Below are 50736 nucleotides of genomic sequence, written 5' to 3' on the forward strand. Positions count from 1 at the left end.
CACCCCTCACCACCCCGCCCCCAAAGAGGAGACAACCGCATGAAGCTCAACCGCCTGCTGGCCGCCATGGCCCTCACCACCTTCGCCGCGCTCGGCAGCACCGCCGCGCTGGCGCAGGACTTCAAGGCGCGCAACGCGCGCTTCGGCCACGGCATGGCCGACGCCCACCCGGCCGGCCAGGCCGCGAAGCAGTTCGCCACCGAGATGGAGAAGGCCAGCGGCGGCAAGATGAAGATCGCCGTGATCGCCAACCAGGCCCTGGGCCCGGACCCGCAGATGCTGGCCGCGCTGCAGGGCGGCGTGCAGGAGTTCTACACCGGCAGCGCGCTCGCCATGCTGGGCCAGGTCAAGGAGCTCGGCTTCCAGGACGTGCCCTTCCTCTTCAACACCGAGGCCGAGGCGCACGCCGTGTTCGACGGCCCGGTGGGCGCCCACCTCAACGCCAAGCTCGCCGCGGTCGGCATCCACGTGCTGGGCTGGTGGGAGAACGGCTTTCGCCACATCACCAACTCCAAACGCCCGGTCAACACGCTGGACGACCTCAAGGGCCTGAAGCTGCGCACCCAGCCCAACCCGCTCACGCTCGACGCCTTCAAGGCCATCGGCGCCAACGCCTCGCCGCTGCCCTGGTCCGAGCTGTTCGTGGCGCTGGAGACCAAGGCCTTCGACGGCCAGGAGAACCCGGTGGTGCTGATGTACACCCAGCGCTTCTACGAAGTGCAGAAGTACATGACGCTCTCGGGCCACGTCTACTCGCCGCTGATCTTCGCGGTGTCGAAGAAATACTGGGACAGCCTCTCGCCCGATGAGCAGAAGGCGATGAACACCGCCGCGAAGAACGCCACCGCGTTCCAGCGCAAGTCCACCGCCGCCGAGGCCGGCAGCGCGCTGCAGGGCATGAAGGACAAGGGCGTGCAGGTCACGCAGTTCTCGCCCGCCGACCTGCAGGCGATCCGCGACCGCGTGCCGCCGGCGATCGCGCCGCACCTGGAGAAGATCGGCCCCGAGTTCATGACCCTGGTGCGCAGCGAGATCGCCAAGGTGCGCACCGCGTCGAAGTAAGCCCGCCTTCCCAGGCGCTGTTCCTTCCCTCACACGACCGGGCCACGCGCCCGGTCGGCCTTGCCATGACCGCCTCGATTTCCTTGCCAGCCGCCGTGCTGGACGGCCTGCGCCAGCTGCTCGGCGAGCGCCTGTCCACCAGCCCCGCCGTGTGCGAGCACCACGGCCGCGACGAATCCATCTTCGCGCCCATGCTGCCGGCCGCCGTGGCCTTCGCGCGCCACACCGACGAGGTGCTCGCCATCGTTCGCCTGTGCCGCGAGCACCGGGTGCCGCTGGTGCCCTACGGCGCGGGCTCCTCGCTCGAAGGCCACACGCTGGCCGTGCGGGGCGGCGTCACGCTCAACCTGCAGCAGATGGACCAGCTCGTCGCGATCCACGACGAGGACCAGACCGCCACCGTGCAACCCGGCGTGACGCGCAAGGCGCTCAACGCCGCCTTGCGCGACAAGGGCCTGTTCTTCCCGATCGATCCCGGGGCCGATGCCACCATCGGCGGCATGTGCGCCACGCGCGCCAGCGGCACCAACGCCGTGCGCTACGGCACCATGCGCGAGAACGTGGTCAACCTCACCGTGGTCACGCCCGACGGCCAGCTGGTGAAGACGGCGCGGCGCGCGCGCAAGAGCGCCGCCGGCTACGACCTCACGCGCCTGTTCGTGGGCTCCGAAGGCACGCTGGGCGTGGTGGTGGAGGCCACGGTGAAGCTGCACCCGCTGCCCGAATCCATCCTGGCCGCGGTGTGCGCCTTTCCCAGCATCGACGCGGCGGTGCAGGCGGTGGTGCAGACCATCCAGGTGGGTGTGCCGATCGCGCGCTGCGAATTCGTCGACCGCGTGGCGATCCGCGCGCTCAATGGTTACAGCAAGACCGGCTTGCCCGAGCAGCCGCACCTGTTCTTCGAGTTCCACGGCAGCGAGGCCGGCGTGCGCGAGCAGGTCGAGCTGGTGCAGGCCATCGCGGGCGAACTCGGGGGCGAAAGCTTCCAGTGGTCTCACACACCCGAAGAGCGCACGCGCCTGTGGGAGGCGCGGCACAACGTCTACTTCGCCGCGCTGCAGCTGCGCCCGGGCAGCCGCAGCGTGGTGACCGATGTCTGCGTGCCGATCTCGCAGCTGGCCGACTGCGTGAACCAGACCGCGCAGGACCTCGCGCAGTCGGGCCTGATCGCGCCCATCGTCGGCCATGTGGGCGACGGCAACTTCCACGTGCAGATGCTGGTGGACGGCGACAGCGAACACGAGGTGGCGCAGGCCGAGGCGTTCAACGCGCGGCTGGTGGCGCGCGCGCTGGCGATGGACGGCACCTGCACCGGCGAGCACGGCATCGGCCTGCACAAGCAGGGCTTTCTGCTCGACGAGCTGGGCGAGGCGCCGGTGGCGCTGATGCGGCAGATCAAGCACGCGATGGACCCGCACAACCTGATGAACCCAGGCAAGATCTTTTCCTTCTGAAGCTCGGCAACGCACCCCATGAAAACCCTCATCCACTGGTACTTCAAGGCGCTCGAGGGGGTCATGGTGTTGTGCCTGGCCGCCATGTGCGTCATGGTGTTCGGCAACGTGGTGCTGCGCCACGTGTTCGACTCGGGCATCAACACCTCGGAAGAGCTCTCGCGCTTCATGTTCATCTGGCTCACCTTCCTGGGCGCCATCGTGGCGATGCGCGAAGGCGGCCACCTGGGCATGGACATGGTGGTGCGCCGCCTCACCGGGCGCACCCGCTGGGTGGCGCTGATGCTCTCCCAGCTGCTGGTGCTCGCCTGCTGCGCCGTGCTGCTCTGGGGGCTGATCCTGCAGCACGGCATCAACGTGGCCAACATCGGCCTGGTCACCGGCCTCTCGCTGGCCATCGTCTATTCGGTCGCCTACCTGTGCGCGGCCTCCATCGGTGTGATGGTCCTCGCCAACATCGTCACCCTGCTGCGCGGCAAGGACCTGCCCGACCCGCAACTCACCGACGCCGCCTGAGCGCCCCTCCCATGATCGTCCTCATCTTCGTTTTTGCGCTGCTCGCGGCGATGGCGCTGGGCATGCCCATCGCCTTCGCGCTCATGGTCTCCAGCCTGGCCATGATGGCCTGGATGGACATCTTCAACGCCCAGATCCTGGCGCAGAACATGCTGTCCGGCGCCGACAGCTTCCCGCTGATGGCGATTCCCTTCTTCGTGCTGGCCGGCGAGCTCATGAACGCCGGGGGCATTTCGCGGCGCATCGTCGCGGTGGCGGGCGCCTGGGTCGGGCACTTCAAGGGCGGCCTGGGCTACGTGGCCATCTTCGCCTGCGTCATCATGGCCTCGCTCTCGGGCTCGGCCATCGCCGACACCGCGGCCGTGGCGGCGCTGCTCATCCCGATGATGCGCAAGGCCGGCTACGACATGCCGCGCGCCTCGGGCCTGATCGCCTCGGGCGGCATCATCGCGCCCATCATTCCGCCCTCCATCGGTTTCGTGATGTTCGGCGTGGTCGGCAACGTGTCCATCACCAGCCTGTTTATCGCCGGCATCGTGCCCGGCCTGTTGATGGCGCTCGCGCTGGTGGGCACATGGATGTACCAGGCCAAACGCGACGATATGCCGCGCGAACCCAAAGTGTCGATGCGCGAGCGCTGGTCGGCCACCTTCGCGGGCGTGTGGGCGCTGCTGCTGCCGGTGCTCATCGTCGGCGGCCTCAAGGGCGGTTATTTCACGCCCACCGAGGCGGCCGTGGTCGCGGTGTTCTATGCGCTCTTCGTGGGCTTCGTGGTGTACCGCGAGCTCCAGGTCGCGCAGCTCTATGCGCTGCTGCTCGCGGCCGGCAAGACCTCGGCCGTGGTGATGTTCCTGGTGGCCGCGGCGCAGGTCACGGCCTGGCTGATCGCCGCCGCCAGCATCCCCATGGTGGTGGCGGACATGCTGCAGCCGCTGGCCGACTCGCCCACGCTGCTGCTGATCGTCATCATGCTGCTGGTGATCGTGGTGGGCACGGCGCTGGACTTCGCGCCCACGATCCTGATCCTGGTGCCGGTGCTCATGCCGGTGGTGCGCATGGCCGGCATCGACCCGGTGTATTTCGGCGTGCTCTTCATCATGAACAACGCCATCGGACTCATCACGCCGCCGGTGGGCACGGTGCTCAACGTGGTCTGCGGCGTCTCCCGCGTGCGGCTGGAGTCGGTGATCCGCGCCGTCTCACCCTACCTGCTCGCGCAGCTCGGGGTGCTGTTCCTGCTGGTGTTCTTCCCCCAGCTGGTGCTGGCGCCACTGCGCTTCCTCACGCGCTGAGCCAGCGGGGCGGGGCGCGGTCCGCGCGCCGGGTACAGTACGGCCCACGTTCAACACCCGGAAAGTGGACTCACGATGGCGACTCGGCGCAGCAACACGGCGGTGCGACAAGGGCGCAAGGTGCTCAACCTCGCGGGTTACGTCACCTCCCACCTCACGGTGCTGGCCAACCGGCTCTCCAGCGGCGCCTCGCGGCTGTACCTCCAGCGCTATGGCATCGGCATCATCGAGTGGCGCGTGCTGGCCATGCTGGCGGTCGAGCCCCGCATCTCGCCGGTGCGCGTCTGCCAGGTCATCGGGCTGGACAAGGGCGCCGTCAGCCGCGAGATGCGCAAGCTCGAAACCAAGGGCTATCTCACGGTGGAGGAAGACCCCGAGAGCCCGCGCCGGCACACGCTGGCGCTCACGCCCGAGGGGTATGCCGTCCACGACGAGGTCATCCGCGCCGCTCTGGAGCGCGAACGCCGCCTGCTCAAGGGCCTGTCGGCCAGCGAGGTGGAGACGCTGCTGGACCTGCTGGTGCGCACCACGGCCAACGTCCCGTTCGTGAACGAGTACGAGCCGCCCGAGGCCGCCCCCGCTCCACGCCCGCGCAAGAAGAAAGCCTGAGGCGGGCGCGCCCGCCGCGCTCAGTCCCTGGCGCGCGCTTCGTCGCCGTCGGTGGGCCGGGGCACCACGTGGCTGAGCGAGGGCGGGATCTCGCCCGTGCCCGGGTTGCCGATGCGGCGGCGGAACAGCTCGGTGCGCGCCAGCAGGATGGTGGTGACCGGCACCGTGAGCGAGAGGAAGATGATGATCAGCCAGGCGTGCAGCGAGAGCCGTTCGTCCTGCGCCGAGAAGTAAACGATGCTCGCCAGGGTGACGCACCAGGCCGAGAAGCTGAAGGCCAGCGCGGGCGGGTGCATGCGCTGGAAGAAGGTCTTGAAGCGCACCACGCCGATGGCGGCGGTGAGCGTGAAGATGCCGCTGAGGATCAGCAGCAGCGCCACCGGGATTTCGGCCCAGAGCGAGACACCGGCCGGCATCATCATTCGATCACCTCGCCGCGCAGCAAAAACTTGGCCATGGCGGCCGAACTCACGAAACCGAAGACGGCGATCAGCAGCGCCGCCTCGAAGTACATCGCGCTGCGGTAGCGGATCGCCAGCACCATGAGCACCAGCATGCCGATGGTGTAGATCAGGTCCATGGCGAGCACGCGGTCCTGCGCCGAGGGGCCGCGGTACAGGCGCAGCAGGCCCAGCGCCATGGCGAGCACGTAACAGGCCAGCGCGAAGACGATAGCGCCAAAGAGGAAGGGACTCATTCGAAGATCTCCATCAGGGGACGCTCGTAGCGCTGCTTGATCAGCGCGATTTCGTGCGGCGCGTCCTTGAGGTCGAAGATGTGCACCAGCAGCGCACTGCGGTCCAGCGCGATCTCGGACCAGATGGTGCCCGGGATCACGCACATGATGGCGGCCAGCACCGCCAGGCCGTTGGGGTCGCGCAGGTCCAGCGGCACGGTGATGAAGCCACCCTGAGGCATGTGCTCGCCGCGGCCCAGCGTGCCGCGCAGCACGCGCCAGTTCCATTCGATCACGTCGACGCCCACGCGCAGAAAGAGTTTGACGGCCACCCAGGGGTGGCTGAAGCGCACCGGCGTCGGGCGCAGCGACTGCGTGAGCAGCGGCACCGCGAAGCCCAGCACCAGGGCCATGAGCCATTGGCCCAGGCTGTAGGGGTTGTTGAGCACCAGCCACAGCGCGACCAGCGCGAGCGACAGCAGGGGGGCGGGGAACAGGCGCCGCATCATGGCTGCTTCTCCGGCACGGGCACGCCCAGGCGCTCGGCGTTGGTGGGGGTGGGCAACGGCTGGGCCGAGAACACGGCGTCGATGTAGCCGCGTGGGTGGTACAGCGAGCTCGCGGTGGCGGCGGTGTAGCGCATCACCGCCTCGCCGCGCACCGTGAACAGCACGCACAGGCCGATCAGCACCGCGATGGGCACGTACTCGGCCACGCGCAGCATGTGCCCGCCGCGCTCCATCGGCGCCCAGAAGAAGCGGATGCCGGTGCGCGAGAGCGCCACCAGCGCGAACAGGCCGGAGGTGATCACCAGCACCATCAGCGTCCAGCTCGCCGCGCTCACCGCCGGTGTGCCGCTCTGCAGCGGCAGCAGCGCCGAGAGCATGGCGAACTTGCCGATGAAGCCCGAGAGCGGCGGCAGCCCGGCCACCAGCACGGTGCAGCAGATGAAGGCCAGGCCCAGCAGCGCGGTGGTCGCGGGGATCGCGCGGCCGATCAGCACTTCCTCGTCCTCGTCGAGGTTGGCGGTCTTGGCGATTTCCAGGTCGGCCAGGGCGAACGGCAGGTGGTCCTCTTCGTCTTCCGGCGCGCGCTGGCTCGCCGGGTCGGTGCGCGAGCGGTCCATGAGCTCGGCCAGCAGGAAGAAGGCCGCTACCGCCAGGGTGGAACTCGGCAGGTAGTACAGCGCGCTGGCGGTGAGCTCGGGCCGCGCGAAGCCCAGCACCGCGAGCAGCGTGCCCGAGGACACGATGACCGAGAAGCCCGCCAGCCGTGCGGGCCGCTGCGAAGCCAGCATGCCGATGGCGCCGAAGGCCAGCGTGGCCATGCCGCCCCAGGCCAGCCACTCGCTGCCGAAGCCCGCCGAATGGCCGGCCTCGGGCGAGAAGAGCAGGGTGGACAGGCGCAGCAACACGTAGATGCCCACCTTGGTGAGCAGCGCGAACATCGCCGCCGAGGGCGCGCTGGCGCTGGAGTAGGCCGGCACCAGCCAGAAGTTGAGCGGCCACATGGCGGCCTTGGCGAGGAAGGCCACGGCCAGGATGGCGCAGGCGGTGTGCAGCAGCGCGCGGTCGGCCGAGGCCACGTCCGGAATGCGCGCGGCCAGGTCCGCCATGTTCAGCGTGCCGGTCACGCCGTAGATCATCGAGGCGCCCACCAGGAACAGCGAGGACGCGGCCAGGTTGATCGAGATGTACTGCAGGCCCGCCTTCACGCGCGAGGGCCCCGAGCCGTGCAGCAGCAGGCCGTAGGACGCGGCCAGCATGACTTCGAAAAACACGAACAGATTGAACAGGTCGCCGGTGAGGAAGGCCCCGTTCAGACCCATGATCTGGATCTGGAACAGCGGGTGGAAGTGCGCGCCGGCCTTGTGCCAGCGCGCCAGCGCGAACAGCAGCGCCATCAGCGCCACCATCGCGGCCAGCAGCAGCATCAGGCCCGAGAGGCGATCGAGCACCAGCACGATGCCGAAGGGCACGTCCCAGTTGCCGGGCAAATAGACGCCGAACGCGCTCGGCCCCTCGCCCTGCTTGCTCCAGAGCAGCAGCGCCACGGCCACCGCCAGGTTGATCACGGTGGCGCTCAGGCTGATGGTGGCCTTGGTGCGGTGCCGCCGGTCGCCCACGAACAGCAGCAGGCAGGCCGTGACCAGCGGCAGCAGGATGGGCGCGATCATCAGGTGCGGCATGAGCGCCGCGGTGATCGACTGGATCAATCCTCCCGTCACTCCGCGTCCCCCTGTCCGTCCACATGGTCATTGCCGAAGAAGCCGCGCTGCGCGAGCAGCACGACCAGGAACAGCGCGGTCATGGCGAAGCCGATCACGATGGCGGTGAGCACCAGGGCCTGCGGCATCGGGTCGTCGTACTGCAGCAGCGTGGCTTCCAGCCCGGGCGTGAGCACGGGTTCGCTGTCCACCGAGAGCCGGCCCATGGCGAAGATGAACAGGTTGACGCCGTAGCCCAGCAGGCACAGGCCCATGATGACCTGGTAGGTGCGCGGGCGCAGCATCAGCCACACGCCGCAGGTGGTGAGGGCGCCGATGGCGATGGCCATGACGAGTTCCATCAGTGAGCTCCTTCTTCTTTTTCCTGCTCGACCTTGGCCTGGCGGTGGCCGCGCACCGACTGGTGGCCCAGCGCGGTGAGGATGAGCAGGGTGGCGCCCACCACCAGGGTGAAGACGCCGATGTCGTAGAACAGCGCGCTGGCGACGTGGATGTCGCCCAGCAGCGGCAGGTGCAGGTGGGCCGTGTGCGTGGTCAGGAACGGGTAGCCGAACCAGAACGAGCCCAGGCCGGTGGCGGTGGCGGTGAGCAGGCCGGCGGCGATCCAGCGCTGCGGCATCAGCTGCATGTTGGCCTCCACCCACTGCGTGCCCGAGACGATGTACTGCAGGATGAAGGCGGTGGAGAGCACCAGCCCGGCCACGAAGCCGCCGCCGGGTTCGTTGTGGCCGCGCATGAAGAGGTAGACCGCGATCACCGCCGCGATCGGCAGCAGCAGGCGCACCAGCACCGCCGGCACCATGAGGTAACCCTGCGCGGTGTCTTCGGCCAGCTGCGGGTTCACCAGGTCGGTGTCCAGGTCGGCCGGCAGGGCCAGCTGCTGCGGCGGCAGTTCGGTGCTCTCGGGCGCGGGCCGGAAGCGGCGCAGCAGCGCGTACACCGTGAGCGCCACGATGCCCAGCACCGTGATCTCGCCCAGCGTGTCGAAGCCCCGGAAGTCCACCAGCATCACGTTGACCACATTGGTGCCGCCGCCTTCAGGCAGCGCGCGCTCCAGGAAGAAGGGCGAGATGCTCTGCGGGAAGTCGCGCGTCATCACCGCGTAGGACAGGCCGGTCATGCCAGCGCCCGCGGCCAGCGCCAGCAACAGGTCGCGCGAGCGCCGGGCCTTGGCTTTGGTGCGATCCCACAGCGGTTCGCGGTCGTCCTGCACCTCCAGCCGCTTGGGCAGCCAGCGCAGGCCGAGCAGGATCAGCACCGTGGTCACCGCCTCGACCGAAAGCTGCGTGAGCGCGAGGTCGGGCGCGGAGAACCAGGCGAACGTGATCACGGTGGTGAGGCCGGACACGCTCATGAGCGCCAGCGCGGTGAGCCGGTGGTACTTGGCCTGCCAGACCGCGCCGATGGCCGCGCCCACGCCCACCACCCAGAGCAGCGCGAACATGGGCGAGAACGGCAGCAGCGTGCGATCGCCGGGGGAGAGCACCGGGTTGGGCACGGCCAGGCGGAACGCGGCCACCGCGCCCACCACCGTCACCAGCACCAGCAGGAACAGCTGCGGCTGCAGGCGCCGCGTGCCCAGCAGGCGCAGGGCGCTGCGGGCGGCGGCGGTGAGCCGGGCCATGGTGTGGTGGAACAGGCGCTTGCCGTTGAACAGCCCCACCAGCGGTGCGCGCTGGATGCGCCCGCTCTGCAGGGGCTTGCGCAGCAGCAGGTACAGCACGATGCCACCGGCCAGCGCGAGGAAACTCATCCACAGCGGCAGGTTGAAGCCGTGCCAGACGGCGAGGTCGAACTCGGGCAGGGTGCCGCCCACGACCGGCGAGGCGGCCGTGCCCAGGATGTGCTGGATGGACCACTGCGGCACGATGCCCACCACCAGGCAGGCCAGCACCAGCACCTCGATCGGCACGCGCATCCAGTGCGGCGGCTCGTGCGGCACGCGCGGCAGGTTGGCGCAGGTGTCGGGGCCGAAGAATACGCGCGCCGTGAAGCGCAGCGAATAGGCCACGCTGAACATGCCGGCGATCACCGCCGCCGTGGGCAGCAGGCGCTGGAACCAGGGCGCCGCGCTCACGAACACGGCCTCGGTGAAGAACATCTCCTTGGAGATGAAGCCGTTGAGCAGCGGCACGCCGGCCATGGCCGCGCCGGCCACCACGGTGAGCGTGGCGGTCACCGGCATGTAGCGGGCCAGGCCCGAGAGGCGGCGCATGTCGCGCGTGCCGGCCTCGTGGTCGACGATGCCCACCGCCATGAACAGCGAGGCCTTGAAGGTGGCGTGGTTGATGATGTGGAACACGGCGGCCACCGCGGCCAGCGGGCTGTTCATGCCCAGCAGCGTGGTGATCAGGCCCAGGTGCGAGATCGTCGAGTAGGCGAGCAGGCCCTTGAGGTCGTTCTGGAAGATGGCCGCGAAGCCGCCGATCAGCAGCGTGATCAGGCCCGAGCAGGTGACGATCCAGAACCACTCGTCGGTGCCCGCGAGCACCGGCCACAGCCGCGCCAGCAGGAACACGCCGGCCTTGACCATGGTGGCCGAGTGCAGGTAGGCCGAGACCGGGGTGGGCGCGGCCATGGCGTGCGGCAGCCAGAACTGGAACGGGAACTGCGCGCTCTTGGTGAACGCGCCGAGCAGGATGAGGATGAGCGCGGTGGTGTAGAGCGGGTGGGCGCGGACCACGTCGCCGGCGCGCAGCACGACGTCGAGGTCGTAGCTGCCGACGATGTGGCCGAGCACGAGCACGCCGGCCAGCAGGCACAGGCCGCCCGCGCCGGTCACGGTGAGGGCCATGCGGGCGCCGCGCCGCGCGTCGCGGCGGTGGTGCCAGTAGCCGATGAGCAGGAAGGAGAAGAGGCTGGTGAGTTCCCAGAACAGCACCAGCTGGACCAGGTTGCCCGAGAGGACGACGCCGCTCATGGCGCCCATGAAGGCGAGCAGGAAGGAGAAGAAGCGCGGCACGGGGTCGTCGGGCGACATGTAGTAGCGCGCGTACAGGACCACGAGGGAGCCGATGCCGAGCACGAGCATGGAGAACATCCACGCGAAGCCGTCCATGCGCAGCACGAAGTTCAGGCCGAGGGAGGGCAGCCAGACGAATTCCTGCCGGATGACGCCGCCGGCGGCGACTTCAGGGAAGTACATCGCGGCCTGCACGGTGCAGAAGAGCGCGATGGCGCCGGCCAGTGTGGACTCGGTGTTGCGCGCGTTCGCGGGCAGCAGCGCAGCGATGAGGCTGCCCACGAAGGGGAGGGCGACGAGGAAGATCAGGGAGACGTGCATGTGGCTTCGAGTTTAGTGGCATGAGTTTGCAGGGCCTCGAGGGTTCCCCCGTGGGGGGTGTGTTGTGGGTTTTTTCTCTTTGCGCTCGGCTGCTTCGCGGTGGGCCGAGGGTGGGGACCGAAACACACCTGTGCACGCAAGCCTTGTGTGCCTGGACCACCCGACCTTGCCCACACAGAGGCGAGAAGCTTTATGGCACCATGCCCGGTTGCCCCGCCAAGACCCAGACGCATGACCGCCCCCCGCCACGGCCCCCTGATCACCAACCTCGTCGCCCAGCTCGCCTTCGGTCTGCTGGCCATGACCATCTGCATCCCCTCGATGCAGGAGTGGGGCGCGATCTTCGGCTCGAGCCAGGCCGCGGTGCAGCTCACCTTCAGCGGTTACGTGGTGGCCTATGGCGGCCTGCAACTGCTGTATGGCCCGCTGTCCGACCGCCTCGGGCGCAAGAAGATCCTGCTGCTCGGCATCGCGCTGGGCGGTCTCGGCTCGCTGCTGGCCGCGCTCGCGGGCGATCTGCTCATGCTCACCGCCGCGCGCGTGCTGCAGGGCGCGGGCTGTGCCGCCGGCATGGTGGTCGGCCGCGCCATGGTGCAGGACCTGTTCGACGGCCCCGCGCGCACCCGCGTCATGGCCTACATCGGCATGGCCATGGGCCTGGTCCCGCCGCTGGCCACCATCATCGGCGGGCAGCTGCATGTGCGCCTGGGCTGGCAGGCCAACTTCGTGCTGCTGACCGGGCTGTCCCTCGTGCTGTTCATCGCCGCCTGGCGCGGCCTGCCCGACCACACCGCCCCAGCCGAACCGCAGCAGACGCACTGGCTGCGCGACATGGCCTCGTCCTACGCGCAACTCGCGCGCGCCCCCGGCTTCCTGCTCTACGTGGCCCTGCTCTCCATGACCACCGCCACCTTCTACGCCTTCCTCGCGGGAGCGCCCATCGTGCTCGGCAGCTACGGCGTGGGCCCGGCGGGCATCGGGTACTACATCATGCTGGTCCCGCTGGCCTACATCGTCGGCAACTACCTCACCACGCATCTCGTGCACCGCATCGGCGAACGCACCGTGATGCGCATGGGGCAGGGCAGCTCGCTGCTGGGCATCGGCCTCATGCTCGCGCTCGCGCTGGCCGGGGTGGACACGCCGCTGGCCCTCTCGCTGCCCCTGCTGCTGCTGGGCATGGGGCACGGCCTGCTGGTGCCGCCCACCCTCATCGGCACCGTGGGCCTGCTGCCGGCGCTGGCGGGCGCGGCCGCCGCCGTGGCCGGCCTGATGCAGCAGCTCATGGGGGCGGTGGGCGGTTTCGTGGTGGGCCTGGTGCCGCACGACGGCGCGGTGAACCTGGGCTGGCTGATGCTCGCGCTCTCGGCTTGCGCCGCCGTGGCCATGGCGCTGCTGCAGCGCGGCCAGGCCACCCGCCCGGCGGCCGGCTGATCACACGCCCGAACAGGGGCGCCGGTATACTGGCCCGACCATGCGCCCTTGGCTTGCCGCCGTCTTCGCCCTGCACCTCTTCCTGAGTGTGGGTGCGTGGGCATTCGGGCCTTCCCATGGGGTGGAGGCCGTTCAGGCCAGCCACGCGCAGAGCCTGGTGATCGAGGCGGTCGCTGCCGTCCAGCCGACGCCCGACGACGGCCTGAGCGCCGACCCTTGGCCCGAGCACGGCCTGGCCGATGCCCAGGCCGACCTGCCCGAGTGCCTGGACGCGCCCATCGCCACGTCCGGCCCGGGCGAACACCTGCGCACACCGTCGCCGCCCCCGGCGCATGACCTCACGCCGCCCGTGCTCGACGGGCTCCAGCGACCGCCCCGCGGCCAGCTCGCCCTCGCCTGACCGTTTCCGCCGCGCGGCCCTGAGGCCGCTCCGGCGCCCAGGTGTCCCCTTTTTCGCCAGGCCGCTGGCGCCCCGTTCCATGGAACTGCTCACCGACCCCAATGTCTGGATCGCGTTCGCGATGCTCACCGCGCTCGAAATCGTGCTCGGCATCGACAACATCATCTTCATCTCGATCCTCGTGGGCCGGTTGCCGCCGCACCTGCGCGACAAGGCCCGCCGCCTCGGCCTGGGCTTTGCCATGCTCTCGCGGCTGGCGCTGCTGTTCACCCTGAGCTGGGTCATGGGCCTCACGGCCGACCTGTTCACCGTGGTCGGCCAGGGCATCAGCGGGCGCGACATCGTGCTGCTGCTGGGCGGCCTGTTCCTGCTCTACAAGGCCTCGCACGAAATCTTCGTCGAGGTCGAGGCGCGCGAGCAGCACGGCCCGGCCGCGACCGACAGCGCCGAGCTCAAGGCCGCCGGCAGCAAGCTGTTCTGGGGAATCATCGGCCAGATTGCCATCATCGACATCGTGTTCTCGCTCGACTCGGTCATCACCGCCGTGGGCATGGTCGACCAGATCAGCGTGATGGTGGCCGCCGTGGTCGTGTCGGTCGGCGTGATGCTGGTGGCGGCCCGGCCGATCGGCAATTTCGTGGACGCCCACCCCTCCGTCAAGGTGCTGGCCCTGGCTTTCCTGGTCATGGTTGGCATGGCGCTCACCGCCGAAGCCTTCGACCGCGAAGTGCCCAAGGGCTACATCTACGCCGCCATGGCCTTCTCGCTCGCGGTCGAGGCGCTCAACATCCGCGCCCGCGCCAAGCGGCAGGCCCTGGCCGCGCGCCAGGGCACCTGACCACCACTTCTTTTTCTCTCACTCACCCTTCCATTGCTTTTCTCAAGGACCCCCATGAACCCGCATCTCGACCTCTCTTCCCCCGCCGCCGCCGGCCAGGCCGTTGCCGTTGAACGCAACCGCGTGCTGCGCAACACCTACTGGCTGCTCGCGCTCTCCATGATCCCCACCGTGCTGGGCGCCTGGATCGGCGTGACCACCGGCATCACCGCGCCGCTCACCGGCTTCCTCGGCATCGCCGTCTTCCTGGGCGGCGCCTTCGCCTTCATGTACGCGATCGAGAAGACCAAGAACTCCGCCGCCGGCGTGCCCGTGCTGCTGGCCTTCACCTTCTTCATGGGCCTGATGCTCTCGCGCCTGATCGGCTCGGTGCTCGGCCTGGCCAACGGCGCGGGCCTGATCATGACCGCCTTCACCGGCACCGGCGTGATCTTCCTCGGCATGGCCACGCTGTCCACCGTCATCAAGCGCGACCTGGGCAACATGGGCAAGTTCCTGTTCATCGGCATGATCATGCTGCTCGTGGCCGGCATCGCCAACGTGTTCATCCAGTCCGGCGCGCTCATGATCACGCTCTCCGTGCTGGCCATCGGCATCTTCTCGGCCTTCATCCTGTACGACCTCAAGCGCGTGCGCGACGGCGAGGAGACCAACTACATCACCGCCACCCTGGGCGTGTACCTGAGCCTGTTCAACATCTTCCAGAGCCTGCTGGCCCTGCTGGGCATCGCCGGCGGCCGCGAGGAGTGAGGCGGGCGCTGCTGCTGGCGCAGGCCGCGCTGCTGGCGGCCTGCGCCGACGGTTACCCCAGCGAGGACGGCGCGCTCCATCTCAGCCACGACATGAAGCTGGACAAGGCCCTGGGTGCCATGCACCACCTGGGCCACCGGCGCCAGCTCGACCACCACTGGCACTACGAGCTGCTGCCGGGCTGCGTGCTGCAGGCCCAGGCCAGGCGCTTCCTGCGCGACCGCGAACCGGTGCAGGTGGCGCTGCGGCGCTCCGTTGCCGTGGTGGAGAAGGACGCCAACACCGGCAGCCACGCGGTGCGCGTGGCGCCCACCGGCGACGCGCAGGGCGTTCTGGTGCTCGAGGGCGTGGATGCGCACGACGCCGCGCAGATGAAGTGGCTGGTGGACTTCCTGCCGCGGCACTGCGCGGCAGGTGCCTGAGCGCTGGCGATCAGGCGTTGAGGATCACCTCGAAGCCGCCGTAGATCATGCGCTGGCCGTCGAAGGGCATCTTCATGTCCTTCACGCGCGGGTCTTCCATGAACCTCTTCATGCCCTCGTCGCGCTGGGCGCGCGAGGGCCAGGTGATCCAGGAGAAGACCACGGTTTCGTCCGGCTTGCGCTGCACGGCCATGGGGAACGAGGTCAGCTTGCCGTCGGGCACGTCGTCGCCCCAGGTCTCCACAACGTTCAGCGCGCCGAACTCCTTGAAGACCACGGCCGCCAGGCGGGCGTGTTCGAGGTACTCCTTCTGCTTGTTGCTGGGCACGGCGGCCACGAATCCATCGATGTATTTCATGCTGAATCTCCTGGGGTAGGGGACAAGGGAAGGTGGGCGCCCAAACGCCTCACCTTTCTCTACGACGAAGCAGGGTGGCCGGAATCGACAAAGGGTCAAGAAACGTTTCAGGGCGGCTTCGGCTTTTGCATGCGGCGGCAGAAGCGCGTCGAGGCGGCCTTGTCGGGCCCTTCGATCCGGTCCTCCAGCTCATCCAGCACGTCCATCACGCCGGGGTTGGCCCGGTACTTCCTCTTGAGCCGCGCGAGTTCGGCGTCCGTGCCCGTGCAGGTGCGGCACACGCCGCGGTCGATGTCGGCCTGCCGCGCCTTGTCGTAGCCGGCTTCACCGCGCCAGTGGTCGCATTCCTCGCGCCGCTCCAGGAACTGGCGCAGGTCGGTGGGATGCTCCACCGCCTGGGCGGGCCACCCACCGCCGAGCAGCAGCAGGGTCAGGACGGAGATGAACGTTGCCCGCAGGGCGGGCCGCGTCACTTCTTCTGTTTGGCGACGGCCCGCCCGTAGTCGACGGACATCTTGTCCATGTAGTCCAGCGCGGCCTTGTGCTGCTCGGCATGGAACTGCATCAGCTTCTCGAACTGGTCCGCCGCCACCTCGAACGGCATGCCCACCCCGCGCATGGAGTCCAGCAGCGCCTTCTGGGATTTCAGCACCATCCACCAGGCTTCGTGGGCCTGCTGGGCGGCCGCCTTGGATTGTTCCCAGAGCGTTTTGGCCATGTCGGCCTGAGCCTTGTCGATCATGTGGGTCTCCTGCTTCGTTGAGGGGGAAGGCGGGCGGCGGCGCGGCCGGGCCCTGACGAAGAATATAGGCAATGCCGTCCGCTGGATACCCTGGCTGCCGTGCAGCCGGTCAGGTCGCGGGCGCCGTCCACAGCGCCCAGATGTCTTGCGACAGCTCGAGATAGCGCTCGCGCGGCCCGGCCGTCTCCGCGCCGAACCAGCGCACGAACTCCTCGTGCAGCACGGTGGCCACCTCCTGGGCGGACTGGCAGTCCCGCAGCCTCGGGATGACCGTGCCCGCTTCCGCGTCGTACTCGTCGGTGTTGAAGTGGTAGTTGATCTCGACGGGGTCGCGGCGAAACATGGCACCCGACACCGCGGCGAAAAGTTCGGGGTGCGCCTGGCGCACGCGCTCGCGCTCGACCTGCGTCTGTTGGATGGCCCGCACCAGTTCAGGGGGAATGTCGTCGGCGTTCGCGTTGGCCACCATGGTGTGGTCCTTCCCGTTGGATGGAGGTGAAGGCAGTCTATGCGCGCCGGCCCGCAAGCCGATGCACACATGGGGGAGACGCCGCATCGGGCCGGCCCAGGAACTTGCCGCGCGCCTCTTCGCCTACTTGCTCACCGCGGCCTGCTGTGTGAAGGCCAGCGCCACGAAATCCACGAAGGCCCGCACGCGCGCGGCCAGCTGATGGCGCTGTGGGTAGACGGCGTGGATGGAGGCGTCGGGCGTGAAGTATTGCGGCAGCACCTGCACCAGCCGCCCGTTGCGCAGGTAGCGCTCGATGTCCCATTCGGCGCGCATCAGGATGCCGTGGCCGTCCAGCGCCCAGTTGACGGCAATCTCGCCGTCGTTGGTGGTGAGGTTGCCGCGGGTCTTCACCGCCTCGGTGCTCACCGTCTTGCCGCGCCCGCTGGAGAGGCGCCACACGCCATACGCTTCCTCGCCCTGGCGGATGCCGATGCAGTTGTGTCGGGTGAGGTCGTGCGGCACCTTGGGCACGCCGTGTCGGGCCAGGTAGGCGGGCGAGGCGCAGAGCAGGCGCCGGTTGGGCGCGATCTGGCGCGCGATCATGCGCGAATCGGGCGGCGCGCCGAAGCGGATGCAGACGTCGAAGGCGTCGTCGGTGAGCGGCGGCGGGTTCACCGAGAGCTGCAGCTGCACCTCCACCTGCGGGTGCTTGCGCACGAAGCGCGAGATGAGCGGCGCCACGTGGCTGCGGCCAAAGCCCAGCGTGGCGTTGACGCGCAGCAGGCCGGTGGGCGTGGACCGCGAAACGCCGAGCAGCTCCTCCATGTCGTCGATCTCGCCGAGGATGCGGCGCGCGTGCTGCAGATACACCTCTCCCTCGGGCGTGAGGCTCATGCGCCGCGTGGTGCGGTTGAGCAGGGCCACGCCCACGCGCGACTCCATCAGCGCCAGGTGCTTGCTCACCGCCGGGGTGGTGATGCCGAGCTCGCGCGCGGCCGCGCTCAGGCTGCCGGCGCTGGCGAGCACCGAGAAGAAGCCCAGGTCGGCGGGCTGGATGGCGGAACTCATGGCGGTCTCACTGTTGAATCCAGGTTAACGATGGATTCACTTTAGCGGTGTTTCGGAAAACCGTCGAATCCCTACAGTCCACCCATCGACCCACCCCATCAGAGAGACCGTTATGAAGACCTACGCGATCGCGACCATTCCCGGAGACGGCATCGGCAAGGAAGTCGTGCCCGCCGGCCAGCAGGTGCTGGAGGCGCTGGCCGCCACCAGCCACGCCTTCCGTTTCCAGTTCGAGGACTTCGACTGGGGTGGCGACTACTACCGCCAGCACGGCGAGATGATGCCGGCCGATGGCCTGGACGCGCTGCGCGGCAAGGACGCGATCCTGTTCGGCTCGGCGGGCGATCCGCACATCCCCGACCACATCACCCTCTGGGGCCTGCGCCTGAAGATCTGCCAGGGCTTCGACCAGTACGCCAACGTGCGCCCCACGCGCATCCTGCCGGGCATCGACGCACCGCTCAAGCGCTGCAAGGCCGAGGACCTGAACTGGGTGATCGTGCGCGAAAACTCCGAAGGCGAATACGCCGGCGTGGGTGGCCGCGTGCACCAGGGCCATCCGATCGAGGCCGCCACCGACGTGAGCATGATGACCCGCGCGGGGGTGGAGCGCATCATGCGTTTCGCGTTCAAGCTGGCGCAGTCGCGCCCCCGCAAGCAACTGACCGTGATCACCAAGAGCAACGCCCAGCGCCACGCCATGGTGATGTGGGACGAGATCGCGGTGCAGATCGCGAAGGAGTTCCCGGACGTGACCTGGGACAAGGAACTGGTGGACGCCGCCACGGCCCGCATGGTGAACCGCCCCGCCACGCTGGACACCATCGTCGCCACCAACCTGCACGCCGACATCCTGAGCGACCTGGCCGCCGCGCTCGCGGGCAGCCTGGGCATCGCGCCCACCGGCAACATCGACCCCGAGCACCGCTACCCCTCGATGTTCGAGCCCATCCACGGTTCGGCCTTCGACATCATGGGCAAGGGCCTGGCCAACCCGGTCGGCACCTTCTGGAGCTGCGTGATGCTGCTCGAACACCTGGGCGAGTTCGATGCGGCGCAACGCCTCATGCGGGCCATCGAGCAGGTCACGGCCAACCCCGCGTTGCACACCGGCGACCTGGGCGGCAAGGCCACCACCGCGCAGGTCACGCAGGCCGTGTGCGAGCTGCTCACCGCGAGCCTGCAGCGCAAGGCCGCCTGAATTCCTTGATGGTTCCCGGCGCAATCCCGCGCCCACGACCGGACGGTTCGTCCGGCGGTTCACACGCACACCGTGCAACAGGAGACAGACATGCAGAACGCCCGACCCATCCCGCGCCGCCTCGTCCTTCAGGGGGCGGCCCTGGCCGCCGCCATGACGGTCACCGGCGCCATGGCCCAGGCCTGGCCGAACCGGCCCATCACGCTCATCGTGCCGTTCCCGGCCGGGGGCACCACCGACGTGCTGGCCCGCGCGCTGGGCGAGCGGCTGCAGCAGAGCCTGGGGCAGCCGGTGGTGATCGAGAGCAAGCCGGGCGCGGGCGCCACCATCGGCGCGGACTTCGTGGCCAAGGCCAAGCCCGATGGCTACACGCTGCTGGTGGGCGCGGTGCACCACACCATCGCGACCAGCGTCTACAAGAAATTGCCCTACGACTTCCAGAAAGACCTGGCGCCGCTCACCACGATTGCCATGGTGCCCAACGTGCTGGTGGTCAACGCCGCCACGCCGGCGAAGAACGTGAACGAACTCGTGGCCCTGCTCAAGGCCGAGCCGGCCCGGGCGAACTACGGCTCCAACGGCAACGGCACGGCCCAGCACCTGATCGGCACGCAGTTCCAGAACAACACCGGCGCCAGGCTCACGCACATCGCCTACAAGGGCAGCGGCCCGCTGGCGACCGATCTGCTGGGTGGTCAGATCCTGCTGTCGTTCGACACCATCACGCCGGTGCTGCCCCACATCAAGGCCGGCAAGCTGCGCCCGCTGGCCGTCACCACCGCCACGCGCTCGCCCGCGCTGCCCGACGTGCCGACGCTGGACGAAGCGGGGCTCAAGGGCTTCAACATCGGCACCTGGTTCGGGGTGCTCGCCCCGGTGGCGACGCCCAAGGACATCCAGGCGCGCCTGAGCAGCGAGATGGTGAAGATCATCAAGTCGCCCGAGTTCCGCCAGCGCATGGCCGACATCGGCGCCGACCCGATCGGCGACAGCCCGGAGCAGATGGCGCAGACCATCAAGGCCGAAACCGAGAAGTTCGGCAAGCTCGTCAAGGACGCGAACGTGGTGATCGACTGAGCAAAGCGCCTTCGTCCGCCACGCGGATCGACTCCACCGTGCCCGCGTAACGCGCCAGGCCCCGCAGCAGCACCTCCGCCGCTTCGGGGCCGATGTCTTTCAGCATCTCGCGCTCGGCCTTCTTCACCGCCAGGCCGAAGGCCTTGAGCCATTCTCGGCCCGCCTCGGTGAACTTGACCATGCGAGCGCGCTTGTCGGTCGGGTCCGCCTCGCGCTGCACCAGGCCCAGGCCTTCGCACTGGTCGATCAGTTCGGTCATGGCGGCGTTGGTCATGCGGGCGCGGCGCGCCAGCTCGGTGATGCGCGTGCCTTCCAGGTCGAGGTGGCGCGTCAGGTTCACGTGCGAGAGCCGGGTGTCCGCATGGCCGGCGGCGGCCATGAGTTCGAGCACGCGCGATTCGAAGCGCGTGACGGCGTTGCCCAGCACGCGCCCCGCGTTGCCCAGGCGCCAGGCATCGGGCGCGCGGCGCCGGGGTTGAGGGGTTTCGGCTTTCATGCGTACAATGGATTTGCTTAGGTTGCCTAATTAAATCGACGATGGAGACGGGTGTGGCGGAATTCTCGACGCTGGAGCAGGCGCAGGCCGAAGGGGGCGAGCTGCGGGTGGACGTGCTGATCGCGGGCGCGGGTCCTTGTGGGCTGATGCTGGCCAACGAACTGGGCTTGCGCAATGTACCGTGCCTGGTGGTGGACCCCAAGGCCACCACGGCCTTCAACCCGCAGGCCAACGCCACGCAGGCGCGCACCATGGAGCACTTCCGCCGCATCGGCATCGCGCGGCAGATCCGCGCGCTGGGCCTGCCCGGCGACCACCCGACCGACATCGCCTACTTCACCCGGTTCGCGCGGCACGAGCTGGCGCGCCTGCGCCTGCCCACCGCCGCGCAGGCCACCGAGCAGATCAAGTCCCTGGCCGGTTCGTGGAGCGCGGCCGAGCTGCCGCACCGCGTGTCGCAGAAGTACGTGGAAGCCGTGCTGCGCGAGCATGCCGAGCAGCGCACCGGGCGGCGCATCGGTTTTGGCTGGCGGCTGCAGTCCTTTGACGACACCGGCGACGAGGTGGTGGCGCAGGTGGCGCCTGCCGCAGGCGGCCCGGCGGTCACGGTGCGGGCGCGTTACCTGGTGGGGGCCGACGGCGCGCGCAGCGCTGTGCGCGGCGCGCTGGGCATCGAGATGGGCGGCGCCACCGGCCTGCAGCGCCAGTTCATGGGCGGCAAGATGTTCGCGATCTACCTGCGCGCGCCGGCGTTCTACGAGCGGTATCCGCACGACATCGCCTGGATGTACGTCTCGGTGAACCACGAGCGGCGCGTGTTCATGGCCTCGGTGGACGGGCGCGGCGAGTTCGCCTTCCACGCCGCCGTGCACCCGCACGAGACACCGGAGGACTGGACGCACGCCGACGCGCGCCGCATCTTCGCCGAGGCCAGCGGCATGGACATCGACTTCGAGGTGCTGTCCACCGGCGTGTGGATCGCGGGCCATTCGCTGGTCGCCGAGCGTTACCAGCGCGGGCGCGTGTTCATCGCCGGCGACGCGGCCCACCTGTTCACGCCCACCGGGGGCCTGGGCTACAACACGGCGGTGGGCGATGCGGTGAACCTGGGCTGGAAGCTCGCGGCGGTGGTGAAGGGGCAGGCGCACGCCTCCCTGCTGGACAGCTACGAGCAGGAGCGCCGCCCCATCGGCCTGCGCAACACGGCCTATGCGCGCGAGTTCGCCGATTCGGTGGGCCTGTTCGAGGTGACGCCCGAGCTGGAGGCCGAGGGCGCCAGGGGCGACGCCCTGCGCGCGCAGGCCAGCGAGGTGCTGGGCGCGCACGTGCGGCGCGAGTTCAACATCCCGGGCGTCACATTCGGCGAGCGCGTGGATGCCTCGCCCACCGTGTTCGGCGACCCGGCCCGGGTGCCGCCCGACCAGGCCAACGCCTACCACCCGTCCACCCAGCCGGGCGGGCGCCTGCCGCACCGCTGGCTGGAGGGCGAGCGTTCGCTGTACGACCTGCTGGGCTTCGAGTGGACGGTGCTGGCGCCGGCCCACGCGGGGGCCGAGGCCACGCGCCTGGCCGAGGCGGGCCGCGCGGCGAGGCTGGACGTGGCCGTGCTGCTGCTGAAAGCGGAAGAGGCGGGCGACCTGCTGGACGAAGGCCTGCTGCTGGTGCGGCCCGATCAGGTGATTGCCTGGCGCGGCGCGGACGTGCCCGAGAACGCTGCCGCCCTCTGGGCGCGTGTGGCAGGCACCTGAGCCTTGGCAAGCGGTGCCCGACCGGTGGTGGGGTCCGCGTCGCCTGGGCGACTGGCACCGGGTATTCACTATGGGTTCGGGCGATCTCCAGTCGCATAACCGACTCCCTGCTCAGCCATGCGCGGGCAGGCATCGGTTCCCAACAACGACAGGAGACAAGCTTGAAAACACCTATCAGACTTCGTTTGGCGGTTTTGGCGGGCACGGCATGGCTCGCGGCGTGTGGTGGAGGAGGCGGTGGCAACGAGCCCGCGCCGCCCCCGCCGGTGGTTCCGGAAGAGGCCCGCGCTCAGGACAGCAAGGTCTACACACCGGCCGCGCCGGGCGCCACCACCTTTGCCGTCATGGCCGGCGTGGCGGTCGGCACGGACCGATGGGCCGGCGTGCTCAATGGCGCGTCCTACCAGATCGAGGTGCCGGCGACCTGGAACGGCAAGCTGGTGATGTACGCGCACGGTTATGTGGGTGAAGTGCCGTCGCTCAACGTCACGGCGCCCACGATCCGGCGCTACCTGATCGAGAACGGTTACGCCTGGGCCGCGTCGAGCTACTCGAAGAACTCGTACGACGTGCGCGCGGGCGTGGAGGACACCAACGCGCTCGCGCTCGCCTTCAACCAGATTGCGGCGGCCCGAGGCCGCCCGCTGCCGGCGCCCACGAAGCTGTACATCACGGGCCATTCCATGGGCGGGCACGTCACCGGGGCCGCGATCGAAGAAGAGACCTACGCCACGGCGAAGAACAAGGTGCGCTATAACGGCGCCGCGCCCATGTGCGGCGTGATGGGCGATGCCGAGCTCTTCAACCGCTTCGCGGGCATGCAGGTCGCGGCCCAGGCGATCGCGGGCGTGCCGAGTTACCCCACCAACAAGTGGTCGGAGATCCAGGGCCTGGTCACCACCGCCCTGTTCACCACCTACAACAATGCCAACATCGTGCCGAGCAACCCGCTGGGCGTGAGGTACCTGTCGGTGGTGGAGAACCTCACCGGCGGCGATCGCCCGCTGTTCGATCAGGGGGTGGCGTTCGGCCGCAGCTTCCAGTCGGCCTACGGCGTCTTTGGCAGCGATGGCACGGTCAACGGCATCCTGAACAAGAACGTGCTGGACACCAACGCCTACACCTACATGATCGACGGCGACGTGCCGAACTCCACCGCCCTGAACGCCTCGGTGCAGAAGCTGACGGCCGCGCCCGACGCGAACCGGCTTCGCCGCGACGGCCTGCGCTGGATCCCGGCGATCCACGGCGACTTCAAAGTGCCGGTGGTGTCCATCCACACGCTGGGCGATCTGTTCGTGCCTTTCAGCATGCAGCAGATCTACCGGCAACGCGCGGTGGCCAAGGGCAACGGGAATCTGCTGGTGCAGCGTGCGATCCGGGGCGCGAGCCATTGCGATTTCACCGTGGCTGAGCAGGTGCGGGCGTTTTCGGACATGGTGGCCTGGGCCGAGGGCGGGCCGCCGCCAGCCGGTGACGACGTGAGCACCCCGGCCACCGTGGCCGCCCCCACCTACGGCTGCACGTTCACCGACAACACCATCGGGCCGGACGATGCGGGCTCCGCCGCGTCGTCGTTGCGGCCCGTCATCCTGGGCGTGCTGCCCGGCGTCTGCCCGCCCTGAGGGAGGGTGTCCCCAGCTTCGGTGCGGCAACGCTGGGGCGCCGGAATCGATGAGCGGTTGAATCCGAGCGCCCGGTGAAGGCATACCCGGGAGGGGTACTCGATAGGATGGAACGTGGGGTCGCGCCTGGTGTGACGCCCCCGTTCGATACCTATAAACGGAGCCCCACATGCAGTCCTCCCCGCCCATGCCCGGCCTTTCGCGCCGCCATTTCAATGGCCTCGTGGCCGGTGCCGCCGTGTTGGGCGCGCCCGCGTTGCGCGCGCAGTCGGGCAACCGCATCGTGCTCGGCCAGTCGGCCGCGTTCACGGGCGCGGCGGCGCAGCTGGGCATCCAGTTCCACGCCGGGGCCAAGCTGTTTTTCGACCAGCTCAACGGCCAGGGCGGCGTGAACGGCCAGCGCATCGAGATCGTGCAGCTCGACGACGGCTACGAGCCGGACCGCTGCGCCGAAAACACCCAGAAGCTGCTGGCCAGCGAGGTGTTCGCGCTGTTCGGCTACATCGGCACGCCCACCAGCCTGGCCGCGCTGCCGCTGGCGACCAAGGCGCAGACCCCGTTCATCGCGCCCTTCACGGGGGCCATGGGCCTGCGCCAGCCGTTCAACCGGCTCGCCTTCCACCTGCGCGCCTCGTACAACGACGAGACCGCGCTGATCGTGCGCCAGCTCACCAACCTCGGCCTGAACAAGGTGGCGGTGTTCCACCAGAACGACGCCTACGGCAAGGCCGGCCTCGATGGCACGGTGCTCGCGCTGACGGCGCGCAACCTCAAGCCCGTGGCCACGGCCACGGTGGAGCGCAACTCGGTGGATGTGGCGCAGGCCGTGGCCACCATCAATGCGGCCAAGCCCGACGCGGTGGTGCAGATCAGCGCCTACAAGTCGTGCGCGGCCTACATCCGTGCCGCGCGCGCGGCGGGCTACGGGGGCACCTTCTACAACGTGTCCTTCGTCGGCACGCAGGCCCTGGCCGACGAACTCGGCAAGGACGGCGCGGGCGTGGTGGTCTCGCAGGTGGTGCCCACGCCATACAGCGCGTCGCGCCCGATCACGCGCGAGTTCATCGAGGCCATCGGCAAGGGCGGCAACAAGGTGCAGCCCAACTTCTCCAGCATGGAGGGCTTTCTCGCGGCGAAGCTGTTCAGCGAAGGCCTGCGCCGCGCGGGCTCGCGGGTCACGCGCGACAGCTTCATCAGCGGCATGGAGGCCATCGGCGAACAATCCTTCGGCGGCTTCCAGGTCTCGCTGGGCCCGAACGACCACGTGGCGTCCAGCTTCGCGGAGCTGTCGATGCTCACCGGCGACGGCAAAGTGCGGACCTGAGGCCTTCTCAGCGGATCGCCGCGTAGCGCTGTTCCATTTCCTGGCGCATGGTCTTGCGCAGCGTGGCCGCCGCGTGCCGGCGGTGCTCGTCGGGCGTGCCGGGTTCGAGCGGCGGCACGGCCTGGGGCTTGCCGTGGTCGTCCACCGCGATCATGGTGAAGAAGCAGCTGTTCACGTGCCGCTGCGCCTGGGTGCGGATGTTCTCCGCGATCACCTTGATGCCGACTTCCATCGACGAGGTGCCGGTGTGGTTCACGGCCGCGAGGAAGGTGAGCAGTTCCCCCACCTGGATCGGCTGGCGGAACATCACCTGGTCCACGCTGAGCGTGACCACGTAGGACGCCGCGTAGCGGCTGGCGCAGGCGAAGGCCACCTGGTCGAGCAGCTTGAGCACGGTGCCGCCGTGCACCTTGCCCGAGAAGTTGGCGGTGTCGGGGGTCATCAGCACCGTCATGCTGAGTTGGTGTCGGGGCAGTTCCATGAATCGGTCCGTGGGTCGGTTGGCGCAAGAGCGGGGCGCAGGCGGGTGATTCTGCAGGCATTAAAGAAGCTGTTTCGAATATCCGGATTTTCAAGCTAACCTCGGGCTCCCCCACCACAGGAGACCATCATCAACACCCGTCTTGTCCCGCTGGCGCTCGCCGCCTTGCTGAGCACCGCCGCCTGGGCCGGCCCCCAGGACCCTTCGCCTTTCGACGGCACGCGTTACGCCCCTCAGAAAGCGCTGTACGACTTCAACTTCGCCAAGCCGCTCGAGGGCAAGGCAGCGTTCGGTTACATCAAGAACCACCTGCGCGCGATCAAGGAATACGGCGACCCGGCGAAGTCGCACATCGTGATCGTGGCGCACGGCAACGAGCTGCACGCCTTCTCGCGCCTCAACCGCGCGGCCTACCCCGACATGTACGAGGAGCTCAAGGCGCTGAAGGACGCGGGCGTGACGATCCGCGTGTGCAGCAACGCGGCGCGTTCGCGCGGTTACAAGCCCGACGAGTTCTACGACGTGATCACCGTCGTGCCGGCCGCCGTGATCGACCTGGCCAAGTGGCAGAACGAGGGCTACAGCTACATGTACGCCGAGAGCTTCCCGCGCCTCACGCGCGAGGAGCTCGTGAAGCAGACGATCGAACTGCAGTAAGCCACGGACGGCCGGCTCAGGCCGGGGCAGCGCCCTGCACGGTGGGCGCCGCCTCGGTGAGCGCATCGGCCGCGCGCAGGCCGTCGGCCTCGGTGCGGTAGAGGTGCAGGCGCGGGCCCGTTTCCAGGTGCCCGGCCAGGCGCAGCACGTTCTCCACCGGCAGCTTGATGCCGACCAGGTGCAGTTCGATGCGCTGGTCGTCGAGCTGTTCGCGCAGGCGGCCGAAGGCTTCGGCGCCGGTGGCATCGATCCAGTTGATCGGGTGCGCGATCAGCATCACGTGGCGGGTGTCGGGGTGGGCCGCGATGTGTTCGGACACCGCGCGCTCGAAGCCGTTGGCGGTGGCGAAGTCCAGCGCGGCGTCCATGCGCAGCGCATACAGACGCGGCGCCAGCGGCGGCAGTTTCCAGAGGTGGCGGTCACGCAGGCTGCCGTCGGGGTGCAGGCCCACCTCGATGATGCGCGGGTGCAGCCGCAGGTAGAGGAAGTGCGACAGCGCCATGAGCACGCCCGCCAGCACGCCCCAGTACAGGCGTGGCGCGGCCAGCACCGTCACCGCGAAGGTGATGCCGGCGATCACCGTTTCCACGCGCGAGAGCTTCCACAGCTGGCTGAAGGCGCGCGGCTTGATCAGGCCCATCACCGCCACCAGCACGATGGCGGCCAGCACCGCCAGCGGCACGTGGTGCAACAGCGGGATGAACAGGAGCAGAGTGATCAGCACCACGATCACCGAGAAGATGGTGGCCCAGCCGGTCTTGGCGCCCGCGTACAGGTTGAGCGCCGAGCGCGAGAACGAGGAGCTGGTGGGGAACGCACCGCTCAGGCCCGAGGCCAGCTTGGCCAGGCCTTGGCCGATCAGGTCCTGGTCCTGGTCCCAGCGCTGGCCGCGCTGTCCGTTGTCCACCTTGGCGCTGGACGCGGTTTCCAGAAAGCTCACCAGCGTGATCACCAGCGTGGGCACCACCAGCTGGCCGAGCGTGGCCCAACCCGGCCAGCCGGGCCAGTAGGCGGCGGGCAGGCCCTGCGGCAGCGAGCCGATGACCGCGCCGCCCAGCGCCTGGAAGCCCACGGCGTAGCTGATGGCCGCGCTCGCCACCACCACGGTGAGCACGGTCGGAAAGCCCGGCCGCCAGCGGCGCGCCAGCACCAGCAGCGCGAAGCTGGCCACACCGAAGGCCAGCGAAGGCCAGTGCACGTGGGGCTGGGTGAACAGCGTGTCCCAGCCCGCGAAACCGAGCAGGGCCGGCAGTTGCGAGGCGATGATGAGCACCGCCGCGGCCTGCGTGAAGGCCATGAGCACGGGTGAGTTCACGAGGTTGAGCAGCCAGCCGAAGCGCGCGAAGCCCAGCGCGATCTGCAGCAGGCCGGTGAGCAGGGCGAGCCACACCGCCAGCGCCACCCATTGCGCGCTGCCAGGTTCGGCCAACCCGCTGAGCGAGGCGCCCACCAGCAGGCAGGTGAGCGCGGTGGGCCCGACCGAGAGGCGCGGCGAGGCGCTGAACAGCACCGCGATCAGCGCCGGCAGCAGCGAGGCGTAGATGCCGGTGACCAGCGGCATGCCGGCCAGCGCGGCGTAGGCCACCCCCTGCGGGATCACCATGAGGCCGACCGTGAGGCCGGCCAGGGCCTCGCCGCGCAGGAGGGCGGCGTCGGGGCGCGGCCAGCGGAGGAAGGGGAACAGGCGGTGGGAACGTGACATGCCCCGATCCTACTGAATCGACCGTGGCCTGCCCGCGGGGCCCAGGCGGTTCGTGCGCGCGATCGCTTGATTCGTTCCTGATTCCGCCCAGGCGGACCCACAGCGCCAACCGCGAGGCGAGAGTGGCTCATTCTGTGGGCGTTTCTGTCGCCCCGCACCAAGGATTCGCGCCATGTTGTCAAGCATCTTCCAGCTCTTTCACCATGCCCTCGCACATGCGGAGGCGGATGCCGATCCTGCCGGCGGATGGAAACAGCGCCTGGCGGGCCTGCCCGCGCAACAGGCCGAAGTCCTCGCCGCCAACGACCACCTCCGGGGTTTCCTGGCGGCGGTGATCCGGCACCACGAAGAAGGCCGCATGGCGGAGGGCGCGTGGCCCGAGATCGTCCAGTTCCTGACGGGCAGGCGGGCGGCGCTTCCCCCGTCGGTCGCGCACCTGGGGCCCCAGTGGCCCGGGGCGCGTGACAGCTCGGCGGTCCTGGCCGAACTCTGGCGCTCGGATCGAGGGGGCGCGGATGGGACCCCTGAAGACACCATCGTCCGGTTCCAGGCCGTGTTGGCGCACTTGAAAGAGCAGGCAAGGGGCGAATCGTGGCTGTCCCACGGCTTCAAGGTGGAGTTCCAGGGTCTGTGCCGCGACCCGGCCGTGGGCCCGCTGGACCGCATCGAGGTGGTGGACGTCGCCGAGCTGAAACTCGGCCCCATGGATGGCGAGCAGCTGCGGGGCTGCGTGCAGCGCATCGCCCGGCTCCAGCGCCTGCTGCCCGAGGAGGTGTATCCCTGCATTCACGACGTGCTGATCCGGATTGCCAATGAGGCGAGCTGGCAGCTGGACCTGTTCGGCCCGTCCGAAGAGCGCTTGCTGCCGGCGGCTCAACGCTGCGGCATGTCCTTGGCCGAATAACCCAGGCTCACCGTCGCATCCGCCGGGATGGGCGGCACGCTGGCGTCCCAGGCCACCCACTGTTCGCGCATGCGCGCCAGCCGCTCGGGCTCGCGCGCGGCGAGGTTGGCGCGCTCGCGCTCGTCCTTGCCGATGTTGAACAGGTACTCGTGGCCATCCACCTGCAGGTATTTCCAGTCGCCCTCGCGCAGCGCGCGCTGGCCCCGGTGGTTCATGCGCCAGTAGAGCGGGCGCTCGAAGCGCTGCGCGGGGTCGCGCAGCACCTGGAGCAGGCTCACGCCGTCCAGGGGCCAGTCCGGGTCGGCCTGGCCGCCGCCGGCTTCGAGCAGGGTGGCCGACCAGTCCATGGTCATGCAGTGCTGGGTGCTCACCGTGCCGGCCGGAATGGCGGCGGGCCAGTGTGCGATCCAGGGCACGCGGATGCCGCCTTCGGTCAGGTCCATCTTGCCGCCCACCAGCGGCCAGTTGTCCGAGAAACGCTCGCCGCCGTTGTCGCTGGTGAAGACGATCAGGGTGTTCTCTTCCAGCCCCTCTTCGCGCAGCGCGGCCATGAGGCGACCGATGCCTTCGTCCATGTGGTGGATCATGCGGCGGTAGGTCTGCACGTCGCCGCCGTGCAGGTGGAACAGGTTCTTCGCCACGTCCGAGGCCACGTGCGCGTCGTCGCGCGTCTCCCAGGGCCAGTGCGGCGCGGTGTAGTGCAGGCTGAGCAGGAAGGGCTTGCCGGCCTTGGCGTCGGCCGCGCGCTGGCGCACGTGGTCCACCGCGCGCTGCGACAGCACGTCGGTGAGGTACCCCACCTCGTGGTGCTCCTGCTCGTCGATGTAGAGGTCGTGTTCGCCGCTGGACGAGCAGTGGGTGAAGTAATCCACGCCGCCGGCCATGATGCCGAAGAACTCGTCGTAGCCCGAGCGGCGCGGGCCGAACGAGGGCGGGTAGCCCAGGTGCCATTTGCCGATGAGGGCGGTGTGGTAACCGGCCTTCTTCAGCAGCGACGGCAAGGTGGGCACCTCGGGCGGCAGGCCCAGCGTGGTGCTGCCCTTGCTGCGGCTGTTGATGGGCTCTTCCATCGCGCCGCGCAGCCGGTACTGGTAGCGCATGGTGATGAGCGCGAAGCGCGTGGGCGAGCACACCGGCGAGTTGGCGTAGCCCTGGGTGAATTTCACGCCGCCGGCGGCCAGGCGGTCGATGTGCGGCGAGACGGCGCCGAAGTCGGCCTCGCGCCCGCCGTAGCAGCCGAGGTCGGCGTAGCCGAGGTCGTCGCAGACGATGTAGATGAGGTTGGGGCGTTGCTGCGTTGAGGTCATGGTGTGCTCACTCCACCTTCATGCCGGTGGCTTTGACGATCGGGCCGTAGCGGTTGTACAGCGCGTCCAGGCGCTGGCTGGCCTGCGCGCCGGTCAGGCCTTCGAAGAACAGGTCCAGGTGGGTCATGCGGGCCTGCACGTCGGGCCGCTTGAGCGCGTCCACGATGCCCTTCTGCAGCGTCTGCGCCACCGCGTCGGGGGTGGCGGCGGGCACCATCACGATGTAGAGCACCTCCTGCTCCAGGCTCTTGAGGCCGGCTTCGGCCACCGTGGGCAGCTCGGGCGCCAGGCGCGAGCGCTGGCGGCTGGTGACGGCCAGCGCGGTGATCTTGCCGGTCTGCACGTGCGGCAGCATGCCGGGCGTGGCGAGCACGCCCCCGTCGACCTCGCCCGAGAGCACGGCGGTGACGGCCGGCGTGTTGCCGCGGTAGGGCACGTGGGTGATCTTCGCCCGCGTGGCTTCCTTGATGACCTCCACCGCGAGGTGGCCCGGGCTGCCGCTGCCGGCCGAACTGAAATTCAGCCCCTTGGTCTTGGCCATCTCGACCATGCCGGCCAGGTTCTTGATGCCGGTGGCCGGGTTCACGCCCACCAGCAGGCCGGAAGAGGCCATCACCACCAGGGGCTTGAGGTCGCCGCGTTTGAACGGCATGTTGCCGTAGAGGTGGGGGTTGACGGTGAAGGTGGTGTCGATGCCGAACAGCACGGTGTAACCGTCGGCCGGCGCGCGCGCCACGTCGGCCGCGCCGATGTTGCCGGCCACACCGGCCTTGTTCTCCACCACGAAGGGCTGCTTGAGCGTCTCCTGCAGCACGGCGGCGACCGAGCGCGCGAGCAGGTCCGAGGGGCTGCCGGCGGGGAAGTTGTTGACGAAGCGCACCGGCTTGTTCGGGTAGCCGTCCTGGGCGGCAGCGAAGGGAACGGCGGTGGCCGCGAGCAGGGTGAGGGCGAGGCGGAAGGCGGTGATCTTCATGGAGACAGATAAAAGGAAAAAAGAACTTGGTTTTTCACCGAGCCGTTTGAATCGAAACAATGCCCACCAGGGGCACCAAGGGTTCGGCTCCGCCGGCCCGAGATGCCGTCCCCCCTCGAAGCGCCGAAGGCGCGCCACGGAGGGGGGAAGCCGCGCAGCGGCGCAGGGGGGTGTTCACGGCTGATACCCGGACTTCTGCACCACGGGGGCCCATTGAGCGCGGTAGGCCGCGAGCATGCGGCGCGTCTGCTCCGGCGTGCTGGCCACCGGGCCCAGGCGCGCGTCGTTGAAGCGGCGCACGGTCTCGGGGTCCTGCATGACCTCGCGGATGGCCTGGCCGAACTGCGCCGCGCGGGCCGCGGGCATGCTGGCGGGGGCGAAGAAGGTGTTCCAGCCGTCGGCGCCGAGGTCCAGCCCGGCTTCCTTGAAGGTGGGGATGGCGGGCGCGAAGGGCGAGCGCTTGGCGCTGGAGACGGCGAGGATGCGGATCTTGCCGGCCTCGTGCTGCGGCAGCAGGGAGTCGAAGGTGTCGAAGGCCACCGGCACCTGGCCGCCCATCAGGTCGGCCAGCAGCGGGCCGGAGCCCCGGTAGCCCACCACCTGGGCCTTCACGCCCGCCTTCTCGCCCACCATGAGGCCGAAGAAGTGCGGCAGGCTGCCAGTGGCCGGCACGCCGAAGTTGGCCTGCTCGGGGTTGGCGCGCAGCCAGGCCAGCAGGTGGTTGAGTTCGCGCACCGGCACACCCGCGCCCACCGCCACCGCGAACTCGTAGCTGCTGGCCTGCGACACCGGCTGGAAATCCTTGTCGGGGTCGTAGCCCGCGTCCTTGAACACCAGCGGCGCGACCAGCATCAGCGCCGGGTTGGCCAGCAGCAGCACGTTCTGGTGGGCCGGCGTGGCCTTGAGCTGCTGGGCCGCGATGCGCCCACCGCCGCCGGTGCGGTTCTCCACCACCACGGTCAGGCCCAGCTTGGGCCCGAGCTTGTCGGCCACCAGGCGCGCGACGCGGTCGGACGAACCACCCGGCGCGTAAGGCACCACCACGCGCAGGGAGCCTTCGAGGGCCTGGGCCTGGGCCGGCAGGGCGGTGGACGCGGCAAGCGCGGCGGTGAGGGACAACAGCAGCCGTCGGCGGGGGGTCATGGTGGGTCTCCAGAGGGGGAAATTTCCCGAGCAACCCAGCATCCTATGCAGCGACAATCAATTGCAGAAATCAATCATTGCGGGTGTTTTCCCTGATGAGCAACCGAATCACGGCGCCGCAGCGGCAGGCCGACCTGCTGCTGTACCGGCTCTACCGCATCCACATCACCGCCGGGCGGCTGGTGGTGCACATGTGCGAGAGCGAATTCGGCATCACGCGGCGCGAGTGGCGCATCCTGTCCTTCCTGGCCGAGCGCGAGGGCGCGCTCTCGTCCCAGCTGGCCGAACACGCCATGCTCGACCGCGCACGCACCTCGCGCACCCTGAGCACGCTGGTGACCAAGAAACTCGTGGTGCGCCAGCCTCGCCCGTCGGACCGGCGCGAGGTGCACGTTTTCCTGACCGACGAGGGCCGACGGCTGTATGGTGAGATCTACCCGCGCGTGGCGGCGATCAACCGCGAGCTGGTGGCCGACCTCGATGGCCCTCAGCTCGAACAGCTCGACGCCATGGTGGATGCCCTGCAGGCCCAGGCCGGCCGCATGGTGGCGGCCCGGCCCGAGACCCCGACACCGCAGGACGGTGGAGATTGAGGAGGACCCTTTCATGCAACTCATCGTTTCGGCCGGCGTGATCCTGGCCATCGTTCTGTGGGGCGTCATCGCCCCCGATTCCCTGGACGTGCTGTTCCAGGGTGCGCTGGCGGTCATCACGCGCGACTTCGGCTGGCTCTACCTGTGGGTGGTGCTGGGCCTGGTGGTGTTCGCGCTGGTGCTGGCGTTCAGCCGTTATGGCGATCTCAAGCTCGGTGGCGAGGACGATGAGCCCGAGTTCTCCATCGGCAGCTGGTTCGCCATGCTGTTCGCGGCCGGCATGGGCATTGGCCTGGTGTTCTGGGGCGTGGCCGAGCCGATCTCGCACTACGGCACGCCGCCGCCCGGCATCGCGGCGCGCACGCCGGAAGCCGCCAACGCGGCCATGCGCTACAGCTTCTTCCACTGGGGCCTGCACCCCTGGGCGGTCTACAGCATCGTCGCGCTGTCGATCGCCTTCTTCCAGTTCCGCAAGGGCGGCACCGCGCTGGTGAGCACGGCGGTGCAGGCGCTGCCCTGGGCGCCGCTGCAGCGGCTCGGGCCGGTGGTCAACGTGCTCGCGGTGATCGCCACCGCCTTCGGCGTGGCGGCTTCGCTCGGCATGGGCGCGCTGCAGATCAACAGCGGCCTGCACGCGCTGCTGGGCCTGCCGGTGGGCGAAGCCCAGCAGGTCGGCATCATCGTGGTGACCACCGTGTTGTTTCTGGCCTCGGCCGTCAGCGGCGTCACCAAGGGCATCAAGTGGCTCTCCAACATCAACCTGGTGCTTGCCGCCCTGCTGGCACTGGTGGTGTTCGTGGTCGGCCCCACGGTGGTCATCATCGACGCCTTCACCTCCACGCTGGGCAGCTACGTCAGCGAGCTGGTGCGCATGAGCCTGCGCATGACACCGTTTCGCGACAGCACCTGGGTGGGCGGCTGGACCATCTTCTACTGGGCCTGGTGGGTGAGCTGGTCGCCCTTCGTGGGCCTGTTCATCGCGCGCGTCTCGCGCGGCCGCACGATCCGCGAGTTCGTCCTGGGCACCATGCTCGCGCCCAGCCTGGCGGCCTTCGTCTGGTTCTCGGTGTTCGGCGGCACCGCGCTGCATCTCGAGATCATGCAGGGCGTGCCGGTGGCCGACGCGGTGCGCGCCGACGTCTCCACCGCGCTGTTCGCGATGTTCAAGGCGCTGCCCATGACCGCGCTGATGTCCGGCGTGGCCACCGTGCTCGTGCTGCTGTTCTTCGTCACCTCGGGCGACTCGGCCACGCTGGTGCTGGGCATGATGAGCACCGGTGGGGAGGAGAACCCCGGCGCGCGCGTGAAGATCGCCTGGGGCCTGCTGATCTCGGGCATTGCCATCAGCCTGCTGCTGGCCGGCGGCCTCAAGGCCGTGCAGACCGCCACCATCGTGTTCGCCCTGCCTTTCACCGTGGTGATCGTGCTGATGGCCATCGCCCTGTGGCGCGGCGTGCGCGACGACTGGGACGAAGAGCAGCGGCGCGAGCGCGCGCTGCGCCGGCGCATGCGCGACCTGGTGGAGCCGCCGCGCGCGCCTTGAGACAATCGGGTGCATGACCCTCGAACTTCTGCTGGCGCTCGGGAAGAGCTTTCTCTTCGTGTTCGCCGCCATCCTGCCGATCCTGAACCCGGCGGCCACCGCGCCCATCTTCCTCGGTCTCACCGAAGGCGCCTCGCCGTCCACGCGCGCGCTGCTGGCGCGGCGCATCGCGCGCAACATGTTCGCACTCATGATCGGCTCCATGCTGGTGGGCTCCTACGTGCTCGACTTCTTCGGCATCTCCCTGCCCATCGTGCGCGTGGGCGGCGGGCTCATCGTGGCGGCCTCGGCCTGGCGCCTGCTCAACGCCGGCCACGCCACCCAGGACAGCCGAGCCGAACTGGCCGAGGCGTTCACGCCCGAGCAGGCGCGCCGGCAGGCGTTCTACCCGCTCACCTTTCCCATCAGCTGCGGCCCGGGCTCCATCGCGGCGGCCATCACCGTGGGCGTGGCCCTGCACGACCAGCGCTTCGCGCTCTCGCTGGCCCGCATGGGCGGCGGTGTGCTGGCGCTGTTCGTCATCGGCGTGCTGCTCTACCTGGCGTTCCGTTACGCCGACCGCCTGCTCAAACCCCTGGGCGAAGCCGGCACGGTGATCTTCCTGCGGCTGTCGGCCTTCATCCTGCTCTGCCTGGGTGTGCAGATCGTGTGGGACGGGGTCAGCGAATTGCTGCGGGGCTTGCTGGTGGCGGCGTGAGCGCCGGCGGGGCGGGGAATCTCGTCACCTGACCACTGGGCAGCTTCGCCATGGCGGCGGTGAACAGCGGGTGCGACAACCACCCGGCCAGCCAGGCTTTCAGCGCGGGCAGGGGCAAGCGGTCCTCGAACCAGGCCGGGTCCACCGCCGCGAACTGGCGCACGAAGGGAAAGATGGCGAGGTCCGTGGCGCAGGGGCGGTCGCCGCCCAGCTGGGCGCTCTGTTGCAGGCGGGCGTCCAGGGGTTGAAGCAGCGCGTCCACCGCCTGCGCGCGGTGCCGCGCCGGGTCGGCACCGTCGAAACGTTCGGGGTACTTGGTGCGGTCCAGGTGGTGCTTGAAGGCGCCGTCGCACAAGGACAGCAGCTCCAGATGGGCCGGGCTCTGCGCGCGCGCCCACCAGCCCGCCGGGTCGTGCGCCGAGAACGCCCAGCGCATGATGTCCAGGCTTTGCTCCAGCACCTCGCCGCCGGGCAGCACGAGCACGGGCACCGTGCCCTTGGGCGAGAGGGCCAGCATCTCGGCGGGTTTGTCGCGCAGCACGATCTCGTGCGCGTCGAACTCGATGCCCGCCACCAGCAGCGCCATGCGCGAGCGCATCGCGTACGGGCAGCGGCGGTAGCTGTACAGCAGCGGGGCCACCCCGGCCCCTCAGGCCCGCAGCACGTCGCGGATCGACGGGTCCTTGTCGAACTGCGCTTTCGCGAACGGGCACAGCGCGATCACCTTGGTGTTGTTCGAGCGCACCCAGGCCACCAGCGCGTCGAGCAGCTGGCGGCCCACGCCCTGGCCCTTGAGGCTTTCGTCCACCTCGGTGTGGTCGATGACGATCAGCGTGGGGTTGGTGCGGCTGTAGGTCATCTCGGCGATGCGTTGCGCGCCCTGTTCGACGTAGAAGGCGCCTTTGGAATCCTGTTCCTGGTGCTGGATGGTGTGTTGTGCCATGGGATGGGGGAGGGTGGTTGAGAAAAAGGAAACGGGCTCAGGCCAGCACATCGCGGATCGACGGGTCGCGGCTGAACTGGGCCTTCACGTACGAACAGACGGGCACGACCTTGTTGCCCGTCTCGCGGGCCCAGGCCACCATCGCGTCCTGCAGGTGCTGCGCCACGCCCTGGCCGCGCAGGCTGGGGTCTACATAGGTGTGGTCCACGACCACCAGCGCAGGGTTGGTGCGGCTGTAGGTCATCTCGCCGACGCGCTGGCCACTGCGCAGGACGTGGAAGGCGCCGCGCGAGCCGCTTTCTTCGTGTTCGATGGCATGTTCCATGGCGGTTCTCCGGTGAAGGTTGCAGGCGTCAGGCTACCACCCGTGCCAATCACCTGTCTGTCGGCGGACACTGACAGGCGCACCGCCGTCTCGGAGTGGGTCGAAAAAAAGCCTGCCAACCCGTGAGGGCTGGCAGGCTTGAAGCCTTGGAGTGGGGGCGCGCTCAGAAATCGTGGCGGATGCCCACGGCGTACAGGCGGTAGTCGCGGGTGGTCACGCCCGCGGCGTTCTCGGTTTCGCCGTCCAGGTAGCCGCCGTACACGCGCGTGCGCTTGGACAGGGCGTAGGTCGCGGCCAGGGCGAAGGCCGCGCCCTTGCCGCTGGTGGCGCCGGCGGCGTTCTTGGCCTTGCTGCGCGAGTAGCCGGCGGTCAGCTCCAGGTTGCCCAGCGGCACGCTCACGCCCAGCGCCATCTCGTTGTCCTTGCGGTTGTCGCCGGCCTTGACGTTCTGGTACTGCGCGGAGAGGCGCGCCGGACCGAAGTTGTAGGTGGCGCCGACGGTGGTGTGCTGGCGGTCGTTGACCAACAGCGGCTGGTCTTCGTCCTGGTGGGCGACGCCCAGGTCGAGGTTGCCGGCGCGGTAGCGCGCGCCGATGGCAGTCACCTTGGGTGTGCCGGCCACGTCCTCATCGAGCGCGTAGGTCAGGCCGGCGCTGAAGCCGCCGAAGCTGGGCGAGTCGTAGCGGATCTGGTTGTTCGGGCGGGCGACGTAGGCGGCCAGGCCGGCGCGGTAGGCCTCGACGGCGGAGTTGAACTGCGAGTCGGCCGAGATGTTGTAGGTGTTGCCCAGGTCGAAGATGTCCTTGTAGATGCTGTCGGCCTTGCCCATGCGGACCGAGCCGAAGCCGCCGCTCAGGCCGACCCAGGACTGGCGCGAGAAACCGGCCGCGCCGGTGCCGTCGTCGGCGTTGAATGCCGTCTCGAGCTGGAAGAGGGCCTTGAGTCCGCCGCCCAGGTCTTCGCTGCCGCGCATGCCCCAGCGGCTGTTGGTGAGGTTGCCGCTGTAGAGCTGCGTGGTGCTCACGCCGTTGAGCTTCGTCGCCCCCAGCGAGGCATCGATGCGGCCATAGAGGGTGACGTTCGTTTGCGCCATGGCGCTGCCGGTACAGGCCAGGACGGCCAGAGCCATCAAGCTCTTTTTCATGAGGGATATCTCCTTGTGGTTCGGTCGGAGCCCGTCAGGGCCCCCGCCTTCCACACCGTGCGGAAGGCGGGCGGATTGTAGGCAGAAGAACAAAATTTTCTATCTAAGTAAAAATACCCGGTGTATTTAAAATCATCAGGGTAAACCCCTAAAAAAATGCCCAAAAATGGCGTTGATTCAAGGGATGTGGCGCCTTTACACTGGCGATCGACAAATGATAGATAGCTAAGTATTTTCTTAAATCTGACCAAACCCCTCGATAGGAGATGAGCGATGGAAACGGCTGAAGGCAACCAGTTCTTGACCCAGGTGGGCAAAGGCACACCCATGGGCGAGCTGATGCGGCGGTACTGGCACCCGATTTGCGCGGTGGCCGACATGGACGGCAAGTGGACGAGGCCGGTGCGGCTGCTGGGCGAACGCCTGGTGCTGTTCCGCAACCGCCAGGGCGAACTGGGCCTGATCGCGGAGCGCTGCCCCCACCGGCGCGCGTCGTTCCTGCACGGCATCCCCACGGCCGAGGGCATCCGTTGCCCGTACCACGGCTGGCAGTTCGACGTGGCTGGCAAGTGCATCGAGCAGCCGAACGAGGTCGACAACTGCGCGTTCCGCGACAAGGTGGCCATCGATGCCTATCCGGTGCAGGAGCTGGGTGGCCTCGTGTTCGCCTACCTGGGCCCCCAGCCCGCGCCGCTGCTGCCGCGTTTCGACGGTTTCGTCGCCGGCGGCACGATCCGCATGCTGGGTCGCGCGGAGTTGCCGGTGAACTGGCTTCAGGTGATGGAGAACTCGCTCGATCCGATCCACACCGAGTGGCTGCACGGGCACCACTACGAGTTCCTCAAGGAGCAGGAAGGCATCAAGGTCGCGATCAGCGCCCACCATGTGAAGATCGATTTCCGCGAGTTCGAGTTCGGCATCACGAAGCACCGCCTGCTGGAGGGACATTCGGAGGATGGCGACGACTGGCGCATTGGCCATCCGGTCGTGTTCCCGAACATGCTGGCCGTGGGCAATGGCGACGAGAAGTCGCGCTACTTCTCGTTCCAGATCCGGGTGCCGATGGACGATGAGAACACCTTGCACCTCTGGTACAACGCCTACGTGCCGCCCGAGGGTGTCTCGGTGCCGCAGCGCCTGCTGGACAAGGTGCACACCTACGACGTGCCTTTCAAGGACGACAAAGGCGAGTTCATCGTGGACAACGTGGACGGCCAGGACATGATGGCCTGGATCACCCAGGGCGCGATCGCCGACCGCACCCTGGAGAACCTGGGCGCGTCGGACAAGGGCATCGCCACCTACCGCCGCGTGCTGCGGCGCGAGATCAAGAAGATGCAGCAGGGCCAGGACCCGATCGGCATCGTTCGCGATGCCGCGCGCAACGCCTGCATCGACCTGCCGAACGAGAAGAAGAAGCACCACAACAGCGACGGTTTCGCCAGCTTCATGCTGCGCACCCACGCCAAGTACTCGCCCATCGCACAGGACCTGGTCAACGTGTTCGAGAACCCCAGGCTTCGGGAAGCGACCGAAGCCGCACTGGAAGCGCAGCATGGCTAACCCGGCGCAGACCCGAGGCGGCCTGAGCGCGGAAGACGCCCGGCAGGTGCTCATCGACTCGGGGCTCATCCTCGAGGCCGCGGGCCAGGGCGACCTCACGCGCGGCCACGTGTCGGTGCGCGTGCCCGGCGACCCGACCCACTTCTACATGAAGCCGCACAGCTTCGGCTTCGACGAGATCACCCACGAAAACATCGTCATCTGCAACCTGGATGGCGAGAAGATCGGGGGCGGCGGGCGAAAGCACAGCGAGGTGTACATCCACTCCGAAATCTACAAGGCGCGGCCCGATGTCATGAGCGTGATCCACACGCACCCCACGCACGCCGTGGCCTTTTCGGCCACGGGGCGGACCATGCGGCCGATCAGCCAGCCCAGCGTGGCGTTCCTCGATGGCCTGCCGGTGTACACCGACACCATCGAGCTGATCCGCACGCACGCAATGGGGGCCGGCGTGGCCAAAGCCCTGGGTCCCCACAAGGCCGTGCTGATGAGGAATCATGGTGTGGCGGTGGTGGGCGCCAGCGTCGAGGAGTCGACCATCCTGGCGATCCTGCTGGAGAACGCCTGCGAGATCCAGCTGCTGGCCGACGCGGCCGGTGCCGCCGGGGCCGAGTTCGACCGGGCGTGCATCGAGCGCCTGCACGACACCATCACCAAGACGGAGCAATACACGATCAACTTTGAATACCTGCGACGGCGCGCTATCCGCCAGAAGAGCTGAGAGGCGAGCCATCCAGCCGTTGCGAGCCGCGCCGGGAACACCGCCTGGACCCCATGATGAAGGAGACACAGCAATGAAGAAGATTCTGAAGAAAGTGGTGGCGAGCGCCCTCGTGGTGCTCGGTGCCCAGGGTGCCCTGGCCCAGGGCAGCGTGAGTGAACTGGCCCTGTACCAGGGCCCCGACCGGCAGGAGCGCCTGGTGGAGGCGGCCAAGAAGGAGAACGGGATCACGGTGTACCACTCGTATCCCGCGCTCACCAACGTGATGGCGGCCTTCACCAAGAAGTACGGCATCAAGACCCGCGCCTGGCGCGCAGGCTCGGAGGCCATTCTCCAGCGCGTGATCACGGAGTCGCGCGGCAACCGCTTCGAGGTGGACATCGTCCAGAACAACGCGCCCGAGAACGAGGCGGCCCACCGCGAGAAGCTGCTGCAGGCCGTGCGCTCCCCCTTCACGGCGGAGCTGATCCCTCAGGCCACACCGGCGCACGGCGAGTGGGTCGGCGTCACCCTGGACGTCTGGACCGCGGCCTACAACACCAGCCGCATCACGGAAGCCGAGCTGCCCAAGAGCTACGAGGACCTGCAGGACCCGAAATGGAAAGGGCGCCTGGGCATCGAGGCGAACAACCACGGCTGGTTCGGCACCCTGCTGCTGGAGATGGGCGAGGAGCGCGGGCGCGAGATCTTCAAGAACATCGTGGCCACCAACGGCATCTCCGCCCGCAAGGGGCATTCCCTGTTGACCACCATGGTCGCCTCCGGCGAGGTGCCGCTGGCCCTGACGGTCTACAACTGGAACCCCGAGCAGCTCAAGGCCAAGGGCGCGCCCATCAAGGGTTTCACGCTCAAGCCCGTGATCGCCCAGCCCAGCACCGTGGCCCTGCTGAAGAAGGCGCCGAACCCGGCCTCGGCCATCCTGTTCTACGACTTCATCGTCAGCGAGGAGGGGCAGCGCATCTTGCAGGAGTTCAGCTATGTGACCACGCACAAGAAGCTGCCCCACCCCCTGCGCGACGACGCCCTGCGCTACATCGATCCGGCCAAGGCCATCGACATGCAGAACGCCTGGCTGACCACCTTTGACGAGATGATCGTCAAGAAAGCCAAGTGATCACCGACATGAGCACTTCGCTGAACGCCGCCGGTGCCCGCCCGGCCAGGGTGCCGCCCTGGCGCAGGCTGGGCGGGGCGCTGAACATGCAGTGGCTGGTGATCGGGGCCTGCCTGCTGGCGGTGGCGTACCTGGCCCTGATGCCGCTGGGCTTCCTGATCTGGCAGAGCTTCTTCACGCCCGACACCGCGGGCGAGGCCTCGCGCTTCACGCTGGAGAACTACGCCCGGGCCTACGGCTCGACCGACACCCTGCACCTCATGGGCAACTCGCTGGTGTTCGCCAGCGGCACGGCGGTGTTCGCCTTTGGCGTGGGCGGCATGCTGGCCTGGATGAACGAGCGCACCAACACGCCTTTCAAGAAGCTGTTCTTCGCGCTCTCGATCATCCCGTTGATCATTCCCGGCATCATGTTCACGATCTCCTGGATCCTGCTGGGCAGCCCGAAGATCGGCCTGATCAACCTGCTGCTGCAGAGCTGGTTCGCCACCGACCACGTGTTCGTCAACGTGTACTCGATCTGGGGAATGATCTGGGTCGAGGGCCTGCACTACTCGCCCATGGCCTTCCTGATGATGACGGCGGCGTTCCGCTCGATGGACCCCTCGCTGGAGGAGTCGGCCCTGATGAGCGGCGCCAGCATCGGCCAGATCTTCTGGCGCGTGACGCTCAAGCTGACCTGGCCGGCGATCTTCGCCTCGATGCTGATCCTGTTCGTGCGCGCCATCGAGGCTTTCGAGGTGCCCGCGCTGCTGGGCATTCCGGTGGGCACGCAGGTGCTGACCTCCGCCATCTACCAGGCGGTGCACCAGTATCCGAGCCAGGTGGGCCTGGCGTCCTCGTACGGCACCACGCTGCTGCTCATCACCACGGCGGGCATCTACCTGCAGTCCCGGCTCACCGGCAAGGGCAGCAAGTACGCCACCGTCACGGGCAAGGGGTTCCGCCCGCGCGTGGTCGACCTGGGCGCCTGGCGCTATGTCACGGCCGCGGTGTTCATCCTGTACTTCGCGCTGATCGTGCTGCTGCCCTTCCTGGTGCTGCTGTGGTCGTCGCTGCAGAGCTACTACGCCGTGCCCTCCATGGAAGCGGCGCGCAACATGAGCCTGGACGCCTATCGTTTCCTCTGGGACCACCCGACCATCGCCAACTCGGTGTGGAACAGCCTGCTGCTGGCCTTCGGCAGCGCCACCATTGTGATGCTGATGACCTCGGTGGTGTGCTGGATCGTGATCAAGACCAAACTGCCCGGCCGCTGGCTGCTGGACAACGTGGCCTCCCTGCCGCTGGTCTTCCCGGGCCTGGTGCTGGGCCTGGCGGTGATGGTCTTCTACCTGAATTTCAACATCGGCGTCTACGGCACGCTGTGGATCATGCTGATCGTCTACGTGACGCGGTTCATGCCCTACGGCATGCGCTACAACAGCACGTCGATGCTGCAGATCCACAAGGAGCTGGAGGAATCGGCCCAGATGAGCGGAGCGGGCTGGGGCACGATGTTCTACCGCATCCTCCTGCCCCTACTCAAGCCGGGCCTGCTGGCCGGCTGGATCTACGTCTTCATCGTTTCGATCCGCGAGCTCTCGGCCTCCATCCTGCTGTACAGCCCGGGCAACGAGGTCATCGCCATCGTGATCTGGGAGCTGTGGGAGAACGGGCAGTTCGTGGAGCTGTCCGCGCTGGGCGTGGTGTTCATCCTGGCCCTGCTGATGCTGGTGATCCTGGCCCAGTACGTGGGACGCCGCTTCGGGGTGAAGGAAATCTGATGAACAAGCAACTGGAGACAAGCACATGCTGCGCGTAAGCAACCTCAACACGCAATACAAGGACAGCCACGGGCGCATCGTCAAGGCGGCGCAGGACATCTCCATCGAGGTGCCCCGGGGCAAACTGTTCACCCTGCTCGGGCCCAGCGGCTGCGGCAAGACCACGACCATGCGCTCGGTGGCCGGCCTGGAGAAACCCGTGTCGGGCAAGATCACGGTGAATGGCCAGCCGGTCTACTGCTCGAGCACCGGCGTCTTCATCGCGCCCAACAAGCGCAACTTCGGCATGGTGTTCCAGTCCTACGCGATCTGGCCGCACATGAACGTGTTCCAGAACGCGGCGTTCCCGCTCGAGGTGGGCTCTAAGAAATTCAGCCGCCGCGAGATCGAGGACAAGGTCATGCGCGTGCTGACGGTGGTGGGCCTGGAGAACTTCGCGGACCGCGAGGCGACCATGCTCTCCGGCGGCCAGCAGCAGCGCCTGGCGCTGGCGCGCGCGCTGGCCATGGAGCCCGAGTTGTTGCTGCTCGACGAGCCGCTGTCCAACCTGGACGCCAAGCTGCGCGAGCGCATGCGCTTCGAACTCAAGCGCCTGCAGCGCGAACTCGGCCTGACCACCATCTACGTCACCCACGACCAGAGCGAGGCGCTGGCGCTGTCGCACGAGATCGCGGTGATGAGCGAAGGCCGCATCCGCCAGATCGGCTCGCCGCGCGACATCTACGAGCGCCCGGCCAACCGCTTCGTGGCCGACTTCGTGGGCCTGACCAACTTCATCGAAGGGGACGTGCGGGCCTGGGTGGGCGAGAACCTGTGCGACGTCATGACCGGCATCGGCGTGCTGCGGGTCACCTCCTACGAAAAGCTGCCCGTGGGCGCGCGGGTGCTGCTCTCGGTGCGGCCCGAGGACGTGGAGCTCAGCGAACTGGCGCCGGTGGGCGAGAACGTGCTGGCCGCGACGGTCGACGCCAAGGTGTTCCTGGGCGAGTTCATCGACTTTCAGGTCAAACTCGGCGACCGTTCCCTGATGGCGCGCGCGCACCCTTCGCTCAAGACCATGGTGGGCGAGCCCCTGTATGTCAGGATCAACCCCGAAAAATGCATCTGCATCAGCCCGGACTGACGCTTCCATCCACCCCGACCCCGCCTCAAGCCAACCGATCGCCATGTCTCAAGCAGAAAACAACAGGGAAAAAGAAGCCATTGCCGCCGACTGGCGCGGGGTGCTCAACGACGAGCGCCTGGCCCACCTGGTCAAGACCGCGTTCCGCTGCACCTCCAGCAGCCTATCGCGCCGGCTGAAGCAGCACGATGTGCTCTACGGCCACTGGACCCTGCTGCGCATCCTGTGGCGCGGCGACGGCCTGACGCAGCGCCAGCTCAGCGAGCAGGCCGGCGTGACCGAGCCCTCGACCATCACGGCCCTCAAGGGCATGGAGGCGCAGGGCTATGTCTTCCGCCAGAAGGTGCCGGGCAACAAGAAGAACAACCGCGTCTTCCTCACGCCCAAGGGCGTGGCATTGCGCTCGGCCATCGTCATCTGCGCGGAGGAGGTCAACGCCATCGCCTCGCAGGGCGTGCCGGCCGAGGACCTGGCCACGACGCGGCGCACCCTGCTGGCCATCATCGACAACCTGAGTCGGGACGCCGCCCGGCAGGTGGACGGTGACGACGACCTGGGCCTCGACGGAGAACCGTGATGTCCCTTCCCCTTCGCATCGGCATGCTCGGAATGGGCAATGCCGGGTTGGCCTTCGTCCCTGCGATCGCCCGACACCCCGAATTCGAGCTGGCGGCCTTCGTCGAACCGCACGAAAACGCCCGTCTGGCGGCACAGGCGAAGTACGGTGTGCCGGGCCACGCGACGCTGGCGCAGCTGCTGGCCGAAGGCCCGCGCCTGGACGCGGTCTGCATCGCCTCGCCGACCGAATACCACACGGCCCAGGCGCTGCAGGCCATGGAGGCGGGCCTGCACGTGCTGGTCGAGAAGCCCATGGCCATCGCGCTGGACGACGCGCGGTCCATGGTGCGGGCGGCGCGCGAGCGCGGCGTGGTCCTGCTGGTGGGTCATTCCCACAGCTACGACCTGCCCATCCGCAAGATGCGCGAAGTGATCGCCTCGGGCCGCCTGGGAGGCGTGCGCATGGCCCACAACTGGTGCTTCACCGACTGGATCTACCGCCCGCGCCGCCCTGACGAGCTGGATGCCCGGCAAGGGGGTGGCGTGACGCTGCGCCAGGGTTCGCACCAGTTCGACATCCTGCGGCTGCTGTGCGGCGGCGAGGTTCGCCGCGTGCGCGCCCGCGCCTTCGACCTGGACCGCGGGCGGCGCGCCATCGGCGCGCACTGCGTCTACCTCGATTTCGAGAACGGCGCGGTGGCCACCGCCGTGTACAACGGCTACGGTGGTTTCCAGACCACCGAGATCCTCGGCGGGCTGTCGGAATGGGGCTTCCCCGCCCCCGAGCAGGGCTGGAGCGTGCAGCGCCGCGGCGCCGGCGGCGCGCGCGACGCCGCCGCCGAACTCCAGGCCAAGCAGGCGCGCGCCGGCCAGGTGATTCCGGATCAGGCGCCCTTCCACCCCTTCTTCGGCATCACGTTGGTCAGCTGCGAGGGCGGCGACATCCGGCAGTCGCCACAAGGGCTTCAGGTGTACGACCGCGACGGCGTGGAGGAACTCCGCTTCCCCACCGACCGCAGCCCGCGCGAGCTCGTGCTCGACGAATGGGGCGATGCGATCCGCGGCCGCGCGGCCGCCGTGCACGACGGCCTGTGGGGCATGGCCAACCTGGAAGTGTGTCTGGCGGCCCTCGAGTCCTCCGAGCAGAACGCCGACGTGGCCCTGAACGAACAGAGAGCGGTTCCCGTATGAGCAATGAAGACCTGGCCGTCGCCACGGCCCCGACCCCGTCCACCGTGGACAACGGCTGGATGAGCCTGCAGGTGGTGGGCAAACAGTGCATCGCGAGCGATGTGCACGAGTTCGAACTGGCGCGGGCCGGTGGCGGTGCCTTGCCACCCGCCGAACCCGGCGCCCACATCACGCTGCTCACCCCCAACGGCCTCACGCGGCGCTACTCCGTCTGCAACCGCCCGGGCGAGACGGCGCTCTACCGCATCGCGGTCAAGCGCGAGGCGCAGGGCCTGGGGGGCTCGCGCAGCCTGGTGGACCAGGTGCAGCGGGGGGACCCGGTCTCGGTGTCGCCGCCCGCCAACTACTTCCCGCTGGGCATGGAGGCGCCCTCGTACTGGCTGATCGCCGGCGGCATCGGCATCACGCCCATCCTGTCCATGGCGCGCGCCCTGCGGCAGCGCGGCAGGGCCTTCAAGGTGCTGTACCTCACGCAGATGCCCGAGTCGGCGGCCTACCGCGACGAACTGCTGGCCCCCGATCTGGCGCCGCACGCCACCGTGCACCACAACCACGCCGACCCGGCGCAGCGCTTCGACCTCGCGGCCGCGATGCAGGCCTGCGCGGCCGACGCCCACATCTATTGCTGCGGCCCCCGGCGCCTGATGGACGCGGTGAAGGAACTGGCGCGCGGCCGCCCGAGTGGCACGGTGCATTTCGAGGACTTCGGCACCAGCGAGGTCTCCGATGCGCACACCGACATCCCGTTCAAGGTCCGGCTCTGCAAGACCGGCCAGATGTTCGACGTGCCCTGCGGCAAGACCATCCTGGATGTGCTGCGCGAAGCCAGGGTGCTGGTGCCCAGCTCGTGCGAGAGCGGCACCTGCGGCTCGTGCCGCACCCGGCTCGTGGCCGGTGTGGCCGATCACCGCGACTACGTGCTCGACGAAGACCAGCACGACAGCGAAATCATGATCTGCGTCTCCCGCGCCAAGAGCTCCGTGATCGAAATCGACCTTTGAGAAACCCCACCATGTCCCAACTGCAAATCTCCGTCGCCATGGGCGACTACGACCGCAACCGCGCCCTGTTCGACGGCCGCGTCCAGATCGATGGCTGCGACCCGGTCTACATGCTGCTCAGCCCGGAGGAAATGTTCTTCCGCGCCATGCGCAACCGCGACTTCGACGTCACCGAGCTGTCCTTCTCCAGCTACCTCGTCAAGCACTCGGCCGGTGACAGCCCCTACGTGGCCATCCCGGTCTTTCTCTCGCGCGCGTTCCGGCACACCTCGATCTACGTGCGCAAGGACCGCATCCGGCGCCCCGAGGACTTGAAGGGCTGCCGCATCGGCATCCCCGAGTACCAGCTCACCGCCATCGTCTGGGCCCGCTCGATCCTGCAGGATGATTTCGGCATCCGGCCGGAGGACGTGAAGTGGGTGCGCGGCGGCATCGACACGCCGGGGCGTCCCGAGAAGATCAAGCTGAACCTGCCGCCCGGCGTCGACGTGACGAGCGCGCCGGAAGGCCGCACCATCTCCGACCTGCTCGACCAGGGCGAGATCGATGCCTTCATCGCGCCGCGCCCGCCGAGCGGTCCCGCCCTGAGCAACCCGCAGGTGGGCTGGCTGTTCGACGACCCCACGGCGGCCGCGAAGGACTACTACGCCCGCAAGGGCATCTTCCCCATCATGCACGTGGTCGGTGTGCGCAAGGAGCTGGTGCAGCGGCACCCCTGGTTGCCCGCCGCGCTGTTCAAGGCCTTCAGCGAATCCAAGGCGCGCGCGCTGGAGCTGCTGGCCGACACCTCGGCCACCAAGGTCACGCTGCCGTTCGTGGAGGAGCAGCTCAAGGCCGCGCGCGAACTGCTGGGCAACGATTTCTGGTCCTACGGCGTGGCGCCCAACACCCGGACCCTCGAGGCCTTCCTGCACCACCACCATGCGCAAGGCCTGTCGGCCCGCAAGGTCGAGCTCGCCGAGCTGTTCCACCCGTCGACCTATGAGAGCTACAGCATCTGAGGCCGGCCGCGCCGCCGCCTGCCATGGTCCATCGAATGAGTGAATTCCAGCCCGCCGCCTGGTTGGTGTTCCTGCTGGCGGGGGCGGTCATCGTCCTGGCGGCGGGCATCGTCAAGGGCGCGATGGGCGTGGGCATGGGCATGCTGGCCGTGCCCATGCTGTCCCTCTTCGTGCCGCCGGCCCAGGCCATCGGCCTGATGGTGGTGCCGGTGCTGTGGTCCAACGTGGTCCAGACCATCGAGCGCGGTTCGCCGATCTACAGCGTGAAGCGCTTTCGCTGGTTGATCATGTCGCAGCTGTTGTCCGTCGTGCTCACCGTGCGCCTGACCTCCAGCCTCTCGGCCGACCAGATGAACGTGATGTTCGCCTGCGCGATCCTGGTCTCCGTGCTGCTGATGGCGACCCGGCCCAACGTGCGGATCGCGCCGCGCCACGAGACCGCGGCCAGCGTGCTGGCCGGCATCACGGCCGGTGTGATGGGCGGGGTGTCGTCCCTCACCAGCCCGGTGCTCATCACCTACCTGATGGCGCTGAATCTCAAGCGCGAGGAGTTCATCGGCAGCATCAGCGTCATCTACCTCTTCGGTTCGGTGTTCATGTACTCGGCCATGATCTGGTACGGCCGCTTCGGCGCCTTCGAGCTGCTGGTGTCCTGCGCCACCGTGCTGCCCATGCTGCTCGGGCTCGCGCTGGGCAAGAAGATCCGCTACCGGCTCAGCGAGACGCGCTTTCGCGCGCTGCTGCTGGCCTTTCTGACGGTGCTGGCGACGGTGCTGCTGTTCAAGTGAACCAGGACGCCCTCCCGCCCACGCCCGTGTCCGAACAGGGCCCCCTGGCCTGGAGCGACGAGCTCCTGCTCGGTTACCCACCCATGGACCACCGGCACGAGCAGTTCGTGGCCTGCCTGGGCGACCTGCAGCGCGCGCCCGACGAGATCCTGCTGGTCGCGCTGGAGGCCATGATCGATCACCTGGCCGCGCATTTCGGCGAGGAGGACCGCTGGATGGAAGAGAGCGGGTTTCCGCCCCGCCAGTGCCATGTGGACGAGCACGCGGCCGTGCTCCGCTCGGCCGCCGAGGTGCGCGCTCTGCTGCTGCAGGGCGAGATGGCGCCCTGCCGGCGCCTGGCCGATGCGCTGGAAGACTGGTTCCCCGGCCATGCCACCCACCTCGATTCCGCCCTGGCGCACTGGATGTGCAAGGCCCAGCTGGGCGGCAAGCCGGTGGTCCTGCGGCGACGTTCCTAGCCCCTTTTTCTCTCTCTCTCTCTCTTCTCTGCCGACGATGATGGACCTCGACATTCCCCCCACCCAGATCGACGCCGACGTGCAACGCGCCCTGACCGAGGACGTGGGCGCGGGCGATCTCTCCGCCGGCATCGTGCCCGGCGACCGGCGTGCGCGCGCTGTCGTGATCTGCCGGCAGGCCGCTGTGATCTGCGGCGAACCCTGGGTGCGGGCCACGCTGCGCCAGCTGGCCCCGTCTGCCACGGTGACCTGGCGGGTGCCCGACGGCGGGCGTTGCGAACCCGGGCAGGCGATCTTCGAGGTCGAGGGTGGCGCGCGCGAGCTGCTCACCGCCGAACGCACCTGTCTGAACTTCCTGCAGTTCCTCAGCGGCATCGCGACCCGGACGGCGGTCTTCGTCGATCGGGTGCAGGGCACGGCCGCCCGCGTGCTCGACACCCGCAAGACCATTCCCGGCCTGCGCCAGGCCCAAAAATACGCCGTGCGCTGCGGCGGCGGGCACAACCACCGCATGGGGCTCTTCGATGCGGTGCTGATCAAGGAAAACCACATCCACGCGGCCGGCAGCCTCCCGGCCGCGTTCCGCGCCGCCCAGGCGCTGGCGCCTCAGGCCAGCTTCATCCAGGTCGAGGTGGAAACCCTGGCGCAGCTGGAAGAGGCGCTGGCCATCGGCGTGACCATGGTGCTGCTGGACAACATGCCGCTGGCGTCGGTCCGCCGCGCGGTGGCGATGGCTGGCGGCCGGTGCAGCCTGGAGGTCTCGGGCGGCGTGAACCTGGAGAACATCCGCGCCTATGCCGAGACCGGGGTGGACCGCATCTCGGTGGGCGCGCTGGTCAAGGACGTCACCGCCGCCGACTTTTCCATGCGCTTCGCGGCCTGAGTCCGACCCCCTTGGCGGGGCGCGCGGCTCAGACGTCCTTGAGCACCGGCCCCAGGTCCAGCGTGCTGCGTTGCCCCAGGTCCTTGCGGTGCGCATGCAGCCAGCGGTCCGCCGCTTCGCGCCCCATGGCGTGCAGGTTGGAGAGGAAGGCCCATTGCGTGTTGGTCTTGCTGCCCGCGCCCAGCGCCGCGAGCGAGTCGCCGCCCTCGATCAGGTGCACGCGCAGCCGCTGCACGCGCTGGAACAGCGCGGGGCTGCCGGGTGAGCGCTGCTCGCCGATGACCTGCTTGAGCAGCGCCAGTGTGCGCAGCTCTTTCACCAGGCTGGCGTTGAAGGTCACTTCGTTGATGCGGTCGAGGATGTCGCGCGCGCTGGTGGGCACGCTCTCGCGCTGCGTGGGGTTGATCTGCACCAGCAGCAGGTCGTCGGCGCGGGTCTCGTTGACCAGCGGCAACAGCGTGGGGTTGCCCGCGTAGCCGCCGTCCCAGTAGGCCTCGCCCTCGATCTCCACCGCCTGGAACAGCAGCGGCAGGCAGGCCGAGGCCAGCACCATGTCGGCCGTGAGTTCCTGCTGGCCGAACACGCGCAGCGCGCCGGTGCGCACCTGCGTGGCGGCAATGAAGAGCTGCGTCTTGTGGCAGTGGCGCGCGCGGTCGAAGTCGATGGTTTCGACCAGGATGTCGCGCAGCGGGTTCAGGTTGAGCGGGTTGAGCTGGTAGGGCGAGAGCGTGTGGCCGAAGGCATCGGCCGCCTGCTGCAGCGGCTCGGTCCAGGGCTTGAGCCAGGGCGCGAGCCAGTCGGTCGCCGGGCCCATGAGCACGCCGATCGGGCTGGTCTGCAGCCGGTGGAAAGGCGAGAGCTCGGCCACGCGCGTCCAGAACTGGCGCAGCACGCGCTGCGCGCCTTCGCGCCCGCCGTCCATGAGGCCCGAGGCCAGCGCCACCGCGTTCATGGCCCCCGCGCTGGTGCCGCTGACGGCGGCGATCTCCAGCGTGTCGTCTTCCAGCAGGCGGTCGAGCACGCCCCAGGTGAAGGCGCCGTGCGAGCCGCCGCCCTGCAGAGCGAGGTCGATCGGGTGTTTGCCGGGGCGGCGGCTCGCAC

At 68.6% G+C, this 50736-nt stretch carries 54 protein-coding genes; 32 read left to right on the plus strand and 22 right to left on the minus strand.

All coding sequences use genetic code 11. The annotated features are described in order from the left end of the window. Positions 1 to 39: 39 nt before the first annotated feature. The 5 genes from AC3WPZ_RS13505 (at position 40) to AC3WPZ_RS13525 (ending at position 4933) form a co-directional block, all read left to right on the plus strand. A complete protein-coding gene (locus AC3WPZ_RS13505; protein WP_382153319.1) occupies positions 40 to 1062 on the plus strand; it encodes a TRAP transporter substrate-binding protein in 1023 nt (340 codons plus the stop codon). 65 nt (positions 1063 to 1127) lie between these two features. After that, positions 1128 to 2516 (plus strand): FAD-binding oxidoreductase, encoded by a 1389-nt coding sequence (locus AC3WPZ_RS13510; RefSeq protein WP_492440043.1) that lies wholly within the window; start codon positions 1128 to 1130, stop codon positions 2514 to 2516. Positions 2517 to 2534: 18 nt separating this feature from the next. After that, the gene (locus AC3WPZ_RS13515) at positions 2535 to 3032 is read left to right on the plus strand and encodes a TRAP transporter small permease (RefSeq protein ID WP_382322211.1); all 498 of its coding nucleotides are present in this window, start codon (positions 2535 to 2537) and stop codon (positions 3030 to 3032) included. A gap of 11 nt (positions 3033 to 3043) precedes the next feature. Continuing rightward, complete coding sequence (locus AC3WPZ_RS13520) at positions 3044 to 4324, plus strand: TRAP transporter large permease subunit (protein ID WP_492440045.1); 1281 nt, start codon at positions 3044 to 3046, stop codon at positions 4322 to 4324. A 75-nt stretch (positions 4325 to 4399) separates the two neighbouring features. Further along, entirely contained in the window at positions 4400 to 4933 is a 534-nt protein-coding gene (locus tag AC3WPZ_RS13525; RefSeq protein ID WP_492435664.1) for a MarR family winged helix-turn-helix transcriptional regulator, read from the plus strand. Positions 4934 to 4953: 20 nt separating this feature from the next. Here AC3WPZ_RS13525 and AC3WPZ_RS13530 read toward each other — a convergent pair whose 3' ends face one another. From AC3WPZ_RS13530 to AC3WPZ_RS13555, 6 genes are read right to left on the minus strand one after another with little or no spacing between them, the layout of a single operon-like run. Continuing rightward, complete coding sequence (locus AC3WPZ_RS13530) at positions 4954 to 5355, minus strand: Na+/H+ antiporter subunit G (protein WP_382153333.1); 402 nt, start codon at positions 5353 to 5355, stop codon at positions 4954 to 4956. Beyond that, complete coding sequence (locus tag AC3WPZ_RS13535; protein ID WP_291116828.1) at positions 5352 to 5630, minus strand: K+/H+ antiporter subunit F; 279 nt, start codon at positions 5628 to 5630, stop codon at positions 5352 to 5354. Before AC3WPZ_RS13535 ends, AC3WPZ_RS13530 begins: the two co-directional genes overlap by 4 nt. Continuing rightward, entirely contained in the window at positions 5627 to 6118 is a 492-nt protein-coding gene (locus tag AC3WPZ_RS13540) for a Na+/H+ antiporter subunit E (protein WP_382153336.1), read from the minus strand. Before AC3WPZ_RS13540 ends, AC3WPZ_RS13535 begins: the two co-directional genes overlap by 4 nt. Continuing rightward, positions 6115 to 7797, minus strand: a complete 1683-nt coding sequence (locus AC3WPZ_RS13545; RefSeq protein WP_382328626.1) for a monovalent cation/H+ antiporter subunit D — start codon at positions 7795 to 7797, stop codon at positions 6115 to 6117. The genes AC3WPZ_RS13540 and AC3WPZ_RS13545 overlap by 4 nt, the downstream gene beginning before the upstream one ends. A gap of 35 nt (positions 7798 to 7832) precedes the next feature. Continuing rightward, the gene (locus AC3WPZ_RS13550; protein ID WP_382322208.1) at positions 7833 to 8177 is read right to left on the minus strand and encodes a Na+/H+ antiporter subunit C; all 345 of its coding nucleotides are present in this window, start codon (positions 8175 to 8177) and stop codon (positions 7833 to 7835) included. Next, complete coding sequence (locus tag AC3WPZ_RS13555) at positions 8177 to 11119, minus strand: monovalent cation/H+ antiporter subunit A (RefSeq protein WP_492440048.1); 2943 nt, start codon at positions 11117 to 11119, stop codon at positions 8177 to 8179. The genes AC3WPZ_RS13550 and AC3WPZ_RS13555 overlap by 1 nt, the downstream gene beginning before the upstream one ends. A 231-nt stretch (positions 11120 to 11350) precedes the next feature. Here AC3WPZ_RS13555 and AC3WPZ_RS13560 point away from each other — a divergent pair, with 231 nt between their 5' ends. The 5 genes from AC3WPZ_RS13560 (at position 11351) to AC3WPZ_RS13580 (ending at position 14963) form a co-directional block, all read left to right on the plus strand. Next, positions 11351 to 12553 (plus strand): Bcr/CflA family efflux MFS transporter, encoded by a 1203-nt coding sequence (locus tag AC3WPZ_RS13560; RefSeq protein WP_492440050.1) that lies wholly within the window; start codon positions 11351 to 11353, stop codon positions 12551 to 12553. Between the two features lie 40 nt (positions 12554 to 12593). After that, positions 12594 to 12953, plus strand: coding sequence for a hypothetical protein (locus AC3WPZ_RS13565; protein ID WP_382322205.1), 360 nt, complete (start codon positions 12594 to 12596; stop codon positions 12951 to 12953). Between the two features lie 79 nt (positions 12954 to 13032). Further along, positions 13033 to 13791 (plus strand): TerC family protein, encoded by a 759-nt coding sequence (locus AC3WPZ_RS13570; protein WP_382153348.1) that lies wholly within the window; start codon positions 13033 to 13035, stop codon positions 13789 to 13791. 54 nt (positions 13792 to 13845) lie between these two features. After that, complete coding sequence (locus tag AC3WPZ_RS13575) at positions 13846 to 14541, plus strand: Bax inhibitor-1 family protein (protein ID WP_444687647.1); 696 nt, start codon at positions 13846 to 13848, stop codon at positions 14539 to 14541. Beyond that, positions 14538 to 14963 (plus strand): hypothetical protein, encoded by a 426-nt coding sequence (locus AC3WPZ_RS13580; RefSeq protein ID WP_492440053.1) that lies wholly within the window; start codon positions 14538 to 14540, stop codon positions 14961 to 14963. The genes AC3WPZ_RS13575 and AC3WPZ_RS13580 overlap by 4 nt, the downstream gene beginning before the upstream one ends. 10 nt (positions 14964 to 14973) lie before the next feature. On the opposite strand, the gene AC3WPZ_RS13585 is transcribed toward AC3WPZ_RS13580, so the two are convergent. From AC3WPZ_RS13585 to AC3WPZ_RS13605, 5 genes are all read right to left on the minus strand, one after another. Continuing rightward, positions 14974 to 15321, minus strand: a complete 348-nt coding sequence (locus AC3WPZ_RS13585; RefSeq protein ID WP_444687644.1) for a DUF1428 domain-containing protein — start codon at positions 15319 to 15321, stop codon at positions 14974 to 14976. Positions 15322 to 15428: 107 nt separating this feature from the next. Next, the gene (locus AC3WPZ_RS13590) at positions 15429 to 15794 is read right to left on the minus strand and encodes a hypothetical protein (RefSeq protein ID WP_444687642.1); all 366 of its coding nucleotides are present in this window, start codon (positions 15792 to 15794) and stop codon (positions 15429 to 15431) included. After that, positions 15791 to 16063 (minus strand): hypothetical protein, encoded by a 273-nt coding sequence (locus tag AC3WPZ_RS13595; protein ID WP_291116867.1) that lies wholly within the window; start codon positions 16061 to 16063, stop codon positions 15791 to 15793. The genes AC3WPZ_RS13590 and AC3WPZ_RS13595 overlap by 4 nt, the downstream gene beginning before the upstream one ends. A 109-nt stretch (positions 16064 to 16172) precedes the next feature. Beyond that, positions 16173 to 16532: a hypothetical protein gene (locus tag AC3WPZ_RS13600; RefSeq protein ID WP_382153369.1), complete on the minus strand. Its 360-nt coding sequence runs from the start codon at positions 16530 to 16532 to the stop codon at positions 16173 to 16175. Between the two features lie 123 nt (positions 16533 to 16655). Then, positions 16656 to 17582 (minus strand): LysR family transcriptional regulator, encoded by a 927-nt coding sequence (locus AC3WPZ_RS13605; RefSeq protein ID WP_382322202.1) that lies wholly within the window; start codon positions 17580 to 17582, stop codon positions 16656 to 16658. A gap of 112 nt (positions 17583 to 17694) precedes the next feature. Between AC3WPZ_RS13605 and AC3WPZ_RS13610 the strand changes: the two genes are divergently transcribed. Together AC3WPZ_RS13610 and AC3WPZ_RS13615 are read left to right on the plus strand one after the other, a co-directional pair. Further along, a complete protein-coding gene (locus AC3WPZ_RS13610) occupies positions 17695 to 18783 on the plus strand; it encodes a tartrate dehydrogenase (protein ID WP_382328095.1) in 1089 nt (362 codons plus the stop codon). Between the two features lie 90 nt (positions 18784 to 18873). Beyond that, entirely contained in the window at positions 18874 to 19860 is a 987-nt protein-coding gene (locus AC3WPZ_RS13615) for a Bug family tripartite tricarboxylate transporter substrate binding protein (protein WP_444687640.1), read from the plus strand. On the opposite strand, the gene AC3WPZ_RS13620 is transcribed toward AC3WPZ_RS13615, so the two are convergent. Then, positions 19832 to 20356, minus strand: a complete 525-nt coding sequence (locus AC3WPZ_RS13620) for a MarR family winged helix-turn-helix transcriptional regulator (protein ID WP_492440056.1) — start codon at positions 20354 to 20356, stop codon at positions 19832 to 19834. The two genes, AC3WPZ_RS13615 and AC3WPZ_RS13620, sit on opposite strands and share 29 nt — an antisense overlap. A gap of 53 nt (positions 20357 to 20409) precedes the next feature. Here AC3WPZ_RS13620 and AC3WPZ_RS13625 point away from each other — a divergent pair, with 53 nt between their 5' ends. The 3 genes from AC3WPZ_RS13625 (at position 20410) to AC3WPZ_RS13635 (ending at position 25053) form a co-directional block, all read left to right on the plus strand. After that, a complete protein-coding gene (locus tag AC3WPZ_RS13625; RefSeq protein ID WP_492440058.1) occupies positions 20410 to 22104 on the plus strand; it encodes an FAD-dependent oxidoreductase in 1695 nt (564 codons plus the stop codon). Between the two features lie 185 nt (positions 22105 to 22289). Further along, positions 22290 to 23729: an alpha/beta hydrolase gene (locus AC3WPZ_RS13630; RefSeq protein ID WP_492440060.1), complete on the plus strand. Its 1440-nt coding sequence runs from the start codon at positions 22290 to 22292 to the stop codon at positions 23727 to 23729. A 169-nt stretch (positions 23730 to 23898) separates the two neighbouring features. Then, positions 23899 to 25053 (plus strand): ABC transporter substrate-binding protein, encoded by a 1155-nt coding sequence (locus tag AC3WPZ_RS13635; RefSeq protein WP_492440062.1) that lies wholly within the window; start codon positions 23899 to 23901, stop codon positions 25051 to 25053. 7 nt (positions 25054 to 25060) lie between these two features. Here the strand turns inward: AC3WPZ_RS13635 and AC3WPZ_RS13640 are convergent, their stop codons facing one another. Further along, positions 25061 to 25534, minus strand: a complete 474-nt coding sequence (locus AC3WPZ_RS13640; protein ID WP_382153395.1) for an acyl-CoA thioesterase — start codon at positions 25532 to 25534, stop codon at positions 25061 to 25063. A 165-nt stretch (positions 25535 to 25699) separates the two neighbouring features. On the opposite strand from AC3WPZ_RS13640, the gene AC3WPZ_RS13645 reads away from it, so the two are divergent. Then, complete coding sequence (locus AC3WPZ_RS13645) at positions 25700 to 26191, plus strand: DsrE family protein (protein ID WP_382322197.1); 492 nt, start codon at positions 25700 to 25702, stop codon at positions 26189 to 26191. Between the two features lie 16 nt (positions 26192 to 26207). On the opposite strand, the gene AC3WPZ_RS13650 is transcribed toward AC3WPZ_RS13645, so the two are convergent. After that, complete coding sequence (locus AC3WPZ_RS13650; RefSeq protein WP_492440064.1) at positions 26208 to 27893, minus strand: SulP family inorganic anion transporter; 1686 nt, start codon at positions 27891 to 27893, stop codon at positions 26208 to 26210. 172 nt (positions 27894 to 28065) lie between these two features. Here AC3WPZ_RS13650 and AC3WPZ_RS13655 point away from each other — a divergent pair, with 172 nt between their 5' ends. After that, complete coding sequence (locus AC3WPZ_RS13655; protein ID WP_492440066.1) at positions 28066 to 28797, plus strand: hypothetical protein; 732 nt, start codon at positions 28066 to 28068, stop codon at positions 28795 to 28797. Here the strand turns inward: AC3WPZ_RS13655 and AC3WPZ_RS13660 are convergent. The 3 genes from AC3WPZ_RS13660 to AC3WPZ_RS13670 form a co-directional block, all read right to left on the minus strand. Beyond that, positions 28767 to 30104 (minus strand): sulfatase family protein, encoded by a 1338-nt coding sequence (locus AC3WPZ_RS13660; RefSeq protein ID WP_492440068.1) that lies wholly within the window; start codon positions 30102 to 30104, stop codon positions 28767 to 28769. The genes AC3WPZ_RS13655 and AC3WPZ_RS13660 overlap by 31 nt on opposite strands. Before the next feature lie 7 nt (positions 30105 to 30111). Then, complete coding sequence (locus tag AC3WPZ_RS13665) at positions 30112 to 31077, minus strand: Bug family tripartite tricarboxylate transporter substrate binding protein (RefSeq protein WP_492440070.1); 966 nt, start codon at positions 31075 to 31077, stop codon at positions 30112 to 30114. A 174-nt stretch (positions 31078 to 31251) separates the two neighbouring features. Next, complete coding sequence (locus tag AC3WPZ_RS13670; protein ID WP_492440072.1) at positions 31252 to 32220, minus strand: Bug family tripartite tricarboxylate transporter substrate binding protein; 969 nt, start codon at positions 32218 to 32220, stop codon at positions 31252 to 31254. A 95-nt stretch (positions 32221 to 32315) separates the two neighbouring features. On the opposite strand from AC3WPZ_RS13670, the gene AC3WPZ_RS13675 reads away from it, so the two are divergent. Genes AC3WPZ_RS13675 through AC3WPZ_RS13685 form a run of 3 tightly spaced genes read left to right on the plus strand, consistent with a single transcriptional unit; the run spans position 32316 to position 35053 of the window. Continuing rightward, positions 32316 to 32813, plus strand: coding sequence for a MarR family winged helix-turn-helix transcriptional regulator (locus tag AC3WPZ_RS13675; RefSeq protein WP_382322191.1), 498 nt, complete (start codon positions 32316 to 32318; stop codon positions 32811 to 32813). A gap of 13 nt (positions 32814 to 32826) precedes the next feature. After that, on the plus strand, positions 32827 to 34356 hold the full coding sequence (locus tag AC3WPZ_RS13680) for a BCCT family transporter (protein WP_444687633.1): 1530 nt from the start codon (positions 32827 to 32829) through the stop codon (positions 34354 to 34356). Positions 34357 to 34369: 13 nt separating this feature from the next. Further along, positions 34370 to 35053, plus strand: coding sequence for a MarC family protein (locus AC3WPZ_RS13685; protein ID WP_291120206.1), 684 nt, complete (start codon positions 34370 to 34372; stop codon positions 35051 to 35053). On the opposite strand, the gene AC3WPZ_RS13690 is transcribed toward AC3WPZ_RS13685, so the two are convergent. From AC3WPZ_RS13690 to AC3WPZ_RS13705, 4 genes are all read right to left on the minus strand, one after another. Beyond that, on the minus strand, positions 35016 to 35693 hold the full coding sequence (locus AC3WPZ_RS13690; protein WP_492435628.1) for a glutathione S-transferase: 678 nt from the start codon (positions 35691 to 35693) through the stop codon (positions 35016 to 35018). The genes AC3WPZ_RS13685 and AC3WPZ_RS13690 overlap by 38 nt on opposite strands. Before the next feature lie 9 nt (positions 35694 to 35702). Then, the gene (locus AC3WPZ_RS13695) at positions 35703 to 36047 is read right to left on the minus strand and encodes a GNAT family N-acetyltransferase (protein ID WP_382322188.1); all 345 of its coding nucleotides are present in this window, start codon (positions 36045 to 36047) and stop codon (positions 35703 to 35705) included. Beyond that, positions 36034 to 36321 (minus strand): GNAT family N-acetyltransferase, encoded by a 288-nt coding sequence (locus AC3WPZ_RS13700; RefSeq protein ID WP_382322187.1) that lies wholly within the window; start codon positions 36319 to 36321, stop codon positions 36034 to 36036. The genes AC3WPZ_RS13695 and AC3WPZ_RS13700 overlap by 14 nt, the downstream gene beginning before the upstream one ends. A 163-nt stretch (positions 36322 to 36484) precedes the next feature. Further along, positions 36485 to 37465, minus strand: a complete 981-nt coding sequence (locus tag AC3WPZ_RS13705) for a porin (protein ID WP_382153453.1) — start codon at positions 37463 to 37465, stop codon at positions 36485 to 36487. 273 nt (positions 37466 to 37738) lie between these two features. On the opposite strand from AC3WPZ_RS13705, the gene AC3WPZ_RS13710 reads away from it, so the two are divergent. The 12 genes from AC3WPZ_RS13710 (at position 37739) to nadC (ending at position 49635) form a co-directional block, all read left to right on the plus strand. Beyond that, entirely contained in the window at positions 37739 to 39028 is a 1290-nt protein-coding gene (locus AC3WPZ_RS13710; RefSeq protein ID WP_444687627.1) for a Rieske 2Fe-2S domain-containing protein, read from the plus strand. Further along, complete coding sequence (locus AC3WPZ_RS13715) at positions 39021 to 39752, plus strand: class II aldolase/adducin family protein (protein WP_444687626.1); 732 nt, start codon at positions 39021 to 39023, stop codon at positions 39750 to 39752. Before AC3WPZ_RS13710 ends, AC3WPZ_RS13715 begins: the two co-directional genes overlap by 8 nt. Positions 39753 to 39825: 73 nt before the next feature. After that, complete coding sequence (locus tag AC3WPZ_RS13720) at positions 39826 to 40866, plus strand: ABC transporter substrate-binding protein (RefSeq protein ID WP_492440075.1); 1041 nt, start codon at positions 39826 to 39828, stop codon at positions 40864 to 40866. 8 nt (positions 40867 to 40874) lie between these two features. Next, a complete protein-coding gene (locus AC3WPZ_RS13725; RefSeq protein ID WP_492435623.1) occupies positions 40875 to 42632 on the plus strand; it encodes an ABC transporter permease in 1758 nt (585 codons plus the stop codon). A 25-nt stretch (positions 42633 to 42657) separates the two neighbouring features. Then, positions 42658 to 43755 (plus strand): ABC transporter ATP-binding protein, encoded by a 1098-nt coding sequence (locus AC3WPZ_RS13730; RefSeq protein WP_492440077.1) that lies wholly within the window; start codon positions 42658 to 42660, stop codon positions 43753 to 43755. 43 nt (positions 43756 to 43798) lie between these two features. After that, positions 43799 to 44332, plus strand: a complete 534-nt coding sequence (locus tag AC3WPZ_RS13735) for a MarR family winged helix-turn-helix transcriptional regulator (RefSeq protein ID WP_382153469.1) — start codon at positions 43799 to 43801, stop codon at positions 44330 to 44332. Then, positions 44332 to 45504, plus strand: coding sequence for a Gfo/Idh/MocA family protein (locus AC3WPZ_RS13740; protein WP_382322179.1), 1173 nt, complete (start codon positions 44332 to 44334; stop codon positions 45502 to 45504). Before AC3WPZ_RS13735 ends, AC3WPZ_RS13740 begins: the two co-directional genes overlap by 1 nt. Then, positions 45501 to 46505 carry a PDR/VanB family oxidoreductase gene (locus AC3WPZ_RS13745; RefSeq protein WP_382322178.1) on the plus strand — a complete coding sequence of 335 codons (1005 nt, stop codon included), beginning with the start codon at positions 45501 to 45503 and terminating at the stop codon, positions 46503 to 46505. The genes AC3WPZ_RS13740 and AC3WPZ_RS13745 overlap by 4 nt, the downstream gene beginning before the upstream one ends. An 11-nt stretch (positions 46506 to 46516) precedes the next feature. Next, the gene (locus AC3WPZ_RS13750) at positions 46517 to 47506 is read left to right on the plus strand and encodes a substrate-binding domain-containing protein (protein WP_382322177.1); all 990 of its coding nucleotides are present in this window, start codon (positions 46517 to 46519) and stop codon (positions 47504 to 47506) included. Between the two features lie 35 nt (positions 47507 to 47541). Further along, the gene (locus AC3WPZ_RS13755; RefSeq protein WP_382322176.1) at positions 47542 to 48294 is read left to right on the plus strand and encodes a sulfite exporter TauE/SafE family protein; all 753 of its coding nucleotides are present in this window, start codon (positions 47542 to 47544) and stop codon (positions 48292 to 48294) included. Beyond that, positions 48291 to 48752, plus strand: coding sequence for a bacteriohemerythrin (locus tag AC3WPZ_RS13760; protein WP_444687618.1), 462 nt, complete (start codon positions 48291 to 48293; stop codon positions 48750 to 48752). Before AC3WPZ_RS13755 ends, AC3WPZ_RS13760 begins: the two co-directional genes overlap by 4 nt. 37 nt (positions 48753 to 48789) lie before the next feature. Next, on the plus strand, positions 48790 to 49635 hold the full coding sequence (nadC, locus tag AC3WPZ_RS13765) for a carboxylating nicotinate-nucleotide diphosphorylase (RefSeq protein WP_382322174.1): 846 nt from the start codon (positions 48790 to 48792) through the stop codon (positions 49633 to 49635). Between the two features lie 28 nt (positions 49636 to 49663). On the opposite strand, the gene AC3WPZ_RS13770 is transcribed toward nadC, so the two are convergent. Then, positions 49664 to 50736, minus strand: a 1073-nt coding sequence (locus AC3WPZ_RS13770; protein WP_492440080.1) for a patatin-like phospholipase family protein, incomplete at its 5' end; no start/stop codon positions are given.

Source organism: Hydrogenophaga sp. FW305-3-2-15-A-LB1 (assembly GCF_058787875.1).

What these genes read in the sequence shown, in the direction of transcription:
- AC3WPZ_RS13705 (WP_382153453.1), bottom strand. Translation starts at nt 37,465, where the DNA reads ATGAAAAAGAGCTTGATGGCTCTGGCCGTCCTGGCCTGTACCGGCAGC.
- AC3WPZ_RS13510 (WP_492440043.1), top strand. Translation starts at nt 1,128, where the DNA reads ATGACCGCCTCGATTTCCTTGCCAGCCGCCGTGCTGGACGGCCTGCGC.
- AC3WPZ_RS13610 (WP_382328095.1), top strand. Translation starts at nt 17,695, where the DNA reads ATGAAGACCTACGCGATCGCGACCATTCCCGGAGACGGCATCGGCAAG.
- AC3WPZ_RS13560 (WP_492440050.1), top strand. Translation starts at nt 11,351, where the DNA reads ATGACCGCCCCCCGCCACGGCCCCCTGATCACCAACCTCGTCGCCCAG.
- AC3WPZ_RS13740 (WP_382322179.1), top strand. Translation starts at nt 44,332, where the DNA reads ATGTCCCTTCCCCTTCGCATCGGCATGCTCGGAATGGGCAATGCCGGG.
- AC3WPZ_RS13565 (WP_382322205.1), top strand. Translation starts at nt 12,594, where the DNA reads ATGCGCCCTTGGCTTGCCGCCGTCTTCGCCCTGCACCTCTTCCTGAGT.
- AC3WPZ_RS13675 (WP_382322191.1), top strand. Translation starts at nt 32,316, where the DNA reads ATGAGCAACCGAATCACGGCGCCGCAGCGGCAGGCCGACCTGCTGCTG.
- AC3WPZ_RS13715 (WP_444687626.1), top strand. Translation starts at nt 39,021, where the DNA reads ATGGCTAACCCGGCGCAGACCCGAGGCGGCCTGAGCGCGGAAGACGCC.
- AC3WPZ_RS13685 (WP_291120206.1), top strand. Translation starts at nt 34,370, where the DNA reads ATGACCCTCGAACTTCTGCTGGCGCTCGGGAAGAGCTTTCTCTTCGTG.
- AC3WPZ_RS13535 (WP_291116828.1), bottom strand. Translation starts at nt 5,630, where the DNA reads ATGAGTCCCTTCCTCTTTGGCGCTATCGTCTTCGCGCTGGCCTGTTAC.
- AC3WPZ_RS13635 (WP_492440062.1), top strand. Translation starts at nt 23,899, where the DNA reads ATGCAGTCCTCCCCGCCCATGCCCGGCCTTTCGCGCCGCCATTTCAAT.
- AC3WPZ_RS13640 (WP_382153395.1), bottom strand. Translation starts at nt 25,534, where the DNA reads ATGGAACTGCCCCGACACCAACTCAGCATGACGGTGCTGATGACCCCC.
- AC3WPZ_RS13735 (WP_382153469.1), top strand. Translation starts at nt 43,799, where the DNA reads ATGTCTCAAGCAGAAAACAACAGGGAAAAAGAAGCCATTGCCGCCGAC.
- AC3WPZ_RS13700 (WP_382322187.1), bottom strand. Translation starts at nt 36,321, where the DNA reads ATGGAACATGCCATCGAACACGAAGAAAGCGGCTCGCGCGGCGCCTTC.
- AC3WPZ_RS13585 (WP_444687644.1), bottom strand. Translation starts at nt 15,321, where the DNA reads ATGAAATACATCGATGGATTCGTGGCCGCCGTGCCCAGCAACAAGCAG.
- AC3WPZ_RS13530 (WP_382153333.1), bottom strand. Translation starts at nt 5,355, where the DNA reads ATGATGATGCCGGCCGGTGTCTCGCTCTGGGCCGAAATCCCGGTGGCG.
- AC3WPZ_RS13655 (WP_492440066.1), top strand. Translation starts at nt 28,066, where the DNA reads ATGTTGTCAAGCATCTTCCAGCTCTTTCACCATGCCCTCGCACATGCG.
- AC3WPZ_RS13520 (WP_492440045.1), top strand. Translation starts at nt 3,044, where the DNA reads ATGATCGTCCTCATCTTCGTTTTTGCGCTGCTCGCGGCGATGGCGCTG.
- AC3WPZ_RS13525 (WP_492435664.1), top strand. Translation starts at nt 4,400, where the DNA reads ATGGCGACTCGGCGCAGCAACACGGCGGTGCGACAAGGGCGCAAGGTG.
- AC3WPZ_RS13720 (WP_492440075.1), top strand. Translation starts at nt 39,826, where the DNA reads ATGAAGAAGATTCTGAAGAAAGTGGTGGCGAGCGCCCTCGTGGTGCTC.
- AC3WPZ_RS13615 (WP_444687640.1), top strand. Translation starts at nt 18,874, where the DNA reads ATGCAGAACGCCCGACCCATCCCGCGCCGCCTCGTCCTTCAGGGGGCG.
- AC3WPZ_RS13670 (WP_492440072.1), bottom strand. Translation starts at nt 32,220, where the DNA reads ATGACCCCCCGCCGACGGCTGCTGTTGTCCCTCACCGCCGCGCTTGCC.
- AC3WPZ_RS13550 (WP_382322208.1), bottom strand. Translation starts at nt 8,177, where the DNA reads ATGGAACTCGTCATGGCCATCGCCATCGGCGCCCTCACCACCTGCGGC.
- AC3WPZ_RS13595 (WP_291116867.1), bottom strand. Translation starts at nt 16,063, where the DNA reads ATGATCGACAAGGCTCAGGCCGACATGGCCAAAACGCTCTGGGAACAA.
- nadC (WP_382322174.1), top strand. Translation starts at nt 48,790, where the DNA reads ATGATGGACCTCGACATTCCCCCCACCCAGATCGACGCCGACGTGCAA.
- AC3WPZ_RS13555 (WP_492440048.1), bottom strand. Translation starts at nt 11,119, where the DNA reads ATGCACGTCTCCCTGATCTTCCTCGTCGCCCTCCCCTTCGTGGGCAGC.
- AC3WPZ_RS13710 (WP_444687627.1), top strand. Translation starts at nt 37,739, where the DNA reads ATGGAAACGGCTGAAGGCAACCAGTTCTTGACCCAGGTGGGCAAAGGC.
- AC3WPZ_RS13660 (WP_492440068.1), bottom strand. Translation starts at nt 30,104, where the DNA reads ATGACCTCAACGCAGCAACGCCCCAACCTCATCTACATCGTCTGCGAC.
- AC3WPZ_RS13755 (WP_382322176.1), top strand. Translation starts at nt 47,542, where the DNA reads ATGAGTGAATTCCAGCCCGCCGCCTGGTTGGTGTTCCTGCTGGCGGGG.
- AC3WPZ_RS13680 (WP_444687633.1), top strand. Translation starts at nt 32,827, where the DNA reads ATGCAACTCATCGTTTCGGCCGGCGTGATCCTGGCCATCGTTCTGTGG.
- AC3WPZ_RS13575 (WP_444687647.1), top strand. Translation starts at nt 13,846, where the DNA reads ATGAACCCGCATCTCGACCTCTCTTCCCCCGCCGCCGCCGGCCAGGCC.
- AC3WPZ_RS13695 (WP_382322188.1), bottom strand. Translation starts at nt 36,047, where the DNA reads ATGTGCTGGCCTGAGCCCGTTTCCTTTTTCTCAACCACCCTCCCCCAT.
- AC3WPZ_RS13750 (WP_382322177.1), top strand. Translation starts at nt 46,517, where the DNA reads ATGTCCCAACTGCAAATCTCCGTCGCCATGGGCGACTACGACCGCAAC.
- AC3WPZ_RS13620 (WP_492440056.1), bottom strand. Translation starts at nt 20,356, where the DNA reads ATGAAAGCCGAAACCCCTCAACCCCGGCGCCGCGCGCCCGATGCCTGG.
- AC3WPZ_RS13600 (WP_382153369.1), bottom strand. Translation starts at nt 16,532, where the DNA reads ATGGTGGCCAACGCGAACGCCGACGACATTCCCCCTGAACTGGTGCGG.
- AC3WPZ_RS13540 (WP_382153336.1), bottom strand. Translation starts at nt 6,118, where the DNA reads ATGATGCGGCGCCTGTTCCCCGCCCCCCTGCTGTCGCTCGCGCTGGTC.
- AC3WPZ_RS13665 (WP_492440070.1), bottom strand. Translation starts at nt 31,077, where the DNA reads ATGAAGATCACCGCCTTCCGCCTCGCCCTCACCCTGCTCGCGGCCACC.
- AC3WPZ_RS13515 (WP_382322211.1), top strand. Translation starts at nt 2,535, where the DNA reads ATGAAAACCCTCATCCACTGGTACTTCAAGGCGCTCGAGGGGGTCATG.
- AC3WPZ_RS13605 (WP_382322202.1), bottom strand. Translation starts at nt 17,582, where the DNA reads ATGAGTTCCGCCATCCAGCCCGCCGACCTGGGCTTCTTCTCGGTGCTC.
- AC3WPZ_RS13650 (WP_492440064.1), bottom strand. Translation starts at nt 27,893, where the DNA reads ATGTCACGTTCCCACCGCCTGTTCCCCTTCCTCCGCTGGCCGCGCCCC.
- AC3WPZ_RS13505 (WP_382153319.1), top strand. Translation starts at nt 40, where the DNA reads ATGAAGCTCAACCGCCTGCTGGCCGCCATGGCCCTCACCACCTTCGCC.
- AC3WPZ_RS13545 (WP_382328626.1), bottom strand. Translation starts at nt 7,797, where the DNA reads ATGCCGCACCTGATGATCGCGCCCATCCTGCTGCCGCTGGTCACGGCC.
- AC3WPZ_RS13745 (WP_382322178.1), top strand. Translation starts at nt 45,501, where the DNA reads ATGAGCAATGAAGACCTGGCCGTCGCCACGGCCCCGACCCCGTCCACC.
- AC3WPZ_RS13730 (WP_492440077.1), top strand. Translation starts at nt 42,658, where the DNA reads ATGCTGCGCGTAAGCAACCTCAACACGCAATACAAGGACAGCCACGGG.
- AC3WPZ_RS13570 (WP_382153348.1), top strand. Translation starts at nt 13,033, where the DNA reads ATGGAACTGCTCACCGACCCCAATGTCTGGATCGCGTTCGCGATGCTC.
- AC3WPZ_RS13725 (WP_492435623.1), top strand. Translation starts at nt 40,875, where the DNA reads ATGAGCACTTCGCTGAACGCCGCCGGTGCCCGCCCGGCCAGGGTGCCG.